At 43.2% G+C, this 57,671-nt stretch carries 49 protein-coding genes, 1 pseudogene and 1 riboswitch (1 of these 51 running past the window's edge); of the genes and pseudogenes, 37 read left to right on the forward strand and 13 right to left on the reverse strand.

All coding sequences use genetic code 11. From position 1 onward, the window contains the following. The first annotated feature begins 809 nt into the window (after nucleotides 1–809). From GKR71_RS12230 to GKR71_RS12260, 7 genes are all read left to right on the forward strand, one after another. The gene (locus GKR71_RS12230) at nucleotides 810–1,376 is read left to right on the forward strand and encodes a fimbrial protein (RefSeq protein WP_036956196.1); all 567 of its coding nucleotides are present in this window, start codon (nucleotides 810–812) and stop codon (nucleotides 1,374–1,376) included. A 155-nt stretch (nucleotides 1,377–1,531) separates the two neighbouring features. Then, nucleotides 1,532–4,003 carry a fimbria/pilus outer membrane usher protein gene (locus GKR71_RS12235; protein WP_036956412.1) on the forward strand — a complete coding sequence of 824 codons (2,472 nt, stop codon included), beginning with the start codon at nucleotides 1,532–1,534 and terminating at the stop codon, nucleotides 4,001–4,003. A 22-nt stretch (nucleotides 4,004–4,025) separates the two neighbouring features. Next, nucleotides 4,026–4,766, forward strand: a complete 741-nt coding sequence (locus GKR71_RS12240) for a fimbria/pilus periplasmic chaperone (RefSeq protein WP_108478449.1) — start codon at nucleotides 4,026–4,028, stop codon at nucleotides 4,764–4,766. A gap of 34 nt (nucleotides 4,767–4,800) precedes the next feature. After that, complete coding sequence (locus GKR71_RS12245) at nucleotides 4,801–5,283, forward strand: fimbrial protein (RefSeq protein WP_036956202.1); 483 nt, start codon at nucleotides 4,801–4,803, stop codon at nucleotides 5,281–5,283. Nucleotides 5,284–5,294: 11 nt separating this feature from the next. Next, nucleotides 5,295–5,798 (forward strand): fimbrial protein, encoded by a 504-nt coding sequence (locus GKR71_RS12250; RefSeq protein ID WP_036956204.1) that lies wholly within the window; start codon nucleotides 5,295–5,297, stop codon nucleotides 5,796–5,798. Then, nucleotides 5,795–6,307 (forward strand): fimbrial protein, encoded by a 513-nt coding sequence (locus GKR71_RS12255; RefSeq protein ID WP_154634341.1) that lies wholly within the window; start codon nucleotides 5,795–5,797, stop codon nucleotides 6,305–6,307. The genes GKR71_RS12250 and GKR71_RS12255 overlap by 4 nt, the downstream gene beginning before the upstream one ends. Nucleotides 6,308–6,326: 19 nt before the next feature. Continuing rightward, on the forward strand, nucleotides 6,327–7,181 hold the full coding sequence (locus GKR71_RS12260; protein WP_036956210.1) for an MrpH family fimbial adhesin: 855 nt from the start codon (nucleotides 6,327–6,329) through the stop codon (nucleotides 7,179–7,181). Between the two features lie 64 nt (nucleotides 7,182–7,245). Here GKR71_RS12260 and GKR71_RS12265 read toward each other — a convergent pair whose 3' ends face one another. Further along, nucleotides 7,246–11,121: an Ig-like domain-containing protein gene (locus GKR71_RS12265; RefSeq protein ID WP_195848970.1), complete on the reverse strand. Its 3,876-nt coding sequence runs from the start codon at nucleotides 11,119–11,121 to the stop codon at nucleotides 7,246–7,248. A 325-nt stretch (nucleotides 11,122–11,446) separates the two neighbouring features. On the opposite strand from GKR71_RS12265, the gene hypF reads away from it, so the two are divergent. From hypF to GKR71_RS12355, 18 genes are all read left to right on the forward strand, one after another. Further along, entirely contained in the window at nucleotides 11,447–13,729 is a 2,283-nt protein-coding gene (gene hypF, locus GKR71_RS12270; protein WP_108478452.1) for a carbamoyltransferase HypF, read from the forward strand. Between the two features lie 619 nt (nucleotides 13,730–14,348). Further along, on the forward strand, nucleotides 14,349–15,467 hold the full coding sequence (gene hybO, locus GKR71_RS12275) for a hydrogenase 2 small subunit (RefSeq protein WP_036956217.1): 1,119 nt from the start codon (nucleotides 14,349–14,351) through the stop codon (nucleotides 15,465–15,467). A gap of 2 nt (nucleotides 15,468–15,469) precedes the next feature. Further along, nucleotides 15,470–16,525 (forward strand): hydrogenase 2 operon protein HybA, encoded by a 1,056-nt coding sequence (hybA, locus tag GKR71_RS12280; protein WP_036956220.1) that lies wholly within the window; start codon nucleotides 15,470–15,472, stop codon nucleotides 16,523–16,525. Continuing rightward, nucleotides 16,512–17,699 (forward strand): Ni/Fe-hydrogenase cytochrome b subunit, encoded by a 1,188-nt coding sequence (gene hybB / locus GKR71_RS12285; RefSeq protein ID WP_036956223.1) that lies wholly within the window; start codon nucleotides 16,512–16,514, stop codon nucleotides 17,697–17,699. The genes hybA and hybB overlap by 14 nt, the downstream gene beginning before the upstream one ends. Then, nucleotides 17,696–19,399, forward strand: coding sequence for a hydrogenase 2 large subunit (hybC, locus tag GKR71_RS12290; RefSeq protein WP_108478454.1), 1,704 nt, complete (start codon nucleotides 17,696–17,698; stop codon nucleotides 19,397–19,399). The genes hybB and hybC overlap by 4 nt, the downstream gene beginning before the upstream one ends. Then, nucleotides 19,399–19,893, forward strand: a complete 495-nt coding sequence (locus GKR71_RS12295) for a HyaD/HybD family hydrogenase maturation endopeptidase (protein WP_036956228.1) — start codon at nucleotides 19,399–19,401, stop codon at nucleotides 19,891–19,893. The genes hybC and GKR71_RS12295 overlap by 1 nt, the downstream gene beginning before the upstream one ends. A 7-nt stretch (nucleotides 19,894–19,900) precedes the next feature. Then, nucleotides 19,901–20,386 carry a hydrogenase-2 assembly chaperone gene (hybE, locus tag GKR71_RS12300; protein ID WP_108478511.1) on the forward strand — a complete coding sequence of 162 codons (486 nt, stop codon included), beginning with the start codon at nucleotides 19,901–19,903 and terminating at the stop codon, nucleotides 20,384–20,386. Continuing rightward, the gene (gene hypA / locus GKR71_RS12305; protein ID WP_006659165.1) at nucleotides 20,386–20,727 is read left to right on the forward strand and encodes a hydrogenase maturation nickel metallochaperone HypA; all 342 of its coding nucleotides are present in this window, start codon (nucleotides 20,386–20,388) and stop codon (nucleotides 20,725–20,727) included. The genes hybE and hypA overlap by 1 nt, the downstream gene beginning before the upstream one ends. Before the next feature lie 126 nt (nucleotides 20,728–20,853). Next, nucleotides 20,854–21,966 carry a hydrogenase nickel incorporation protein HypB gene (gene hypB / locus GKR71_RS12310; protein ID WP_154599782.1) on the forward strand — a complete coding sequence of 371 codons (1,113 nt, stop codon included), beginning with the start codon at nucleotides 20,854–20,856 and terminating at the stop codon, nucleotides 21,964–21,966. Then, nucleotides 21,957–22,253, forward strand: coding sequence for a hydrogenase maturation factor HybG (hybG, locus tag GKR71_RS12315; RefSeq protein ID WP_036956233.1), 297 nt, complete (start codon nucleotides 21,957–21,959; stop codon nucleotides 22,251–22,253). Before hypB ends, hybG begins: the two co-directional genes overlap by 10 nt. Beyond that, nucleotides 22,237–23,349: a hydrogenase formation protein HypD gene (gene hypD / locus GKR71_RS12320; protein WP_154634343.1), complete on the forward strand. Its 1,113-nt coding sequence runs from the start codon at nucleotides 22,237–22,239 to the stop codon at nucleotides 23,347–23,349. Before hybG ends, hypD begins: the two co-directional genes overlap by 17 nt. 1 nt (nucleotide 23,350) lies before the next feature. Then, on the forward strand, nucleotides 23,351–24,376 hold the full coding sequence (hypE, locus tag GKR71_RS12325; protein ID WP_071992177.1) for a hydrogenase expression/formation protein HypE: 1,026 nt from the start codon (nucleotides 23,351–23,353) through the stop codon (nucleotides 24,374–24,376). Nucleotides 24,377–24,445: 69 nt separating this feature from the next. After that, nucleotides 24,446–26,026, forward strand: a complete 1,581-nt coding sequence (locus tag GKR71_RS12330) for an ABC transporter substrate-binding protein (RefSeq protein WP_154634344.1) — start codon at nucleotides 24,446–24,448, stop codon at nucleotides 26,024–26,026. Next, on the forward strand, nucleotides 26,026–26,994 hold the full coding sequence (locus GKR71_RS12335; protein WP_036956240.1) for an ABC transporter permease: 969 nt from the start codon (nucleotides 26,026–26,028) through the stop codon (nucleotides 26,992–26,994). Before GKR71_RS12330 ends, GKR71_RS12335 begins: the two co-directional genes overlap by 1 nt. Then, nucleotides 26,991–27,803 carry an ABC transporter permease gene (locus GKR71_RS12340; RefSeq protein ID WP_154634345.1) on the forward strand — a complete coding sequence of 271 codons (813 nt, stop codon included), beginning with the start codon at nucleotides 26,991–26,993 and terminating at the stop codon, nucleotides 27,801–27,803. Before GKR71_RS12335 ends, GKR71_RS12340 begins: the two co-directional genes overlap by 4 nt. Continuing rightward, the gene (locus GKR71_RS12345; RefSeq protein WP_036956244.1) at nucleotides 27,797–28,582 is read left to right on the forward strand and encodes an ATP-binding cassette domain-containing protein; all 786 of its coding nucleotides are present in this window, start codon (nucleotides 27,797–27,799) and stop codon (nucleotides 28,580–28,582) included. Before GKR71_RS12340 ends, GKR71_RS12345 begins: the two co-directional genes overlap by 7 nt. Nucleotides 28,583–28,586: 4 nt before the next feature. Beyond that, entirely contained in the window at nucleotides 28,587–29,183 is a 597-nt protein-coding gene (locus GKR71_RS12350) for an ATP-binding cassette domain-containing protein (protein ID WP_195848384.1), read from the forward strand. 174 nt (nucleotides 29,184–29,357) lie between these two features. Then, the gene (locus GKR71_RS12355; protein WP_154634346.1) at nucleotides 29,358–30,407 is read left to right on the forward strand and encodes an Abi family protein; all 1,050 of its coding nucleotides are present in this window, start codon (nucleotides 29,358–29,360) and stop codon (nucleotides 30,405–30,407) included. On the opposite strand, the gene GKR71_RS12360 is transcribed toward GKR71_RS12355, so the two are convergent. Beyond that, complete coding sequence (locus tag GKR71_RS12360; protein WP_154634347.1) at nucleotides 30,408–31,301, reverse strand: LysR family transcriptional regulator; 894 nt, start codon at nucleotides 31,299–31,301, stop codon at nucleotides 30,408–30,410. A gap of 98 nt (nucleotides 31,302–31,399) precedes the next feature. Between GKR71_RS12360 and GKR71_RS12365 the strand changes: the two genes are divergently transcribed. The 3 genes from GKR71_RS12365 to GKR71_RS12375 all read left to right on the forward strand — a co-directional run bounded on the left by GKR71_RS12365 (nucleotide 31,400) and on the right by GKR71_RS12375 (nucleotide 34,775). After that, a complete protein-coding gene (locus GKR71_RS12365; protein ID WP_036956249.1) occupies nucleotides 31,400–32,731 on the forward strand; it encodes an MFS transporter in 1,332 nt (443 codons plus the stop codon). Further along, nucleotides 32,732–33,124: a hypothetical protein gene (locus tag GKR71_RS12370; protein WP_036956250.1), complete on the forward strand. Its 393-nt coding sequence runs from the start codon at nucleotides 32,732–32,734 to the stop codon at nucleotides 33,122–33,124. Nucleotides 33,125–33,305: 181 nt separating this feature from the next. Further along, a complete protein-coding gene (locus GKR71_RS12375) occupies nucleotides 33,306–34,775 on the forward strand; it encodes a DHA2 family efflux MFS transporter permease subunit (protein ID WP_154609925.1) in 1,470 nt (489 codons plus the stop codon). A gap of 62 nt (nucleotides 34,776–34,837) precedes the next feature. Here the strand turns inward: GKR71_RS12375 and rpoD are convergent. The 3 genes and pseudogenes from rpoD to rpsU all read right to left on the reverse strand — a co-directional run. Beyond that, a pseudogene (gene rpoD / locus GKR71_RS12380) lies at nucleotides 34,838–36,706 on the reverse strand (RNA polymerase sigma factor RpoD); the annotation flags it as partial. Between the two features lie 164 nt (nucleotides 36,707–36,870). Further along, nucleotides 36,871–38,616 carry a DNA primase gene (gene dnaG, locus GKR71_RS12385; protein WP_036956253.1) on the reverse strand — a complete coding sequence of 582 codons (1,746 nt, stop codon included), beginning with the start codon at nucleotides 38,614–38,616 and terminating at the stop codon, nucleotides 36,871–36,873. Nucleotides 38,617–38,734: 118 nt separating this feature from the next. After that, nucleotides 38,735–38,950 carry a 30S ribosomal protein S21 gene (gene rpsU, locus GKR71_RS12390; protein ID WP_001144069.1) on the reverse strand — a complete coding sequence of 72 codons (216 nt, stop codon included), beginning with the start codon at nucleotides 38,948–38,950 and terminating at the stop codon, nucleotides 38,735–38,737. Nucleotides 38,951–39,323: 373 nt separating this feature from the next. Here rpsU and tsaD point away from each other — a divergent pair, with 373 nt between their 5' ends. After that, on the forward strand, nucleotides 39,324–40,355 hold the full coding sequence (gene tsaD / locus GKR71_RS12395; RefSeq protein WP_036956254.1) for a tRNA (adenosine(37)-N6)-threonylcarbamoyltransferase complex transferase subunit TsaD: 1,032 nt from the start codon (nucleotides 39,324–39,326) through the stop codon (nucleotides 40,353–40,355). A 92-nt stretch (nucleotides 40,356–40,447) separates the two neighbouring features. Here the strand turns inward: tsaD and GKR71_RS12400 are convergent, their stop codons facing one another. Both GKR71_RS12400 and plsY read right to left on the reverse strand, forming a co-directional pair. Further along, nucleotides 40,448–41,980 carry a methyl-accepting chemotaxis protein gene (locus GKR71_RS12400; protein WP_154634348.1) on the reverse strand — a complete coding sequence of 511 codons (1,533 nt, stop codon included), beginning with the start codon at nucleotides 41,978–41,980 and terminating at the stop codon, nucleotides 40,448–40,450. A gap of 310 nt (nucleotides 41,981–42,290) precedes the next feature. Next, a complete protein-coding gene (gene plsY / locus GKR71_RS12405; protein WP_154634349.1) occupies nucleotides 42,291–42,944 on the reverse strand; it encodes a glycerol-3-phosphate 1-O-acyltransferase PlsY in 654 nt (217 codons plus the stop codon). Nucleotides 42,945–43,059: 115 nt separating this feature from the next. Between plsY and folB the strand changes: the two genes are divergently transcribed. Then, entirely contained in the window at nucleotides 43,060–43,419 is a 360-nt protein-coding gene (folB, locus tag GKR71_RS12410) for a bifunctional dihydroneopterin aldolase/7,8-dihydroneopterin epimerase (RefSeq protein ID WP_154599822.1), read from the forward strand. A 56-nt stretch (nucleotides 43,420–43,475) separates the two neighbouring features. Here folB and GKR71_RS12415 read toward each other — a convergent pair whose 3' ends face one another. Together GKR71_RS12415 and GKR71_RS12420 are read right to left on the reverse strand one after the other, a co-directional pair. Next, complete coding sequence (locus GKR71_RS12415; protein ID WP_154634350.1) at nucleotides 43,476–44,711, reverse strand: multifunctional CCA addition/repair protein; 1,236 nt, start codon at nucleotides 44,709–44,711, stop codon at nucleotides 43,476–43,478. Between the two features lie 10 nt (nucleotides 44,712–44,721). Beyond that, on the reverse strand, nucleotides 44,722–45,333 hold the full coding sequence (locus GKR71_RS12420) for a TIGR04211 family SH3 domain-containing protein (RefSeq protein WP_036956260.1): 612 nt from the start codon (nucleotides 45,331–45,333) through the stop codon (nucleotides 44,722–44,724). Between the two features lie 280 nt (nucleotides 45,334–45,613). On the opposite strand from GKR71_RS12420, the gene GKR71_RS12425 reads away from it, so the two are divergent. From GKR71_RS12425 to GKR71_RS12445, 5 genes are all read left to right on the forward strand, one after another. Continuing rightward, nucleotides 45,614–46,576 carry a CYTH domain-containing protein gene (locus GKR71_RS12425; RefSeq protein ID WP_036956262.1) on the forward strand — a complete coding sequence of 321 codons (963 nt, stop codon included), beginning with the start codon at nucleotides 45,614–45,616 and terminating at the stop codon, nucleotides 46,574–46,576. 11 nt (nucleotides 46,577–46,587) lie between these two features. After that, nucleotides 46,588–49,431, forward strand: coding sequence for a bifunctional [glutamate--ammonia ligase]-adenylyl-L-tyrosine phosphorylase/[glutamate--ammonia-ligase] adenylyltransferase (gene glnE, locus GKR71_RS12430; protein ID WP_036956263.1), 2,844 nt, complete (start codon nucleotides 46,588–46,590; stop codon nucleotides 49,429–49,431). A 95-nt stretch (nucleotides 49,432–49,526) separates the two neighbouring features. Further along, nucleotides 49,527–50,954 (forward strand): bifunctional D-glycero-beta-D-manno-heptose-7-phosphate kinase/D-glycero-beta-D-manno-heptose 1-phosphate adenylyltransferase HldE, encoded by a 1,428-nt coding sequence (gene hldE / locus GKR71_RS12435; RefSeq protein WP_036956264.1) that lies wholly within the window; start codon nucleotides 49,527–49,529, stop codon nucleotides 50,952–50,954. 185 nt (nucleotides 50,955–51,139) lie between these two features. Beyond that, complete coding sequence (locus GKR71_RS12440; protein ID WP_154634351.1) at nucleotides 51,140–51,418, forward strand: type II toxin-antitoxin system HicA family toxin; 279 nt, start codon at nucleotides 51,140–51,142, stop codon at nucleotides 51,416–51,418. Further along, nucleotides 51,411–51,764: a type II toxin-antitoxin system HicB family antitoxin gene (locus GKR71_RS12445; RefSeq protein WP_036956266.1), complete on the forward strand. Its 354-nt coding sequence runs from the start codon at nucleotides 51,411–51,413 to the stop codon at nucleotides 51,762–51,764. The genes GKR71_RS12440 and GKR71_RS12445 overlap by 8 nt, the downstream gene beginning before the upstream one ends. Before the next feature lie 68 nt (nucleotides 51,765–51,832). Here the strand turns inward: GKR71_RS12445 and ubiK are convergent, their stop codons facing one another. After that, nucleotides 51,833–52,111, reverse strand: a complete 279-nt coding sequence (gene ubiK / locus GKR71_RS12450) for a ubiquinone biosynthesis accessory factor UbiK (RefSeq protein WP_006662951.1) — start codon at nucleotides 52,109–52,111, stop codon at nucleotides 51,833–51,835. Between the two features lie 225 nt (nucleotides 52,112–52,336). Next, a riboswitch (FMN riboswitch) is annotated at nucleotides 52,337–52,504 on the forward strand. A 154-nt stretch (nucleotides 52,505–52,658) separates the two neighbouring features. Here ubiK and ribB point away from each other — a divergent pair. Together ribB and ygiD are read left to right on the forward strand one after the other, a co-directional pair. Further along, nucleotides 52,659–53,327, forward strand: coding sequence for a 3,4-dihydroxy-2-butanone-4-phosphate synthase (gene ribB, locus GKR71_RS12455; RefSeq protein ID WP_154634352.1), 669 nt, complete (start codon nucleotides 52,659–52,661; stop codon nucleotides 53,325–53,327). A gap of 154 nt (nucleotides 53,328–53,481) precedes the next feature. Further along, nucleotides 53,482–54,285 (forward strand): 4,5-DOPA dioxygenase extradiol, encoded by an 804-nt coding sequence (gene ygiD, locus GKR71_RS12460; RefSeq protein ID WP_154634353.1) that lies wholly within the window; start codon nucleotides 53,482–53,484, stop codon nucleotides 54,283–54,285. A gap of 127 nt (nucleotides 54,286–54,412) precedes the next feature. On the opposite strand, the gene GKR71_RS12465 is transcribed toward ygiD, so the two are convergent. The 3 genes from GKR71_RS12465 to tolC all read right to left on the reverse strand — a co-directional run. Beyond that, complete coding sequence (locus GKR71_RS12465; RefSeq protein WP_036956269.1) at nucleotides 54,413–55,573, reverse strand: glutathionylspermidine synthase family protein; 1,161 nt, start codon at nucleotides 55,571–55,573, stop codon at nucleotides 54,413–54,415. A 6-nt stretch (nucleotides 55,574–55,579) separates the two neighbouring features. Continuing rightward, nucleotides 55,580–56,287: a DUF1190 family protein gene (locus GKR71_RS12470; protein ID WP_154634354.1), complete on the reverse strand. Its 708-nt coding sequence runs from the start codon at nucleotides 56,285–56,287 to the stop codon at nucleotides 55,580–55,582. Between the two features lie 408 nt (nucleotides 56,288–56,695). Next, nucleotides 56,696–57,671, reverse strand: partial view of an outer membrane channel protein TolC gene (tolC, locus tag GKR71_RS12475; protein ID WP_036956271.1) — the 3' portion only. It continues 407 nt past the right edge of the window; only the last 976 of its 1,383 coding nucleotides appear in the window; its start codon lies off the right edge, out of view; the stop codon is at nucleotides 56,696–56,698.

Here is a 57,671-nt window from a genome sequence, read left to right on the forward strand (position 1 = left end):
GGTTTCAATGCATTTCATCTGATTTGATAAAGGCTCAATGAATGCATTTGAGCCTTCGTGTTTCTTTTTACCTAAAGAGCATTTGCCATTCTAATTTCCTACCTAGCTATTCTTATATACCAGTCAATACATCCCTGAAATAATCACTATGGTCATCATATTTGAGTGTGAAATAGTACCTTAATGAAATACTGATTAGACCAGAATATATTTTATTCACATTGAATAATTCTCATTAGGTATAATAAATGAGACTGAGTTCTTATTTATTAGAAAAAATAGCGGATGGGGTTAAATTAGAATTAACCATTTTCTTTTTGATACATATAAATTTGGATTAAAACCGAAAAAAACTATTACGCTAAATTGTGGTAATTGGATAATTGAAGATAATAATACGCGTCAAAGATGTAACCAATTGCAAAAAAGTAATGTCCGATGTATGTGAAAGAAATGTTGTTAAGTATGAATCAATGACACATTATCTGTAACTGATTGATTTATATAGTATCAAAATAATCTTAATATGAGTAAATGTATCAAAAAATAACTGCCTATTGAACTTCTTGTTTTCGATAGGTGATGGCGACTTTACAGCTTTTAAGTGTAATTATAGTATTTGTGTGAACCAAAGCTCAAAAGGCAAAAAGATTTAATTAACGTATTCATAAATATATCGTGGTTTTACCTAAGTATATTTAACTATGTCTCGTATCTGAAATTTAAGCTTCTATTGTAATTAATAATTAATTACAGGAATTCTTATTATCTTTTTTCTTTAAATTACGACTTAATTGAGGATTTACCAAATGAAATTAAATAAAACTCTTATGGCTATCGCAGCAACGACATTAATTGGTTTTGGTGCAAACGCAGCACCAGTTAACCACGGTAATGGTAAAGTTACTTTCACTGGTAGCATCATCACTGCACCTTGTTCTATTGACCCATCTTCTATTGACCAAACTGTAGATTTAGGTCAAATCGCTGATGTGGTGTTAAAAAATGGTGGTACTTCAGACGGTCAATCTTCACCAGTTATGTTCGATATTAAATTAATTGACTGTACTGTAGAAACAGGTGATTCCGTGAATATTACATTTTCAGGCGCGGCCGCTACAAATGATCCTAAATCACTATTAGCTATTACAGGTACTGCTGCAGGTGCAGGTATCCAGATCGTAGATAGCAACAATGACCCAATCGTATTAAATGAAGTCACTAAATCTGAGCACAAACTGCAAGGAACAACTAATACCCTGCAATTTGCTGCATATGTGAAAGGTTTAGGTAGCCAAGGTAAACCAGAAGCTCCGGTTGATATTGTTGCAGGTGAATTCCAAGCGGTAACTGATTTCGTATTGTCGTATAACTAATTTAATGCATTAGTTATTAACGGTAAGCTGAAGTAATGAGACCAATCATTACTTCAGCTTAGAAAATTTATTAAAATTTAAGGACATCGTAATGAAAAAAGTTAATAATAAAATTATGTGTTCTGTGTTTTTAAATGTTAATAAAAAATAAAGTCATGAAAAAACTCATCACGGTATCTTTATTGCTGCTGAATCCATTAATTGCTCTCTCTGAAGAGGCTGTGGACTTCAATATTAATATATTGAACGCAGAAGATAGAGAAAATATTAATTTGGCAGTTTTTTCACAAGATCTTTATATTGTTCCTGGCATTTACCCCTTTAAACTAAGTATAAATAATGCGTATATACCTGAGCAGAAAATAACCGTTGTGAGTTATGAAGAAAAATCACAAGCGTGTTTAACGGATGAAATTGTCGAGAAATTTGACTTAAATTCGGAAGCTGAAAGTGTATTACAGTGGAATACTATTGATGGCTTAGAGTGTTTAGATATTGCTAGCTTAGAAGGAATGTCAGTAACACCTAATTTATCGACCGGAACATTAATTATTAATATTCCTAAAAGTTACCAGGAATATTCAGCCAACGACTGGGAATCAGCATCTCGTTGGGAAGATGGCATTAAAGGTATTATTTTTGACTATAATCTGACCTCACAATATAACCATAGTTTAGGTGATAACAAATCGAACAATACTTTTTTCCTTTCAGGATTAGGGGCGGTTGGCGCTAATTTTGATAGCTGGCGTTTACGGGGTTTTTGGCAAGGTTCATATAACCATGCACAAAATAGTCGAGTTGATGATACTCATGATATTAAATGGACGAATATTTATGCTTATCGAGCTATTCGCAGCTTAAAATCGAAATTAACTCTAGGTGAAGATTTTCTGCAAACAGATTTGTTTGATAGCTTCAAGTTTATTGGGATTTCATTACGTTCTGACGACAATATGTTACCGCCGAGCTTACGTTCATATGCACCAGAGGTGACGGGTTTTGCAGAAACGAACGCGGTAGTCAAAATTAGCCAAGATGGACGCGTTATTTATGAAAGCTTAGTTCCTGCGGGTCCATTTAGAATCCAAAATTTAAATAGCGGTATTTCAGGGACGTTACAAGTCAGAGTTGAAGAAAGTGATGGGCGTGTTTCAGAATTTGAAGTAGAAGCTGGAAACATTCCTTTTTTATCTCGTCCAGGTTCTGTGCGTTATAAAGTGAGCGCAGGTAGACCAACGGATATGGATCGCCATGTTATGGGGGATGCATTCGCACAAAGCGAGGTTTCATGGGGCGTTAGCAATGGTTGGTCAGTTTTTGGTGGCGCACTAAATAGTAGTCGATTTAACTCTTTTGCTGCTGGTGTTGGACGTGATTTGTTTCAATTTGGTGCAATCTCATTTTCATTTAATCATTCAATAGCAGCATTGACAGATGGACCGACCTTAAAAGGCAAAGCATTTAAAGTCGATTATTATAAAAGCTTCGAAGGAAGTAATAGTCAAATTCAATTGTCCGCATACCGTTTTATGGATCGTGAATTTATGACGATGAGTGACTTCCTTACTTATAATGACCAAAAAGATATTATGTATGCAGGACACAATAAAGGCTCTTATTCTGCATCACTAAGTAAAAACTTTACTGATTGGCGTTCATCCATAAATTTAAACTACACGCACCAAACCTATTGGAATCGCCCAAATAGTTATCGCTATAACATGACCTTTTCGAAATATTTTGATACCAGCAAGTTTCATAATATCGGTCTGTCTATCAACATGTTTAATAGCAAAATGCAGGGTTATCAAGATAACGGAGTTTATGTCAGCCTTTCAGTTCCATTAGCATCAGGAACTTATGTCAATTATTCAACGTATAATGGTAAGAACGATAATACGAATAAAGTGACAGTGAATGAGCGTCTTGAAAATAAAGATAACCTTTCACTTTCTATCGGTAATAATCGACATAGCGGAATATTTAGTAGCTATTATAGCCATAAAGGCAATATGAATGACTTTAATACCAGCTATAACTATATAAGTAATAACTCAATGTCATTATCTGCGAATGTCCAAGGCGGCATAACATTGACGGGGTACGGAATAGGAATGCATCCAGTCACATCAACAGGTGGAACACGAGTTTTTGTTGATACAAATGGCGTTAAAGATGTCCCTGTAAAATATAACGGCACACATTTACGCTCTAGTGGTTCTGGAAAAGTCGTTGTACCAGATATTAATAGCTACTATAAGACAGACGTCGTTGTTGATATTAATAAATTACCTAAGAATGTTGAGGTTGCGGATTCCGTAACACGAACCACACTCACTGAAGGGGCAATAGGTTATCGTAGTTTTGATGTTATTTCTGGGATCAAAATGATGGTGATGTTGAGATTACAAGATGGAAGTTACCCACCATTTGCTGCGGATATTAAAAATAATGCTGGCAAGACAACCGGTATTGTGGGTGACCAAGGTGAAGCTTACATCGGTGGAATAAGACCGGGTGAGGCAATGAAAGTATTATGGCAAGGTTCTGAATGTACGATTACATTCCCACAAAATATCGAAGAGCATAATATTTACGACAAACTGCTCTTACCATGTAATTAATAATAATCTTAAAAGAAGGCTAATGTTTATGATGAAAAAATTATCCGTATTATTACTTAGCTGCTTCGTGACTGCGAATGCTTATTCTGCAATTTCAATGGACAGAACGCGTATTATTTATAATGGCGATAGCAATTCAGTCTCATTAACGGTAAGTAATAAAAATAACCAACTGCCTTATTTGGCGCAAGGCTGGTTTCAAGATGAAAAAGGCGAAAAGCTAACCTCTTATTTTACGATTTTACCACCAATCCAAAGAATTAATGCGGGGCAAACAAGCCAATTGCGTATTGAAGCTTTACCAGACATAGTGAAATTGCCTCAAGATAGAGAAAGCCTGTTTTTCTTTAATTTAAGAGAAATTCCACCTACAAGTAAAAAATCTAACGTACTGCAAATTGCATTACAAACACGTGTGAAGTTGTTCTATCGTCCAGCTTCTTTAGCGGTTGATTCCACGCAAATGAAAAATGCGCCGTGGCAGAATAAATTAGTGCTAGTCAAAAAAGGCGGTGCTATTTATGCCAAAAACCCAACGGCTTACTACGTGGTATTAAACAACATTAGAAAAAGTGCCAACGCAGAGAAAGCAAAAAGTTTTGTTGCTGTAGACGTTGCGCCATTTGCTGAGCAAAAACTGTCAATTACCGCAGATCAATTAGGTTCATCGCCAGTGATTAATTACATCAATGACTACGGCGGTCAGGTTGATGTTCCGTTTGTCTGTTCTGCAACAGAGTGTCACGCTCAAGCGGCTAACTAATCCCATAAGCAAATGAGAGAAATGGATAAATCGAATGTTTAAATTTAAGAACCTGTTTTGTCTTAGTTTACTGTTTTTTTTATCTGTGACTGCATTTGCGGATGGGAAGTTTGTGACAGTCAGAGTGAATGTTTTATCTGGCGGATGTGTATTGAATGATAACGAAGATATCTATGTGGATTTTGGCGATGACATCGTTATTGGGCAAATTGAGTCAGGTAAATACACAGAGGAAATTCCTTATAGTTTAAGTTGTGATTCGCGATTTGATGAGCTGTATATTGCTTTTGAAGGCGTTAAAGGGGAAACCTCAAACAGCCTGAAAGTCGCGGATACACCGGGTTTGAATATCAAACTGTATATTGATAACAAGCCTATGGATATCGGTTCTCAATATGAGATTGATAATATCCAATCTTTACCTTCTTTAACCGCAGAACTGGCACTGGCTAATGGGATAAGACCTGTTGGAGGTGAGTTTTCTACTGCTGCAACACTAACTGTAGGATATCATTAAGGTATTATCTTATGAAAAAGCTCTTGTTATCATTCGTTTTATTTCTGGCATACACAAGTGTGGCACAGGCTGTCAAAGTGAGCTTTAGAGGAAATTTGATAGAGGGAACGCCATGTGTCATCAATAATAATCGCCCGATTGAGGTGGATTTTGGTGATGACTTGGTGGTTTCGTTAGTGCCGACCAAAGATGGTACAAAATATATAGAAGATATCGATTTTGAATGGGAATGCGACAATATCTCATCTGGAATGGATGTGATTTTCAGTTTTGAAGGCAAACGTTCTTACTTTGATAATGATTTATTAGCAATTAATGAACAAAGAGATATTGCACTGCAAATTTATTATGATTCAGACACATTGAAAGTGAACGATACGTTTGTATACACCTATGAATCTGACTATAAAAAACCTGATCTGAAGGCGGCATTAGTAAAAAGTAGCTCAAGTTCTGCTCGTGTCGAGCCGGGCGAGTTTACCGCTAGCGCGACATTAACGGTTGCTTATCCATGAAGATAATCTTCTTTACTCTATTACTTTATTTCTCCGGGAATGCGTTCGCGGATGAGGTGAATTTTTCTGGAGTATTGAGACACGCCATTCCTTGTATCGTCAATGGCGGCGAGGAGCTGGTGGTGCCATTTCATGAGATCAATGATAAAGACCTTTATCGTCAAAGAGATATCTCTGAAGTCTTTGAAATTACACTCTCTGAGTGCGAGTTTTTACCTGATTTTTCATTTTCGATGTCATTTACGGGAATCAGTAACCCGAAAATTAAAGGTTCGCTGCGAATTGATGGTGACCCCGGTGATCTGGGCTATGCCATCGTGTTGAGTAGCGATAATGGCAATGTGGATATTAATAGCCAATACCCTATTGTTGGAATGAACGGCAGTAAATTCCCTAGCGTGATCCCGCTGAAAGCTTCCATTTTGGGGGAAGAAGACGCAATCAAAAATAAAAGTATTAAACTCGGGGATTTTAGCGCCACCACCACTTTTAATATCTATTACGAATAACTCGGTTGTTAAGGATATTATGAAAAAACTTATTCTTATCTGTTTGTTAGCGATATCGTCTTTTCAATTTGCTCGGGCTGAATTTGCAGCGCAAGGTGAGCTTGTTACTGACCATGGCGCATGGATGGACACACGATATATTTTACGCGGGGACTTACAACACGATAATCGCCCGATGGCTGTGCAAACGACAGGCAGTTGTCCTTGTGATATAGAGTTAGGATCTTGGGGAACCTATGCAGATGGTGGGTATGGTGCGGGTACCTCACACATTGTTAACTTTGATACTCACTCAGTGAGATTAAGAGAGCGAAGTTCATGGGACGAAAGCCCCGTTACGTTCAGTGAAGTGGCTAGAGCATTAGAAAAAGATAACGTTTTAAATAGGCAAATTCCGGGACGTTGGCAGTTTTATCCGAGAAGGCCTGGAGTTGGATACTGCTTCAATTTAGGTATTTTGTATCGACAAAAAATGCAGCGTGAGCAAACCGCAGATAACCCAATAATTCTCTGTTCACCGTTAGACCCTGCTATTACTAACTGTGATATTGAAGGTCCAGACTACATTGACCACGGCACATTATCCAATAGCTCGATGAATGGTCATACTGTGAGAGAAAACTTTACGATCAGCTGCACAAATCCAACGGATGTTAAAATTTCTGCTGTCGCCGGGTTAGATAACGATAACTTTATTTTTATGGCGGATGGGCTAGAGTCTGAAATTAAAGTCAATGGTGCGCCATCAACCATACTTTCGGTAGATTCATTTGTGAAACAAACTTTTGATGTTTCCAGCACATTAAGAAAAACCAAAGATCTTGCTCCGGATGAATATTCAGGTATTTTCCTGTTATCAGTTGAGCTCCCTTAGTATTCAAGCATAAAAGACAATGGCAGGGTTTTGGTCAATACATCGAGACTGAAACCCTGCCATTTTATCTATCAATGGTAATAAAACGAATTGCACCCAAGAAAACACGATTGATTGATGAAGTTTGACTATTCCATCCTGTAAACCCGATAAATTGTTCTCCCGATGGGATTTGGTAGACATAAGTTTGTGGATTAGTGCAGGTATTATGTGCTTCTCCAATCACCTGGTTACTTGTGGGCTTGTAGAAGGTTAATTGACCGATGACCAGTACGCCTTGGAAGCGGCACACAATAACATCAATTTTTGTCACCGAATCTGTGTTAGTTATGGTCGTGGCCGTTCCTCCCGTTCCACCGGAATTTCCGATAGAATCCACGACCCAATCCCCTTGACCCGTTAACGTATATCCAGGAGGCTCTATCAAGTATTCAGAGGCTGAATTGGGTTTGCTGGTGGAATCACCATATATTGGTGACATGTTCAATTCACTGACGGTCAATTTTGCGGGTATGACGGTGACAGGGACACCTTTATAACCTGTACCAGTACTGCTAACGCTAATATCGACGATCCCTTTCTGTAGACCTTGAATTTCCCCCGGAGATATTGGTCTCGCCACACTGGTATTACTGGATATCCAATTGACTTGGTTAGCATTTAATTGAATTTCACTTTCTACACCATCGCTGGATTTAACGAATAATTGATAATCATATAGGGCGGTCACTCCTATTTTATGATCTAAATTGCTTAACCTGAATATATAGGTATACACGCTAATTGTTGGTGACTGGGCAGTATAAGTTGAATACAGCACTGTTGCGGTGATCTGGTAATCACCAACAGTGGAAGAGGTGACAACCGCCGTATATTGACCAGGAAGGGTTTCTGTCACATTGCTTATCTTAAGTTCGTTATTATTGGCGGTAAATTTCACATCATTTTTAACCCCTGTAATCGGTTGATTATTCTTATCGAGCATAGTGAGCGTGATTGTGGCTCTTCCATCCTCTGTTGCACCCGATGAATTGACGATACGTGTTTTATCTAGCGTGAGAGTTGATTTGCTCGGGTCAATAGCACTGGTAAATGTGACGGTGACATCTTGGGTACTATTATTAATCGACAGGGCAATGACGCTGGGTCCCGGCAGATTACTGGTCAAGGAAATAATGGTTTCACCATTAATATCGGTTTCTGGAATTGGACCAATGCCAATATGGGGATCCGCAGTCACAGTGACTCTTTGACCTTTTATAGGGTTATTATTGGCATCGATGATTTTGACTTTTATTTGATTAATTTCGATTTTATCGGCTTTAGCATCATTTTTGACGACAGTAATCGCACTTTTATCTAATTGGGCTGTACTGGTATCTGCAATAAAATCAACTGAAACAGATTGTGAGCTTCCGTTTAGCTCTGCCGTTATTTTGTATTGCTTAGCTTCAGTGCTTGTGATGGAGAATTCAGTTTCCCCCGCAGTATTCGTTGGTGAAACAGTACCTACAATCACGCCAGTATCGGTACTCACTGTAATGATTTGGTCTGCAAGTGGATTACCATTTTTATCCGTCACGATAACCTTGACGCGATCGGTATCAACACCATTGGCTTTAGCATTATTTTTGGTGATTACCATGTCATTTTTATCAATTTTCGCAGAGTTGTTATCCCCAACAAATGTCACGTTTAGGGATTGGGTACTGCCATTAATTTCAGCGGTTACTCGATATTGAGCCGCTTTGAGGCTCGTGAGCGTAAATTCTGTTTCTCCCTGACTATTGGTTGGCGAGATTGCGCTGATAATTGCACCATTTTCTGCTGTCACTGTAATTACTTGATTTGGAAGCGGGTTGTTATGGGCATCCGTAACGATAACTTTAATTTTATTCGTATCAACACCATTAGCCGTCGCGTTATCCTTCACCAAAATCATATTGGCACTATCAATTTGAGCCGTGCTCTTATCGGGCATAAACATCACGTTGACGGTATGGTGACTGCCATTAAATGTTATTGTGATTTCACTATTACCCGCATTAAAACTGGTTAAAGAGAAAATCGTATCGCCATTTGCATCGGTAGGGGTAATGTTACCCACTGTTGCGCCATTATTTGCTGATACACTAATCAATTGATTTTCTAGTGAATTTCCAAATTTATCCGTGATGTGTACAGAAATTCGGTTAGTGGCTTTGTTATTGGCGACGGCATTATCTTCAATAACGACAATATCAGATGATATGATTTGGGCGGTGGAACTGTCAGCGATAAATTGGAGAGGCTTGCTGGATTGATAACCATCTTCTAATTTAGCAATCAATAATCCTTGTTGGGCTTTTTGCCCCCAAATATTGATAATAATCTGTCCGTTACTGTCCGTTGGTAATGTGAGCGGAGAAGCACTGGAAATATTATTGCCAGATAAAGTAAATGCGGATAATGGCGAGAAACCTGATAACGTAAATTCGACATTGGTATTTGAGAGCGCTTTTCCGGCAGCATCGGTGACTGTCACGGTTGCTTCATAGTTATCTGAATCATTGGCTGTCACAGAGCCTTGAGGAACGACGGTAAAAATAGAAATCATTCCTGACATCGGTTTTACATTTAAACGGGTTGTCGCCGTATTCGATTTATTCCCATTATTATCGATTGCAATAGCCGTTACCGTATAGGTTTTAGGGTTGTTTTGAATGGGAGGTAAAACAATTTTGATACTGTTTACGGAGGTTTTAATAAAGCTTCCTCCATCAGCAATCAGTTCAGGGGCTGACCATTGAATGTCTTTGACGCCATATTTAGACTTTATAATTGTTGCGGTTAGATTGATCTGTTGCTTTGATTGCACCTCTAATTCATTAGGTAATGAAATGGTGAGCAATTCTTGTTTCTTATATTGCATGACGATGTCGTAGTTTCGGTCGACAAAGTCGTAACGTAATCCTGTAAGAGAACGCATACTTTTGACTGAGTCAGCAGATAATTGGCGATTCAGTGGAAGATCAAACCGATAATTAATCTGGAGCATCGCAGATGTATCGCTGGAGCTGCCTACGGACTGGTTTAATTTCATCGTTACAAGCGGTATTGGTGTATAAGAAACGCCAACACTATAAAGGCTTGGGTTATTTTTTAAGTCTCTTAAATATGAACCATTGTTAATATTTACATTCTTTCCATAATAATGCTCGTATTTTAAATTTGCCCCAAATTGAGGATAGTCTGGAAGAAACCCTTCGAATCGAACATCAAAACCATTAGCTGGACGCTCATCAAAATCACGCCAATTATCTAATTTAGAACCATGCCAATCACTCAAGCGAAAATAACCATTGCTTGATAGTTTAATAAAATCAGCGGATGCTTCAGCGCCTAAACCTAAGCGTCTATTTGAAGATGTTGAATCATAAAACGAGTTAACTCCCCACATCCAATCATTATTAAGCTGACGATAACCGAATCCCATATTCGTTGTTGTACGATCTTCATTAATTTGTAATCCCAATTGGGTGAAGACAATATGGCTATCTTTATCATATAAGGGATAGAGGATAGCGGCATTACCGCTTTTATCCGTGTTAAATTGAATGCGGGCATAAGCAACCTGATTAAACCAATTATTAATATCACGGTTAATCTTCTGCATTAATGTATTTTCTAACATATTTCTAGCAGTATTGGTGCTATTTTCACTACTCAGGATTGTACCTAACTTGCTTCCTTTTTCAGCAATAAATTTCTGATTGTTATCTTGTTTATTTATTGACTCTGTTGGCAGTTCAGGAAGGTCATTAATAGATTGCTCTGATGTGTTTTCTAATATAAGCCAATGTTCTTGTTTGTTTTCATTAGCATTACCAATAGGAAAAAAACTCCAAAAAATAAAAAAAGATATTTGAAGTAAAATTAATGATGTGAATTTTTTATTCATTGTATTCATTTTCATTGTCTATGCTTACATTAATGATAATCAAATATTGATATTATTTATCTGTCTGGGTTGATTTCGTTTTTTTTAAAATTTATTTTTGATTTTTAATTATAGGGTACATTTATTTTTATTGGTGGAATAATGATTAATTTATTTTCGTCTTTTAATTGATTATTTGAAAATGAATGAAACGTTATTTTTAAAATAAAGTTTCGAACTCATATGCCATAAGAAAACTTAAAAACGCTTTATTTTTTGATCTGAACTCAGGTTATTTATACGTAGAAGCGCGAGAATAGCATCTCAGTCACCAGAGGGCATTAGAGTGAAAAACGGCATACAGTTACGTATCAAAGGAAAGGTTCAAGGGGTTGGATTCCGACCTTATGTCTGGCAACTTGCCCATCAATGTGCCTTGAATGGTGACGTCTGTAATGATGGCGAAGGTGTGCTGGTACGCCTGCTAGAGACTGCGGATATCCCTTTATTTACTCAGCTTTTATATCAACACTGCCCGCCGCTTGCACATATTGAATCTATTCAATCCCAACCTTTTCAATGGGATGAGTTGCCAGAAAAATTCACGATTCGTCATAGTGGTGCAGGACGAATGGATACTCAGGTTATCCCCGATGCAGCAACCTGCAAAGCCTGCCGTGACGAGCTGTTTGACCCTGCGAATCGTCGCTATCATTACCCGTTTGCAAACTGCACCCATTGCGGTCCTCGTTTTACTATTATTCGTCAAATGCCCTATGACCGACCAAATACCTCAATGGCGGCATTTCCTTTATGCCCTGAATGTCAGCAAGAATATGAAAACCCAGCAGACAGACGTTTTCATGCTCAGCCAAATGCTTGTGCAACCTGTGGTCCTGAAATCCAGCTGTGTGACAAAAATGGCAAGGTTCTAGCGGTTCACCATCAAGCCTTAGAACAAACGGCGACGGACTTATTGAATGGCAAAATTGCAGCAATTAAAGGGCTTGGCGGTTTTCACCTTGCGTGTGATGCCACTAATTTCCATGTGGTTGAACAATTGCGTCAACGTAAACACCGTCCCAGCAAACCTCTGGCGGTAATGATCCCATCTCTCAACTGGCTAAAAGACCAAGGAGTTGATGTCACTGAAGGTTTACGTGCATTACTTGAAAGTGCGGCGGCACCGATTGTCCTTATTCACGCATGGGAGAATAGCGTATTAAGCGAAAATATCGCACCACATTTGCGGGAAGTGGGGGTAATGCTACCTTCCAACCCGCTGCAACATTTGCTGATGGCGCAGGTGAATAGACCATTAGTGATGACCTCAGGAAATGCATCGGGCAAACCTCCGGTACTGACGGAGCAAACGGCTTTCACGGATTTAGCAAATATTGCAGACATTTGGCTGATGCATAATCGTGATATTGTGCAACGGGCGGATGACTCTTTAGTGCGTTACCATGCCGGAAAAGCGGAAATGTTACGCCGAGCCCGAGGTTATGTACCGGATGCTATTGACCTTCCAGCGGGCTTTGAAAACTCACCATCTATTTTGGCGCTAGGTGCGGATTTAAAAAATACCTTTTGTTTGCTTAGAGATAAAAGTGCGGTGATGAGCCAGCATTTAGGTGATTTGGACGATATCGATATTTATCAACAATATCAGCAATCTATTGCACTATTTGAGTCGATTTATCGATTTAAACCTGAATACCTAGTAGGGGATATGCACCCCAATTATGTTAGTCATCGTTACGGTAATACCTTAAGTGACCAGTTGAATATCCCGATGATGCACGTTCAGCATCATCATGCTCATATTGCGGCGGTGATGGCGGAATATGGAATTCCGTTAGGTAATGAAAAAGTAATTGGTTTGGCGCTGGATGGTCTCGGTTTTGGTGATGATAACCGGCTGTGGGGTGGTGAGTGCTTACTTGTCGATTATGCCTCTAGCCAGCACCTTGGTGGATTACCGCCAGTTGCCATGCCTGGGGGGGATCTAGCATCTCGCCAACCATGGCGTAACTTATTGGCCCATCTAGAAAAATTTGTGCCTGATTGGCAAACAAAGCCCATTGCTTCGGCGCTCGCTCCTTTTGCTTATCCACTATTACAAAAAGCGATTGCTAGAAAGCTTAACTGCCCAACCGCTTCATCGGCAGGACGATTATTTGATGCTATCGCAGCGGCATTAGGGATTTGTCCTCAGCAAACTAGTTGGGAAGGCGAGGGGGCTTGTCAGTTAGAAGCGCTAGCATTGCAAAGCTCAGTTCAGCAGCATCCTGTCACAATGCCGGTGGTGGATAATCAATTGGATTTAACCACCTTTTGGCATGAATGGTTGGCTTATGATGCGCCGAGAGCGGAACGAGCCCATGCTTTTCATCAAGCCTTGGCGCAAGGATTTGCGGATTTAGCGCTGCAACAAGCGAAACGGTATAGCATTCAACAAGTGGTGCTGTCTGGTGGCGTTCTGCATAACCAATTATTACGTCATTTGCTAATAGAGAATCTACAGCCTCTTGAGGTATTACATGCTCGTCAATTACCGATGGGAGATGGTGGACTTGCATTGGGGCAAGTTGCGATCGCTGCCGCAATATTGAAAAAAAATAACTGAGAATAATAGTCAGGCTTTATTTGTTTTTATTAGACATATATTAATAAATAAATTTAGCTTTATTTATTTTTGATATTCATTCGTATTTAATTTAATTGATATTAATTCTTATTTGTTTTTACCACAATAGTCATTATTGAAATAAGACGTTACTCGAAATTCGGTTAATTATACTTATCTATAAGACCTAATGGATGGGTTTTTATTTTAACATCATGATATAACAAACTTTTGTTATCTTTTTTTAACATTTTATCTCCTATTTTTTTAAACAAATTGAAATCAGTATGAAAAGTTAAATAATCTTTTAACTTGTCGCTGAATCGATTTTTCTATCATAAATTTAAAAAAGACCAAATTTCTTATTGGCTCTTGATGAAGATCAAGTGATTAAAAAGCGGTAGGACTAGGATCTCATTTATATTTACACATCAGGTAATTCTAATAAGGCCTCAGCTTATTAGGTGTAATTGGTGAAGCGATTTTGAATACAAATAATACCTAAATTCCTATGCATATTTCTAATATGTGGCGGATTTTATTTATTTTTTGAATGCAAAATCGTAAAGAAAAATAGCCTAATAAATAGGCTCTAAGCCACTCATAATAGGAAATAGAAATGGCAGGAGATAACTCTATTCTTTCTCCCCATGGCATTAATCGCCGTGACTTTATGAAGTTGTGTACAGCGCTTGCTGCGACAATGGGGTTAAGTGGAAAAGCCGCCGCTCAAATGGCTGATGCGGTGAGTGATCCAGAACGTCCACCCGTCATTTGGATTGGTGCTCAAGAGTGTACAGGATGCACAGAATCGTTGCTGTGTGCGACTCACCCAACCCTCGAAAATTTAATTCTCGATACCATTTCTCTCGAATATCACGAAGTTCTCTCTGCGGCTTTTGGTGAGCAGGTTGAAGAGAACAAGCACAATGCTATTGAAAAATATAAAGGTAAGTATGTTTTAGTGGTCGATGGTTCGATTCCACTGAAAGATGATGGCATTTACTGCATGGTGGCAGGAAAACCTATCGTTGAGCATATCCGCATGGCAGCTGAAGGCGCGGCTGCGATTATTGCTATCGGTTCTTGCGCTTCTTGGGGCGGGGTTGCGGCAGCTGGGGATAACCCAACAGGCGCGGTTGGCTTAAATGAAGTTATCAAAGATAAAACCGTTATCAACATTCCGGGTTGCCCGCCAAACCCACATAACTTCTTAGCAACAGTTGCCCACCTGATCACCTATAACCGTCCACCAGCGTTGGATAGCAAAAATCGTCCAATGTTCGCGTACGGTCGATTAATTCATGAACACTGTGAACGCCGTCCACACTTTGATGCGGGGCGCTTCGCAAAAGAGTTCGGCGATGCTGGTCACCGTGAAGGTTGGTGTTTATACCATTTAGGCTGTAAAGGGCCAGAAACTTACGGCAACTGTTCAACCCTACAATTTTGCGACGTTGGCGGCGTGTGGCCAGTGGCAATCGGGCATCCATGCTACGGCTGTAACGAAGAAAATGTGGGCTTCCACAAAGGTATCCACCAATTAGCGAATGTGGAAAACCAAACACCACGTTCCGAAAAACCGGATTTGAATAACAAAGAAGGTGGACAAGTTTCTGCAACTGCCGTGGGCTTAATCGGTGGTGTAGTCGGTCTGGTGGCAGGTGTCAGTGTGATGGCTGTACGTGAGTTAGGGCGTCAAAAACGTCAAAATGATACCAACTCACGGGGAGAATAACCGTGGATAGACGAAATTTCCTTAAGCTCTCAGCTGGGGGAGCGCTGCTTGCAAGCACCACTTCGCCGAGCTTGGCGGGAGCGGAAAATAGGCCGCCAATTCCAAATGCGTTGGGCATGTTGTATGACTCGACACTCTGTGTTGGGTGCCAGGCGTGCGTCACCAAGTGTCAGGATATTAACCATCCTGAGCGCAACCCTGTTGGTCCTCAAACATGGTCAAACAATGACAAACTGACGCCATACACCAACAACGTGATTCAAGTGTGGAGCGATGGCTCAGGCTTGCATAAAGATCAGGAAAAAGATGGCTACGCCTACATTAAAAAACAGTGTATGCACTGCGTTGATCCTAACTGCGTCTCTGTTTGCCCTGTTTCTGCGCTCACCAAAGATCCGAAAACAGGCATCGTGCATTACGACCCTGATATCTGTACGGGTTGCCGTTATTGCATGGTGGGTTGTCCATTCAACATCCCTAAATATGCTTATGACGACAAATTTGGTGCCATCCATAAATGTGAACTGTGTAACCAAAAAGGCGTAGAACGCTTAGATAAAGGCGGTTTACCTGGTTGTGTTGAAGTGTGCCCAACAGGTGCGGTGATTTTTGGTACCCGTGAAGAGCTTCTCGCCGAAGCGAAAAAACGTTTATCGCTGAAAGCGGGTGAAGAGTATGGCTTCCCTCGCCAAACTGTCCATCACAATGACCCGAACGTGATGCCAGCACCGAAATACCAACAGCATATTTACGGTGAATTGGAAGGCGGTGGTACTCAGGTCATGGTGCTTTCTGGTGTGCCATATCAAAATCTGGGACTGCCAGAGCTAGATGAACTGGCAACCGGTGCACGCTCTGAAAATGTTCAGCACACCTTGTATAAAGGCATGGTTCTGCCTCTCGCGGCATTAGCGGGACTGAGTTTCTTAGTGTATCGCAATACCAAGAATCATGATTCTCATGACGACAAGTCTCATGGCAATAAAACGCATGACGACCAAAATCATGACGACCAAAATCCTAAGGACAAGGGGGACGACTCTAATGGCAACGCATGATAAAGAACAGCCGCTAGGTGGGCGTTTAGTCAGTTGGCCAGTGATTGTCTTCGGACCGTTTGTCATCCTGTGCCTGATTTTGATTGTAAAACGTTTGGTGTTTGGTCTGGGTTCAGTCTCTGACCTGAACGGCGGATACCCATGGGGGATCTGGATTGCCTTCGACTTACTGATTGGTACCGGTTTTGCCTGTGGTGGATGGGCGTTAGCGTGGGCAGTGTATGTCTTTAACCGCGGTGAATATCACCCGTTAGTACGTCCTGCACTGTTGGCGAGTCTATTTGGTTACTCTCTCGGTGGTTTATCTATCACCATCGACGTGGGTCGCTACTGGAACCTGCCTTATTTCTATATTCCAGGGTACTTTAATACCAACTCTGTGCTGTTTGAAACCGCAGTGTGTATGACTATCTACATCGGTGTCATGGCGCTGGAGTTTGCCCCTGCAATTTGTGAACGCTTTAATTGGAAAGTGTCATTAAAACGCCTGAATAAAGTGATGTTTTTCATCATCGCATTGGGCGCGTTACTGCCAATGATGCACCAATCTTCTATGGGTTCACTGATGATTGCCGCAGGGCACAAGGTTCATCCGATTTGGCAAAGCTATGAAATGTTGCCGTTATTATCGCTACTGACCGCCTTTATTATGGGTTTCTCCATTGTGATTTTTGAAGGCTCTTTATTGCAGTCAGCGTTAAAAGGGCAAGGGGCTGATGAACGACCTCTGTTTGTTAAGTTAACCAATATCCTTCAAGTGTTCTTAGTGCTGTTTTTGGTTTGTCGTTTCGGTGAACTGATTTACCGCGGCAAGATGCACTATGTGATGGCGATGGATTTCTACGCCATGATGTTCTGGATTGAGACTGCATTAATGGTGATCCCGCTGATTATCTTCCGTATGCCATCCCTGCGTACTGACTCAAGATGGTTATATATCAGTGGATTAAGCATGTTACTGGGTTCTGCGCTATGGCGTATGAGCTACTCACTGATCGCCTTCAATCCTGGCGGTGGATATGACTATTTCCCAACCGCAGAAGAGATATTAATTTCCATCGGTTTTGTGGCCATCGAGGTGTGCGCATACATCTTGTTAGTTCGCCTATTACCGATTATTCCAGCAATAAAAAAATCTAATTCAAGTCCTTCTCAGGCCCGAGGTAAAGCATGAGCCAACGTATAACTATCGACCCGGTAACTCGTATCGAAGGTCACTTACGCATTGATTGCGAAATCGAAGATGGAAAAGTCACTAAAGCGTGGGCATCCGGCACCATGTGGCGTGGTATGGAAGAGATTGTAAAAGGGAAAGATGCCCGCGATGCATGGATGATCATGCAGCGTATTTGTGGGGTTTGTACCACAGTTCACGGAATTATTTCTGTGCGTACGATTGAAAGCGCACTGAATCTTGAAGTGCCTGTTAACGCGCAATATATCCGTAATATGATTTTGGCGGCGCATACTATCCAAGACCATATTGTGCATTTTTATCAGTTATCTGCGCTGGACTGGGTAGACATTACTTCTGCATTAAAAGCTGACCCAACCAAAGCGGCGAATATGCTTAAAGGGGTCTCTACATGGTCGTTAAACAGCCCTGAAGAGTTCACCCGTGTTCAAAACAAAATCAAAGATTTAGTCGCCAGCGGTCAGTTAGGTATTTTCGCTAACGGCTATTGGGGTCACCCTGCGATGAAATTGTCGCCAGAAGTGAACTTAATTGCGGTGGCTCACTACCTGCAAGCGCTGGAATGTCAGCGTGATGCCAACCGTATCGTGGCACTGCTGGGCGGTAAAACACCGCATATTCAAAACTTAGCGGTGGGCGGTGTTGCTAACCCAATCAACCTTGATGGTCTTGGTGTACTTAACCTTGAGCGCTTAATGTACGTGAAATCCTTTATTGACCGTTTAGGGGATTTTATCGAGCAAGTGTACAAAATCGACGCGGCAGTGATCGCATCGGGTTATCCAGAATGGTTAGAAATGGGTAAAGGTGCCAAACATTATATGTGTGTACCTGAAATGCCAATGGACAACAAAAATGGCAGCTTCTTGTTACCGGGTGGTTATCTGGAAAATGGGGATTTCAGTACTTATCGCCCAATCACTAGCCACACTGATGAATACCTGATTAACGGTATTAAAGAGAGCAGCAAGCACGCATGGTACAAAGATAACGAGCCGCAAGCCCCTTGGGAAGGCACCACTATTCCTGATTACACTGGCTGGGAAGATGACGGTAAATACTCTTGGGTTAAAGCACCAACCTTCTACGACAAAACCGTGGAAGTGGGTCCATTGGCTGACTTGCTGTGCAAACTGGCAGCGAAACATGAGCCAACTGAAAAACACTTTAACGATGTCGTCGGTTTATACCAAACCTTAACAGGCAACACGATCACTAAAGACCAGCTCGAATCAACATTAGGTCGCATTATTGGTCGTACAGTTCGTTGCTGCGTATTAAACGAAACCTTATCTATTCAATGGCAAGCTCTGGTGGATAATATCGGTAAAGGCGATCACACCACCTTTATCAAACCAAACTTCCCACAAGATACGGTGATCAAAGGGGTTGGTTTTGGTGAAGTGCCTCGTGGTCTGTTATCCCACTGGGTGGTGGTAAAAGACGGTAAAATTGAAAACTATCAAGCGGTTGTTCCATCTACATGGAACTCGGGTCCACGTAATTTCAATGATGAACCAGGTCCTTATGAGCAGGCGCTAGTCGGAACTACGGTGGCTGACCCATCTAAACCATTGGAAGTCGTCAGAACGATCCACTCCTTCGACCCATGCATGTCTTGTGCGGTGCATATCGTCGATACAGAAGGCTCCGAAGTGACCAAGGTGAAGGTGCTGTAATGCGTATATTAGTCTTAGGTGTTGGCAATATTTTGCTGAGTGATGAAGGCATCGGTGTGCGCATTGTTGAAGCACTCGAAGAGCGTTATCACTTACCAGAATGTGTTGAGGTATTGGATGGTGGAACGGCAGGCATGGAGCTGATTGGCGCTATGGCGGATCGTGACCATTTGATTATTGCGGATGTGGTGCTGTCGAGTCAGCAGCCCGGTAGCATTTTGGTACTGCGCGATGCTGAAGTACCCGCGCTGTTTACCCGTAAAATCTCACCCCATCAGTTAGGGCTTTCCGATGTGTTATCGGCGCTGCACCTAACCGATGAATTTCCGAAGCGTCTGACACTGGTGGGGATTGTGCCTGAGTCGTTAGAACCAGCAATTGGTTTAACAGAAACGGGGCAAGCCGCATTAGAGCCTGCATTGCAAAAAGTGATTGAAGTGCTACGCAGTGAAGGGTTAGAGATTATCGCAAAAGAAGAGAGTCTCCATGCCTAGTGAATCCATGCCAAAAGAAATCCAAGGTTACTCTCAAAACCCGCAGCCTCTGGTTCAGGCTGCTTTTGAACGAGTCGCTCAGCAATCGATGCATGATTTGTCCTTCTTGCATCCGACAATGGGCATCTATGCCAGTGCATTTTCGTTATTTGAAAATCAATGGGTAGGGGCGGTTATCACCCCTTGGATGTTGAGTGCGATCATCCTGCCGGGTCCTGACCAATATTGGGAGCATCGTGTTGTTGGGGAGAAACTTGGTTTGATTCTCCCTTACGGCGAAATGACATACACCGTTGGGGAACTGGAAGGGCTAACTCAATATTTGGCGTGTTCATTAATGTCGCCATTAGACAGAAAGCTAACTGCAACGCAGGGTGAACATCTGGCTGATGACTGCGCGCGGATGTTGCTCTCTTTACCTGTGACGGATCCTAATGTCCCTAAATCGCCGGAACGTCGCGCTGTGTTCGCTCGTTATCTGGGAGACCAATAATGCATGAAGTCTCTTTATGCCAAAGTGCTGTTGAGATCATTGAACAGCAAGCTAGACAGCATCAGGTGAAAAAGGTGACCGGCGTTTGGTTGGAAATTGGCGCGCTCTCTTGTATTGAAGAGAGTGCCCTTCGTTTTTGTTTTGATATCGCGTGCCGCGGAACCGTGGCACACGGTAGTCAATTGCACATCCTGTATCGTCCTGCTCAAGCATGGTGTTGGGATTGTAGTGAAAGTGTTGATGTCCACACTCACGACGCCGCTTGCCCTAAATGTCACGGTTTTAACCTCAAAGTTGAGAACGGTGACAGCCTGCGAATCAAAGAATTAGAAATCGAATAGATTTTTGATCTAAGAACCTTTTGTGTGATTTAGAGCGAAAATTGTGAATTGACCTTGCGGTGAATCAACCTATTTTTCTGATGTTGCACTAAGCTAACTTCATCACTCACTTATGGAGTAATCATTATGTGTAGTACTTGTGGCTGTGCTTCGGGAGAGCGCAGAATTGAAGGTGATGAGCACCAACATCACCATGATCATGACCACCACCATGGACATGATCACCATCACCCTCATGACCATGATCATCACCATGATCACCATTCTCATGGACATGACCATGATCATCATGACCACGACCATCATCACCATGACCACTCTCATGCAGCAGAACATAGTGGTAAAACGGTGATTATTCATCATCATTATTATCATCAAGGTGATGTGAACCACTACTATCAATCTGAGCCCGAAACCTGTGGCGTGAAGATTGAAAAACATAAGCATAAACATAAGCACGAGCATCCGCATTCCCATGATCATGATCATCGTCATGAAGCGGAATCCACTTTTGCCCCCGCAGGTGATCACCATGACCTCGATTATGGACAAGGTGAAGCGGGAACTCATGCGCCGGGCATTAGCCAAAAACGCATGCTACAAATTGAGATGGATGTTCTGGATAAAAATAACCATCTAGCCGAGCACAATCGTGAAGATTTTGTGGCAAAAAATATTTTGGCATTGAACCTCGTTTCAAGCCCTGGCTCCGGTAAAACCACCTTACTGACTGAAACCCTGTTGCGTCTGCGTGATAAATTGAACTGCGCGGTGATTGAAGGGGATCAGCAGACTACCAATGATGCTCAGCGTATTCGTGAAACGGGCGTGCCGGCGATTCAAGTGAACACAGGCAAAGGTTGCCATTTAGATGCACAAATGGTGCATGATGCGGTTGACCGTTTAGGTTTGGATGAGAACAGCCTGCTATTTATTGAAAACGTTGGGAACTTAGTCTGTCCAGCGAGTTTTGATTTGGGTGAACGTCATAAAGTTGCGGTGCTGTCTGTCACTGAAGGTGAAGACAAGCCTTTGAAATACCCGCATATGTTTGCGGCGTCAGACATTATGATCCTTAATAAAATCGACTTACTGCCGTACCTGCATTTTGATGTAGACGCTTGTATTGCCAATGCAAAACGGGTGAATCCGAATATCCAAGTGATCAAAGTCTCTGCCACTAGCGGTGAAGGGATGGATGCTTGGTTAGCATGGTTGGAGACTCAACTATGTGCTTAGGAATTCCGGGCAAAATCGTCGCGGTGGGCGAAGATGTCCACCAATTAGCGCAAGTTGACGTCTGTGGAGTAAAACGCGATGTGAACATTGGGCTGATTTGTGAAGGGGACACCGCGGACCTGCTAGGTCAATGGGTCTTGGTACACGTTGGCTTTGCGATGAGTGTGATTAACGAAGAAGAGGCTCAAGCCACCCTTGATGCGCTAACGGCAATGAGCCAGTTAGACCATGAAGTGGGAGACTTTACAGGGCTAAATTCGGGAGCAACAGATGCAGTACGTCGATGAGTTTCGCGACCCTGCCTTGGCAAAAGCCTTATTGGCGCATATCCGCAAGCGTATTGCGGATATCCCAAGAGCCAAGCAGCGCCCATTACAGTTAATGGAAGTGTGTGGTGGTCACACCCACGCCATCTTCAAATTTGGTATTGACCAGCTTCTTCCTCCTGAAATTGAATTTGTGCACGGACCGGGTTGCCCAGTCTGTGTACTGCCGATGGGACGAATTGATGGCTGCATTGAAATTGCTGAACGTCCTGAAGTGATTTTCTGCACCTATGGCGATGCGATGCGTGTGCCGGGTAAAAATGGCTCTTTGCTGGATGCGAAACGCCGTGGTGCGGATGTGCGGATCGTTTATTCACCCTTAGATGCGTTAAATCTTGCCCAGCAAAATCCTGAACGTGAAGTGGTATTTTTCGGTTTGGGATTTGAAACCACCATGCCGAGTACCGCGCTGACACTACAACAAGCGCGTCTGCGCCAAGTGAAAAACTTTTCGGTATTTTGCCAACATATCACCATTATCCCAACCCTTCGTAGCCTGCTTGAACAGCCTGATGTGCGAATTGATGGCTTCCTTGCGCCGGGGCACGTCAGTATGGTGATTGGCGCTCATCCTTATCAATTTATTACCCAAGAATTCCATAAACCGCTGGTGGTCACTGGGTTTGAGCCTCTCGATATTTTGCAATCTCTTGCTATGTTGGTGGATCAAATTGCGGATGGTCGCTGTGAGGTGGAAAACCAATATAAGCGCATTGTGGCGGATGAAGGCAATCTGTTAGCGCTAAAAGCCTTGAACGATGTGTTTGAATTGAAAGCCACCAGTGAGTGGCGTGGATTGGGGGAAATTGCAGGTTCAGGTGTGCAGCTAACCCTTGATTACCAAAGATTTGATGCGGAGCTACGTTTTAATATCCAGCCTCATCAAGTATCGGATGACCCTCAAGCACGTTGTGGTGATGTGCTCACGGGGCGCTGTAAACCAAATGAATGCCCGCTGTTTGGGCAACGCTGTACACCACAAACGGCATTTGGCGCGTTGATGGTCTCTTCTGAAGGAGCCTGCGCCGCGTATTACCAATATCGTCGGGAGGCGTAAAATGAGCTCGGATTCTAAAAACGTGGTCACTATGGCTCATGGTAGTGGGGGCTTAGCCATGCAGCAGCTGATTGAACAGCTGTTTTTACAGGCTTTTGCTAACCAAGCTCTCGATGAACGCGAAGACCAAGCACGCCTTTCTCTCGCGGAAATGACCGCATTAGGTAACCGTTTAGCATTCAGTACCGATAGCTATGTGATTGACCCTATTTTTTTCCCCGGCGGCAATATAGGGAAACTGGCAGTTTGCGGTACGGTGAATGATGTAGCGGTTAGCGGCGCTGTTCCCAAATACCTCTCTTGTGGTTTTATCCTTGAAGAAGGTCTGCCACTGTCAGATTTGCAAACCATTGTGGAATCCATGGCGGCAACCGCTAAAGCGGCGGGAGTGCAGATCGTGACGGGAGATACCAAGGTTGTACAGCGTGGCGCGGCGGATAAAGTGTTTATCAATACTGCGGGCATTGGCGTGATCCCAACCGAAATTCATTGGGGCGCTCAGCAAATTCAAGCGGGGGATAAAGTGATTGTCAGTGGAACACTGGGCGATCATGGTGCGACCATTTTAAACTTGCGTGAACAGTTAGGCCTGGAAGGTCAGCTTAGTAGTGATTGCGCGGTTTTAACCCCGATTATTGAGCCTTTGCGTGACATTGATGGTGTGCGTGCACTCCGTGATGCCACTCGTGGTGGTGTGAATGCCATTTTGCATGAGTTTGCTCAGGCCAGTGGCTGCGGTATTTCCATCAATGAAGGGGATTTACCCGTTTCTTCCGCCGTTCGTGGAGTGTGCGAGTTATTAGGTTTAGAACCCCTTAATTTTGCTAACGAAGGCAAATTAGTGATTGTGGTGAAACCCGATGCTGAACAGCAAGTTTTAGCCGCATTACATCAACATCCATTAGGCGTTAATGCCAAAACCATTGGTTATGTGACAGAGAATAAACAGGTGAAGCTGGTGGGCATTTTTGGCGCTTCCCGACTGTTAGATCTGCCGCATAGCGAGCCATTACCTCGAATTTGTTAGTTATTTGTACCCTAAAAACGGTACCTGAAAAGGGTACCGAAATGAAAAAATCACCGGTTAGAGGGATATATGATTAAAAAATTAGCGGTTGCCATGTGTTTAATGGGATTTACCCTGCAAGCACAAGCGGCTGAGCCAGCATCATCTACACACACTTTACGACTTGCCATTGGCGCAGAACCCACTGAAGGTTTTGACCCAATGTTGGGTTGGAGCCACGGTAGTTACTTGCTCCTGCATAGTCCACTCTTAAAGCAAAAAGCGGATCTTTCTTGGTACAGTTATATGCTCGAAAGCTACACGCATAATGCGGATGGTAAAGAGTGGATACTGACCTTGAAAAAGGATCTGAAATTCTCGGATGGTTCACCGCTAACGGCAAAAGATGTGGTCTTCAGCTACAACAATGCGGCGGCGAGCGGCGGTAAAGTGGATATGGGCAACTTCGCGAAAGCCGAAGAAGTTAATCCGCTGACCGTGAAAATCACGTTATCCTCCCCACAAAGTACCTTTATCAATGTGTTGGGATCGTTAGGGATCGTCTCTGCGGATAAGTACGATGCAAAAACTTACGCGCATAAGCCGATTGGGGCAGGCCCATACCGTTTAGTGGCTTTCCAACCGGGTCAACAACTGATTGTTGAGCAAAACCCATACTATGCCGGTCCTAAAAATGATTACGGCAAAATGGTGTTTGTGTTCCTTGATGAAGATGCCGCATTTGCTGCTGCCCAGAGCGCTCAGCTTGAAGTTGTGCGCATTCCACCTGCCGTGGCAAGCAATGCTAATAATGTCCCTAACATGAAGCTAATTGAGCGTTACAGCGTCGAAAACCGAGGGATCTCATTCCCAATCCCGCCTGCTGGCGAAAAAGATGCGCAGGGCAACCCAATCGGTAATGATATCACCTCCGATGTGGCTATTCGTAAAGCCATTAACTATGCATTAGACCGCAAGTTGCTCGCGGAATCTGTTCTTGAAGGCTTTGCTGTTCCGGCTTATACCGGTGTTGCTGGGTTACCTTGGAATAACCCTAAATCGTCATTCAAAGATGGGGATTTAGACAAAGCGAAGGTCATTTTGGAAGAGGCTGGCTGGAAGCTAAATAAAGACGGTTTAAGAGAGAAAAATGGCAAAGTAGCGAAATTAACCCTGTGGTATGCCAGTGGTGACACGACTCGCCGCGATTTAGCCCAAGCCATTCGCTCAAGCTTAAAACCGCTCGGTATTGAAATGGATTTAAAATCAGGTAGCTGGGAAACGGTTGAATTGCATATGCATGCTAACCCGACACTGTTTGGCTGGGGCAGCCTCGACCCAATGGAGTTAGTCCATAACTACAGCAGCAAAGCTGCGGGTGTCGGTTTCTATAACGCCGGTTACTATAAAAATCCCGCAGTGGATGAAATTATCGAAGAAGCATTGCGTCAGCCAGACCAGGATGCCGCCATCCCGTTATGGCAGCAAGTGGACTGGAATGGCAAAGTGGGCGTTGGCATTCAAGGGGATGCAGCATGGGCATGGTTGATGAATGTTCAGCATATTTACTTATCAAATCAATGTGTTGATTTAGGTAAAAGTGCTCCTGAAATTCACGGCTCTTGGTCTGTGTTGAATAACGTCGATGAATGGAAGTGGACTTGTAAGTAATGCGAACAACCTTTGGGCTTTTATTGCGATTTATCTGCTTATTAACGGTAACCGCGCTGGGGATTTTTATCCTACTAAGTTACTCGCCGATTGATCCGATCAAAGCCTATATTGGTAACGACTTGATGCATGTGCCCCCGGAGCAATACCCGCTGATTGCAGCACGCTGGGGGCTTGACCAACCGCTCTGGATGCAGTTCTGGCGCTGGTTTTCACAAATGCTTCAAGGGGATTTGGGGTATTCGATGTTGTACAATACCCCTGTTTTACAAGTGATTTCTGACCGTATTGTTCCGTCACTGGCTTTGCTCGGCAGTGCGTGGGTATTTTCCGGCGTGGTCGGGTTCGGGCTTGGGTTAGTTGCAGGGCGCTACTTAAACCGCTGGCCTGACAAAATCATTTCGGCATTTTGTTATTTACTCGCCTCAATCCCGGTCTTTTGGATAGGCTTATTGCTGCTGTCTCTGTTCGCGGTTTCTTTAAAATGGGCGCCAATTTGCTGCGCATGGCCAATAGGCTTAGATGAACAGACCGCCACATTCTCACAAAAAGTTCAGCATTTAATTTTACCCGTCATTGCCCTTGGCATGTTGGGCGTGGGTACCATTGCCTTACACACCCGCGCCAAAGTGGCTGAAGTGATGAATAGCGAATTTATTCATTACGCACAAGCGCAAGGGGATAAAGGCTGGTCAATGATGGGCTTCCATGTGCTTAAACACGCTATCACCCCTGCGATTTGCTTGCAGTTTGCCTCTGTCGGCGAGCTTTTTAGTGGCGCATTGTTGGCGGAGAAAGTGTTTGCGTACCCAGGGTTAGGACAAGCCACCATTGATGCTGGATTACGCGGAGATGTGCCATTGTTAATGGGGATTGTGATGCTGTGCGCCGTGCTGATTTTCTTCAGTAATACGATGGCGGATTTGCTATTGAAACGGGTGAATAAGGGAGTGATAAGAGAATCATGACCTATAATCCTAATTGCGCACTGATTAAATTAATCCTTTCATTAAGTTGCCTGATTTTATTAGGTGGCTACGCTTTTTGGTTGCTTTCGTCTGATATTGAAATGAGCTTGCTCGATAGGCGACAGGCGCCGTCATTACTGCACTTATTTGGGACAGATAATTTAGGGCGCGATTTATTTGAGCGTACATTTCAAGGGCTTGCTACCAGTTTACAAATTGGTTTAACCGCGTCGATAACCAGCGGCATGATCGCCTTGGTGATGGCGGGGTTATCTTCACTCAATAAAAGCATGGATTATGTAGTACGCGGTATTATTGATGCGCTCCTTGCTCTACCACATTTACTGCTATTGGTGCTGATCTGCTTTACGCTGGGTGGCGGAAATATGGGGGTGATTTGGGTGGTGGCATTAACCCACTGGCCTAAATTGACATTAATCTTGCGTTCAGAACTGCTACGGGTTCAGCAAACTGATTACATCATGCTATCCCATCGTATAGGTAACAGCGCGTTTGAGCGTTTACGCTACCATTATTTACCGATGTTACTTCCTCAATGGATGGTTGGGACATTATTAATGTTTCCGCATTCTGTGTTACACAGCGCCGCACTAAGTTTCCTCGGGTTCGGGCTCGCACCCCATGAGCCATCACTGGGTATCCTGCTTTCTGAAGCGTTACGTTATTTGAGTACTGGTGCATGGTGGATGGTCGTTTTCCCCGGTGCGGCATTGATGGGGTTAGTTCTACTATTTGACCAATTTGCGAAATCGGCTCAACAATTGTGGTTAAGGGGAGCAACATGCTGAAATTTGAAAATCTGACCATTGATGTGGCGCAATATCGTTGGTTGGGCAAAAAGCAATGGTCTCCATTACTGCAAGATATTTCATTGGATATTCAACCTGGTGAAATGGTGGCGCTGATTGGCGGCAGTGGTGAAGGCAAAAGTTTATTACTACAAAGCGCATTAGGATTATTGCCAGAGAATATGCGCTGCAAAGGGAATATCGAACTGAATGGTCAAGCCCTGACGGAGAAAACCAAATCTCAGTATCGCGGGAATTCGTTGTGCTACGTGCCCCAAGGGGTGAGTGCGTTAAATCCATTAATTCAGATTGGTCCTCAGCTCGAACGCGCCGCGGTACTCAGTGGGCAGCATATAAAAATGCACGATGTGGCACGACACCTACAAGAATACAGTTTGCAATCGAGCTTAGTGAATCACTACCCAAGCCAGCTCTCAGGAGGAATGGCAAAAAGGGTATTGGCGAGCAGCGCCACGCTTTCTCGCGCGGAATATATTCTCGCCGATGAGATCTCTTCATGGCTGGATGATGAGCATGCTGCGCAGTTGCTCGATAATATCAAATCCTTATGCCGCGATGGCCGCGGTGTGTTATGGGTAACTCATGACCTTTCTATGGCGGTGCGTTTCGCCGATCGCGTGGCACTACTGCGTAATGGTGCGCTTGAAGAAGTACTGAGTAGCCAAAAACTCAAACAAGGTGGTGGCGGACAATGGATCCAATCTTTATGGAATGCCCTGCCTGAACATCAATTTATGATGTTGGATGAGTGGAGGTAGCCAGATGCTAGAGATTCAAAATCTGCGTATTGAGCAAGCGGGTAGGACATTGTGGGATAACCTGAATTTGTCATTAGCAGACAATGAACGGCTGGGTATTTCCGCTCCCAGTGGATTTGGGAAAACGACGCTAGGACGTGTGCTGGGTCAGTGGCAACAACCAACACATGGACAAATTTTATTGAATGGTGCGCCAGTTCCCCATCGCGGTTATTGCCCAATCCAGCTAGTCCCCCAGCACCCAGAAAAAAGCTTTAATCCCTATCGTACCGTGGGTTCCAGTGTTCGTGATGCGTGGGAACCGGATGCCCAATGGTTAGATTATTTTTCCATCAAACCGCAATGGTTAGAGCGACGCCCCAGCGAGTTATCGGGCGGAGAACTGGCGCGGGTAGCTTTACTTCGCGCCCTCGATCCTCGTACCAAAGTGTTGATCGCCGATGAAATCACAGCCCAATTAGATGCCCATCTTCAAAAGGAAGTGTGGCAGCATTTGATCCGTATTTCACAGCAACGCCCTCTTGCGATGATTGTTTTTAGCCACAATAAAGCGCTGCTAGAGAAAGTGTGTACCAAGGTGTGGACAGTGGCTCCACAATAGCGGTATTAGAGGTTTCGATATTGATTGGTTTATTTTAAAAAGGTTATGATGCCCTAGAAATGCGAAACCCCGAGAGGGACAATATGCCTATCTCGGGGCTCTAAATAGATTGTTGAGGGTGCATGTTTTACAGAGGGACCACATCAACTGCTCTGATAGGGATTCTAGAGGGATATGGCAGAAAGTCAAGTCACTTATATTTATGATAGTAATATAAATACAATAAAAGAAAATATTTCGGATAATCGATTTTCGGCTTATTTAAAGAAAGCGGGCTTTAATGAAATATATGCATTTAATTTATATTTATATAATGCCCGAATTTCCAAAGCCTTTTTATTTCCATTACATATGTTAGAGGTGTCATTAAGAAATCGAATCAATAGAATATTTAAAATATTATATGGCGATGATTGGGCTAATCAACAGGCATTTCGTTCTAATCTAACATCGGAAAGTTTAAATAGTCTTGATACCGCATTTAGACGGTGTGATATGAAGTATACTGAAAATGTCATTGCTGAGTTATCTTTCGATTTTTGGTCTAATTTATTTAGAGCAGAATATGACAGAGTGTTTTGGCAGAAAAATATGAAAGTATTGACGCCCCATCACATAACCACAAGAAAAGAATTTCAAAAGATAATTAAAAATATTAATAAACTTAGAAATAGAATTGCTCACTACGAGCCTATTCATGATTTAGATATTTCAACATTGCACTCTCAAGTAATTGACGTTATTAATTGGATTTCTTTAGAAACAAGTAGATGGGTTAAGCACTATTCCACTGTGAATGAAATGCTGCGTACATCACCTAGTCCGACTGGTGAGCCTAGACCACATTTTAGTGAACGATGTGATAATGACTTTATTGAAATAAATGAGAATATCTTTTTATCAGAAATACCTAAAGCAAGATTTATTTTAGTGAAGAATAAAGATGGCAAAGTTTTATCAGTTCTAGAACATAAAGATATTTTTAATTTTATAATAAATTTAATCGATGTTGATGGAAAAAGTATCGCTATAGATTTAACTGACTATAAATTTAAAAATATCTGTAAAGAATTAAGTTTAAATAATAATTATCATGAATGTGGGCATGAAGAGAGTTTCAGTAAAACAGCTATGATTTTTAAAAAATCAAAATCTCAGTTCATTTTAGTGAAAAGAACAGATGAAATTATAGGTGTCATTTCTAAATCTCATCGTAGATATTAATTATTCTTTTAACTTTCCCACCAAAAACTCAATAAATGCCCGTGTCTTGGCGGGTAGAGTTTGGGTATTGGAATAAAGCAATTGAATGTTTTGTTTCGGTAGCTCGAATTCAGGCAACAACCGCACTAATCGCTGTGCTTTTAAATCTTCTTCAATCAGCCACGCGGGGCAAATAGCCGCACCTAATGAGGCTAATGCCAACTGGCGGATGGTTTCTGCTGAATTGGATTCATATTGGCTGTTTAATAAGGGCAACCCAAACTTTTCGCCGTGACAATTCTGCAGAATATATTGGCTATCTTGCAAATTCAGTAACGAATGTGTGACCCACGGAATATGCGCTAAGTCCTCGATATTTTTAATGGAGCATTGATTGGCAAACTGGGGTGTGGCGACCAAATAAATTGCATATTCTCCGAGCTTACGGGATTTTAATGAGGAGTTTTTTAAATTTCCTAATCGAATCGCAATATCGAGCTTTTCAGCTAATAGGTCATCAAAAGAAGAGTTAAAACTGTATTGTAGGCGTAGTTGAGGGTATTGCCGGCAAAATGCTGGGAGTAAAGGCAAAATATAGCGTTGCCCAAATTCATTGGTTGAAGAGAAACGTAATGTGCCAGTTATGTTGGTTGCTAAATTTTGGCTTCTCTCAAAGGCTTCCTCTATCTGTAATTGAATCCGTTTAAAATCATCATAAAAATATTTCCCCACTTCAGTGAGTGCAATATTGCGGGTATTTCGCACCAATAAGCTGACATTTAAGCTCTTTTCAAGCTGTTTAACATCAATACTGACCATCGAACGGCTTAGCTCTAAGATCTCTGCGGCTTTGGTAAATGAACCCGAGTCTACAACTTGAAGAAAGCTGGTAATTTGCTTGAGATTTTTTTGCATAATCCATTCGATTGTTTGATTGTGTTAAACAATGATTTTACTTCCTTTGCATCGACAGGAGAAGGGAGGCACTCTACTCTTGGCGACTGGAGGTAGCTATGTCATACCGTTATCAAATCGCTACAGTATTTCTTCTCGGCTTTTTCATTGATTGTATTAATATTTTTATGTCTGCCATTGCATTGCCAGATATCGCTTCGGCATTTTCGGCGAGCCAGTCGATGGTCTCTTGGGTGGCGAATGCCTATATTTTAGGGCTCGTGCTGATTATGCCTGTTAGCCTGTGGTTAGCGGGTCGTTTGGGGGTGCGTAAGCTACTTGCTTACTCAATGCTGTTATTTTCCCTTTCCGTTGGGCTATGTGGATTTAGTGATTCTATTTATAGTTTGATTTTCTGGCGCTTTATTCAGGGAATTGCTGGGGGGTTATTAATTCCAGTTGGGCAGGCTTTAGTGTTTGCTCTATTTCCTAATCAAGAACGCCAAAAGATATCCACGATGATCATGACGGTTGCTTTAATTGCCCCAGCATTTTCTCCGGCAATTGGTGGCATGATTATCGATTCTCTTTCTTGGCGGTGGGTATTCTTTGCTAATCTTCCGTTCTCATTGCTGGCGGCATTGTTGGCTTGGTGCTGGGTAAAATCCAGTGAAAAGCAGGTGCGAGAAAAGCCCGATATTATTGGCTTGCTGTTAGTCAGTTTCAGTTTACTGAGCTTATTGATGTCATTTTCCTTTTATAATGATTACCAAAGTTTAGCCCTTGCATTATTGAGTTTTGCGCTTTCTGCCGCTTTGCTGATTGTATATTTACAGTACGCAAAGAAATGCCGAGCACCGATTTTAAACCTGCAATTACTCAAGAATTATAATTTACGTAATGGTTTTATTGTTTATTACGCGGTGCCGGGAATTTTTACGGGCGTTAATTTACTGAATATTTTTAATCTACAAAATAATATCGGATTTAATGCACAACAAACGGGCATGTTTATGCTGGTATATGCGGCGGGTGCTTTGATTTCCATGGTAACTGGCGGTTATTTTTATCATCGTCTAGGTAAGCGAAGCCTATTTATTGCGGGTATCGTTGTGCATAGCATTGGGATCTTGACTCTGTTTTGGGTCGATAACCAAAGCCAATTAATGTTGCTCATTATGGCTTATTTATTAATGGGAACAGGCGGTGGGATCAGTGCGAATACGGCGCAAATTAGTGCATTAATAGACTTTAAAGATAAGGATTTATTGCAAGGTAGTGTGTTGTGGAATATTAACCGTCAGGTGGCTTTTAGTGTGGGAACGGTGGTATTAATTTCCCTCTTTAACCTTGTTTCATTTTCTTCAGAGTTAGTTCGTTACCAATATACGTTTTTCATTGCAGCTATTCTGGGGCTGCTATCGTTAATTTCAGTCATTAAGGGAAAATAGATGGACGCTAAAATGTCGCTGGCAGTACAAAGTGTGATTGATTTACATGTGGTCATTGAGGATGTATTTACAGGGCGCAATCAGGGGGAGAGTTTAACGCTTTTACTGAATAGCTTTGCTCCTGATTTTAAAATGGTCACGATCCAAGGGCAGGGGATCGCCCACAAAGATGTCATTGCGTTGTTTAGTCAACTTGCTGGCAAAAAGCCTCATTTGACCATCGCAATTCAGAATATAGTGCCAATACAGCAGGTAGAGAGTGATTGCTGGATACAGTACCAAGAATTACAGACCAATGAAGGCGTTTCATCGTTACGAATCTCAACTGCGTGTATTCATGTTGAAAATGAAAAGTGCACTTGGAAATACCTGCATGAAACACCAGTAAAATAACCTAAGTTTTGAAAGAATAGTTACTTAGTGGAATATGAAACGGTCAATAGACCGTTTTTTTATACTTAGCTAACAAAGAATTTCTCATTTTAATTACAAATGATTTTTATTCTCAATATTGATTGACCGTCGGTCAGTTGCGATCTAACATGCGGAAAAGATCGAAAGTGGGAATAAGAGAATGAAACGAATTTTTTTGATTATCGCGGTGTGCTTGGGAACGTTTATGGCGACGCTCGATATTAGTATTGTGAATGTCGCGCTCCCTGCAATAGGGCAAGAACTGTCCACTAATCTTTCAATGTTACAATGGGTTATAGATGCTTATGCATTGTGTTTATCGGCATTGATCCTCTCCGTCGGGCCTCTAAGTGATCGTTATGGACGTAAGAGAGTGTGGTTGATGGGGATCGCAATATTCACATTGGGATCGTTAATTTGTGCTTTGGCGTCAAATATCCAATGGCTGCTATTTGGACGTGCTGTCCAAGGCATTGCCGCCGCGGCGCTGATCCCAGGGGCGCTATCTATTATTACGCAGGCATTTAGTAATGATATTGAGCGAATTAAAGTCATTGGTATCTGGTCGGCAGTTAGCGCGTTATCACTGATCATTGGCCCTATCTTAGGGGGTTTTCTGGTAGATACCTTTGATTGGACAACCATCTTTATCATCAATATTCCGATTGGTTTGCTGACTTTGGTGTTGGGGGTATTAGGGATTACGGAAAGTGCTGATCCTGATAAAGCGGCGTTGGATCCGGTTGGTCAGTTGCTGAGTATTGTTGCTCTTGGGGGGATCACCTATGGGTTAATTGAAGCAGGGGACCTCGGTTGGAATAACCCATCGACTTTGGGAAGCTTAGCGCTTGGCACAGTGGCATTATTAGGTTTTGTTGCTGTGGAAATGAAAGTGCCACGCCCTTTATTGCCGTTGTATCTATTCAAGAAAAATTCTGATTTTTTTCAATATAATATGGCGTCATTTGCTCTCGGGTTTGCCACCTACAGTAATGTATTTTTTATCGCGCTGTTCTTACAGAAAGGGCAAGGTTGGGGAGCATTTGAAGCGGGTTTACGGATGGCGCCAGAATTTATCGCGATGGCACTGTTTTCATTCCGTTTTGGTCGGCTTTCCGGGCGATACAGTGTCCGTAACATTATGATTATTGGCTTCTTGCTGATAGCTCTGTCATCCATATTATTGACGCGAGTGAATGCGGATACCGACTATTTCCTTATTGCCGTTACGTTATTTATTTTGGGGGCGGGCATGGGAATGGCGACGCCGGCAATAGGTGCATTGGTGATGTCGAGTGTTGAAAAGGCTTATTCAGGGATAGCATCTGCGGTGATGAATGCCTTGAGACAAACGGGCATGACTCTGGGCATCGCCTTATTGGGAACACTAATGACTCATCGAGCGATTGATTTACTGTTGAGTAATCAGCAGGTCAATACTCAGCTTTCCACTGAGCAGATTATCGAGCTCGTTAACCAACATGGAAATATTTCATCGACGATGATTGAGCAAGCAACGCGCTCAGCCTTTGTTTCGGGATTTAATTTAGCGATGTTTGGTGGAGCGTTGGCCATTTTGCTTTCATTAGCGTTAATGTTTAAACGTCAGCAAAAAATTAAGTGTGAGTGACAGATAAAAAAACACCTGCCGAAGCAGGTGTTTGATTTTGTAGACTTAAAGACGTTTACGGCTTATTCGTCTAAGAAGCTGCGCAGAACTTCTGAGCGGCTAGGGTGACGTAATTTACGCAGCGCTTTCGCTTCAATCTGACGGATACGCTCACGGGTTACATCGAACTGTTTGCCCACTTCCTCTAAGGTGTGGTCAGTGTTCATGTCGATACCAAAACGCATACGCAGGACTTTCGCTTCACGCGCGGTTAAGCCAGCCAGAACCTCATGAGTTGCCGAACGTAAGCTTTCTGACGTTGCAGAATCTAACGGTAACTCTAATGTGGTATCTTCAATGAAATCGCCTAAATGTGAATCTTCATCATCACCGATTGGCGTTTCCATGGAGATTGGCTCTTTCGCAATCTTCAGTACTTTACGGATTTTATCTTCCGGCATTAGCATGCGTTCTGCCAGTTCTTCTGGCGATGGCTCACGGCCCATCTCTTGCAGCATTTGACGAGAGATACGGTTCAGTTTGTTGATGGTCTCAATCATGTGAACCGGAATACGGATTGTACGTGCTTGGTCAGCGATAGAACGGGTAATAGCCTGACGGATCCACCATGTTGCATAAGTTGAGAACTTATAACCACGGCGGTATTCAAACTTATCAACCGCTTTCATCAGACCGATGTTACCTTCTTGAATCAAATCAAGGAACTGCAGACCACGGTTGGTGTATTTCTTCGCGATAGAAATAACCAGACGTAAGTTTGCTTCAACCATCTCTTTCTTCGCACGACGAGCCTTAGCTTCACCGATAGACATGCGACGGTTGATGTCTTTAACCTGTTCGATAGTCAGGCCAGTTTCTTCTTCGATTTGACGCAGTCTTTGCAGACAACGCAGAACTTCTTCTTCCACTTCCAGCAGTTTTTCAGACCACGGCTTGTTCATCGCTTTTGCTGCGGTTAACCAAGTTTCGCTGGTTTCATTGCCACTGAATAAGGTGATGAAGTTCTTCTTAGGCATTTTGCACTGTTCAACACACAGTTTCATGATGGTACGTTCTTGCATACGAACGCGGTCCATCATTTCACGCATGTTGTTGACCAGATAGTCAAACTGCTTAGGTACTAAACGGAACTCTTTGAAAACTTCGGACAATTGCTCGATAGCAGCCGCAGTTTTCGCATCGCTACGACCATATTGTTTAATATGGGTGCGAGTTTTTTCATATTGTTCGCGAAGATCAGAGAATTTCTGACGCGCTAACTCAGGATCGATGCTGTTATCGTCATCGCTATCGCTGTCATCGCCGTCTTCATCTTCTTCGTCTTCGTCGTCTTTATCTAACTCTTCTTGTGGAAGTTCAGAACCTACGTGGGTTGCTGTAGGGGCTAAATCTTCTTCCGCATTTGGGTCAACGAACCCAGTGATGAGGTCAGATAAGCGGCTTTCGCCAGCTTCGACGCGGTCATACTGTTCAAGTAAGTAGGTGATAGCCTCAGGATATTCAGCAACAGAGCACTGAACCTGATTGATACCATCTTCGATACGTTTTGCGATGTCGATCTCACCTTCACGGGTAAGAAGTTCGACAGTTCCCATTTCACGCATATACATGCGCACTGGGTCAGTGGTACGGCCGATTTCACTTTCAACACTGGACAATACTTGAGCTGCAGCTTCAGCCGCATCTTCATCCGTGTCGGAAGTATTTTCAGCCAAAATTAAATCATCGGCATCAGGTGCTTCTTCCATGACTTGGATGCCCATGTCATTAATCATCTGGATGATATCTTCAATCTGATCCGAATCGACGATATCTTCCGGCAGATGGTCGTTTACCTCAGCATAGGTTAAATAACCTTGCTCTTTACCCTTGGTGACGAGTAGCTTAAGCTGTGACTGCGGGTTTTGCTCCATAAGACGGTATCCACACTTCTGAGTATTTAAATTGGTGTCGGTCGGCGAAACTAACGGCCAACAAGAACATTTAAAGGGACATTTGACTACGCGCTACGCCCTTTATATTTCGTAGCATTTACAGGCATTTGCCTTGTTATTTGCGGCACTTAAGCCGTTTTGTATACTATTTTTTGGATGCTTTAAGTTTTCACTCGTGAAAGAGTGATTAGACGGACTTCTTCGCGCTCTTCAGGTGTCAGCCTTTGTGTTCGTTCTTTCGCTATCAGATAGTCGAAACGCTCATCGAGGGCGCTATTAAATAGATGATTTAGAGCATCTATAAAGGTATTTTCCGCTATTTCCTCTATTTCTATATCGTTCCATGTTGCGAGTTTTTCAAGTTGTTTCGCGAAATTATTATCACGATAACGTTCTAGCAACTGCCCAGTGGTCATTCCGGGGGTGGAACGGCAAACTTCAACCAATTCCTGAAATAGAGAAAGCCCCGGCATTTGGATATGGGCAATTCCCTCTAGCGAGGGAACAAGCTCCGAAAAGTTCGGATTTTGCACCAACAACGCGATAAGTATGCGCATTGTTGTTGGTTTCAGTTTGGGTGCCTGATAGTTAACTGGCTCAGTACTCTCTCTATCAATCATAGCAAGAACTTGGGAAATATCCGGTATACCAATGAAATTTCCTAGCTCTTGTGCCATATAAAGACGTAGAGTTTCACCCGGAATCTGTTTTATCAATGGGATAGCAAGTTTACTAATTTTTGCTCGACCCTCTTGGGTTTTTAAATCCACTTGGGGAACTAAAGAGTCAAACAAAAAGGTGGAAAGACTTTGCGCATTTTCCATACGTTGCTCAAAGGCGTCTTTTCCTTCTTTGCGTACCAATGAGTCTGGGTCTTCGCCATCAGGCAAAAACATAAAACGGAGTTGTCGACCATCGGTCAGATAGGGAAGGGCGTTTTCAAGCGCGCGCCAAGCGGCTTCTCTTCCTGCTCTATCTCCGTCATAACAGCAAATTACCGTATCTGTTGAGCGATAGAGCAATTGAATATGCTCAGAGGTTGTAGAGGTGCCAAGTGATGCAACCGCATAGCGGATGTCATACTGTGCGAGTGCTACAACGTCCATATAGCCTTCAACAACAAGTAATTTTGCAAGCTCACTACTATTTTGTGTGGCTTCATAAAGACCGAAAAGTTGGCGACCTTTATGGAATATATCGGTTTCTGGAGAGTTTAAATATTTCGGCAACGCATCGCCTAACACCCGTCCACCAAATGCAATTACGCGACCGCGACGATCCCGAATCGGGAACATGACTCGCTCTCTAAAGCGATCATAAACGCGACCATTATCATTAGTGACCAGCATGCCCGCTTCATCAAGTTGCTGACGGCTTTCTGGGTTCACGGCAAATTTCTTGAGAAGGTTGTCCCAGCCTGCGGGCGCAAAACCAATCGAAAAATGCGAGATAATATCTGCACTTAAACCACGTTGGCTTAAATAATCTTTGGCTTTATTGGCCGATGGATGATTTAAGGCAGCGCAGTAAAACTGATTTATTTTTTCCATCAATTGGTACAAATTTTGACGCTGATGGAGTTCAATTTGGCTGGTTCCGGTTCCTTTTTCGTAAGGAACATCCAGACCATGTAATGCGGATAACTCTTCTATCGCTTCGACAAAATCTAATTTGTCGTAATTCATCAGAAAATCGATGGCGTTACCATGGGCACCACAACCAAAACAATAGTAAAACTGTCTCTCACCATTGACAGTAAATGATGGTGTTTTTTCGTTATGAAAAGGACAGCAAGCGTGATGGTTCTTACCCTGTTTTTTTAACGGGACTTTTGCATCGACTAAATCAATGATATCGGTACGAGCGAGTAAGTCATTGATAAATGAACGCGGAATTCGTCCAGCCATAAGCCTCTTTTTCGCCTGTTGATGAACGATAATAAGCCGCGCTTCCGTTAGGAAAGCACGGCCTTTAACTGCTAACTACTTACTTGTCTGTATTGGCTGCGATTAAAATCGCAATCAATTAGTACAGACGAGTACGGCGTGCGTTTTCGCGAGCCAGTTTTTTAGCGTGACGCTTTACAGCTGATGCTTTAGCGCGTTTACGTTCAGTCGTTGGTTTTTCATAGAATTCACGACGACGAACTTCTGCTAAAACTCCTGCTTTTTCACAAGAACGTTTGAAACGACGCAGTGCTACGTCGAATGGCTCGTTTTCACGTACTTTAATTACCGGCATGTGCCTCTCACCTCAATAGAAATCGGTTTGTTGCTGGTTTTTGTTCACCAGCCGTCATTTAAAATGGTGCGGAATTTTACTTCAATGAGTACGGGTTTGTAAAGTGCCGTATAAAATTGAATCACGCAAGATCACCTGTTTCACCTCAACTTTATTCAATAAAGTGAGAAAAACCAGATAATAATGAGAATTTGCCACACGAAATTTTTATTACAGGGGTCTGATTATAGACTATACAACTTGGAAAGTCAGCCTTTTGCTGGGATTAATTGTGGGGTTTCATGACATTTTATTGTGCAATGACGCAAATTTAGGCGCGATGACGCAAATTTAGTGGTAGACTTGCCCCCATGCAACAAACAAGGGTAGTGCAATGCGTGTTTTAGGTATCGAAACATCTTGCGATGAAACCGGAATCGCAATCTATGATGATAAACTGGGTTTACTCGCGAACCAGTTATATAGCCAAATTAAAGTTCATGCTGATTACGGCGGTGTTGTACCCGAATTAGCCTCTCGTGATCATATCCGCAAAACAGTACCGCTAATTCAAGCGGCGCTCAAAGAAGCCAATTTAACCCGTGAAGACATCGATGCTGTTGCGTACACCGCAGGCCCCGGTTTAGTGGGTGCATTGATGGTGGGAGCGACAGTGGGTCGTGCACTGGCATTTGCGTGGGATGTACCTGCGGTTGCTGTGCATCATATGGAAGGGCATCTGCTCGCCCCAATGCTGGAAGAAAAAAGCCCTGAATTCCCATTTGTGGCGCTGTTAGTGTCTGGTGGTCATACCCAGCTAATTAGCGTGACGGGCATTGGTGAATACGAACTTCTTGGCGAATCCATCGATGATGCGGCAGGCGAAGCATTTGATAAAACGGCGAAGTTACTTGGTTTAGATTATCCGGGTGGCCCCGTGTTGTCTCGTATGGCGCAGCAAGGTGTAGCAGGGCGTTTTGTTTTCCCTCGCCCGATGACTGACCGTCCGGGGTTAGATTTTAGTTTTTCTGGCTTGAAAACTTTTGCGGCAAATACGATTCGTGATAACCCAGATGATCCTCAAACTCGCGCTGATATCGCCCGTGCTTTCGAAGATGCAGTTGTGGATACACTCGCCATTAAATGTAAGCGCGCGCTTGAGCAAACAGGCTTTAAACGTTTAGTGATGGCCGGTGGCGTGAGTGCTAACCGTACTTTACGCGCCAAAATGGAAGAAGTTTTGAAGCAGCGTGGCGGCGAAGCATTTTATGCGCGCCCTGAGTTTTGCACAGACAATGGCGCAATGATTGCTCTCGCGGGCTTAATTCGCTTAAAAGGCGGAGCAAATGCAGATTTAGGCGTGACCGTTCGTCCTCGCTGGCCGCTTGCAGAGCTGCCACCGTTAGATGAAGGTGCTGTTAAATAAATTATTATGTTTTAAACATAATGAAAACAGGGGGCTAGCGTATTACGTTAGCCCCCTGTTTTATGGTAAAACGTGCTTAGTGCAAGACGTTTTTAGTGCAAGATAGTCACTGCATCCTCTAAGCGAATGGAACGATCTTTAACGTGATTCGCGGTCTCGGTGCTCTGCTCAACGAGTAAGCTACTTTGTTGAGTGATGGACTCCAATTCACTGACGGCTTGTGTGATATCCGAAATCCCAGAAGCTTGCTCCGTTGTAGCATGGCTAATATGGGTAATCAGTTGCGTTACGTTTTGCACTTGATCCACGATTTCTTTCATCGTGTTCCCCGCCGCGTAGACTTGGTCTTTACCGGAACTCACTTTCTTCTCACAGTTATTGATAAGCTCGCGAATATCGTTCACTGCACTGGCGCTGCGGCTTGCTAAGCTACGAACTTCATTGGCGACGACGGCAAAACCTTTGCCTTGTTCACCCGCTCTAGCGGCTTCTACGGCGGCATTTAGCGCCAAAATATTGGTTTGGAATGCAATATCTTTAATCACATCGGTGATCGAATTGATTTTACTGGTGCTGTGTACGATTTCGTCCATAGTGATGACCACCGCATCCATCATTGCACCGCCATTCACCGCTGTTTCACTGGTTTCATTCGATAGCACATCGGCTTTATGGGTATTGTCTGCATTCATCTTAACGGAGACTGCCATTTGGTTCATGGTGGCGGCGGTTTGCTGCATATAGCCTACGGTACGCTGTGTATGGCTATCGAGTTCACCACAATCGCTCACTAACGATTGGCTGCCTTTACGAACGTTATCCACTTGCTCAGAGACATCGTTAATTAGCCAACGACACACTAAGCCCAGCTGACCAATGGAGCGCAGGATCTGCCCAATTTCATCAACGCGGCTCATGTGGTCAATGCTATTACGGTTACCTCGCGCGACGCTTAATGCCTGAGACATAATATTTTCGAGCGGCTTCGCAAAACTGCGCTCTAGCATTACATTGCCGAGTAGCATGGTTATTAAAGTGAATAAGCTGGCTAGTAGTAGTGCATTACCGGAGAGACCCGATAAACCTGCCATCGCCATCCACAAAACAAATAAGCTGCTGGAAATTAAACGGCAACGCCAGCGAACAGACAGGGTTGAAAGTGAGAATCGACGGCGTTTTGGCAGCACGATCCCCTTATAAATTCGGCGATTGCTGCGATTTTCGACTAGGGCTTTATACAGCGGCTCAACTGCGGCGATTTCTTCTCGGGTAGCGCGTAGGCGAATGGACATATAACCGGTGATGACACCTTTTCGCTGCATAGGGATGATATTGGCACGAACCCAGTAATGGTCACCATTTTTACGACGGTTCTTGACGATCCCAGTCCACGGCTCTCCCATTTTTAAGGTACGCCACATATCCGCAAAGGCGGCTTTTGGCATATCAGGATGACGAATAATACTGTGAGGCTGTCCCATTAATTCATCGAGATCATACCCACTGACCTGCACAAAGAAATCATTAGCGTGAATAATATTCCCTTGAAGGTCGCTTGTGGTCATCAAGGTGATATCTTCATCTAAGATATGTTCATTTTGAGTTACATATGGAGTTCTGCTCATTTTATATTCACTTTTATAGTTAAGTTTTCCTTTATATAGTCGACAGCTTTTAATTATTCATTAGTAATAAATTTGCAATATTTTAACTATTTTTTAAAAGTGTGCGCTGCGTTGCGAATAAGTGTAAGTACGTACCAAAATGAGTGAGGTGAGTGTGAGTCAATGCAGTAAAAAATAGGGAAAGTTTTTGATGGTATAGAAGGATGCGATTGAAGAGAAAGGGAAGATAATGGAAACAAAAAAGGCTGAAATTCAGCCCTTATTGTTTATCAAAGTAATGACTTATTAGAAGAGTGATTCGTGAAGGAAGCTAATCGTCGTTATCCTCACGTTGCTCTTGAGCTATCTCTTTGGTGGTTTTTTGCTTTTTATTTTTCAATTTCTGCCAAATTCGACTTTCTTGTCCGCGCCATAGACGCTGAATATTGCCATGATGGCGAACAAGCACTAAGCACGACAGCATAGCAACCGGGAAGGTGAATTCAGGCTTAAACCACCACACATAAAATGGTGCCATTAGTGCGCTGACAATCGCTCCAAGGGATGAGTAGCCACTGAGCAATACGGTGAGCAGCCAAGTGCCTGCTACCAGTCCCGAAAGATCCCAGTCGATTGCTGCGATGGATCCAAATGCGGTAGCAACGCCTTTTCCACCTTTAAAGTGGAAGAAAACTGGATAAATATGCCCAAGGCAGGCTGCAATCGCGACCAAGCCAAGATAGAATGGTTGCACATTTAAATAATAAGCAAGCCATACAGGGATCATCCCTTTCAGTACGTCACAAATCAGTACTGAGGCAGCGGCGACTTTGCCGCCGACGCGTAAGACGTTAGTTGCACCGGGGTTACCAGAGCCGTGTTGACGAGGGTCGGGTAATCTTGCCAGACGGCAGATCAAAATAGCACTCGATATTGATCCGCAAAGATAGGCGAAGATTATCATGCCAAGCGCGATAGCACTCATAACTAACTCCAAAAACGGTTTAGGCTATTTATATGTAATTCACTTCAGTCTTGGATAATACGCACATTTTTCCTGAAGTGGTATCAATTCAGCACATAAACGAGAAAATGACGTGATGGATATCGTATTTATTGAACAATTATCAGTCATCACCACTATTGGTGTATATGACTGGGAACAAGATATTGAACAAAAACTTTTGCTCGATATCGAAATGGGATGGGACAATAAACAGGCCGCGATGAGCGATAATGTTGAATTATGTTTGAATTATGCCGATGTCAGCGAACGCGTTGTTAGCTATTTAGAACAGAACAAGTTTGGATTAGTAGAACGGGTTGCGGAAGAGGTTGCTCAACTTCTACTGAATGAATTTTTAACGCCTTGGGTACGTATCCGAGTGTCTAAGCCAGGGGCTGTAGCTCGTGCTGCTAATATGGGCGTGTTGATTGAACGTGGTACGAAAACCAGCTAATGGGGATTGCCTCGTGAATGTTGGCGGTCTACTCGCCGCCAATATTTTCAACTATTTTAAATCATCACTTTTTGTATTTTTAGCCACTCTTCAACAGCTTGAACACGCTGTTTAGTTAGTTCCTCTCGGATTTGTGCGCCTTGGAAGCCCTGCTCGATAATCGATTTTACGGCAACTGCTTTGGCTATCTCGTAGGATTGGCGTAAAAATATTCCTTGAGGATAGGCTTGGTTTTCTAACCCGCCGCGACCTCTGGCATCAGCTTCACTCACTAAACTAAGCTGAAAAATACGCTCAGGTTTACGCCAGCTATCTAATCCATCAAAGATCCCCACAATATCGGCAGCGTTGAGTTTGTTAATCACATGGATCATATCGTGATATTTTGCAGCAAGGCAGGCGAGATCTTTGGTGTTGGTTGGGATCCTGTATCGCTCGCATAAATCGATGATCAGGGGGATCCCTGCTTCCCCATGCTGTGGATGACTCGGCCAGACCGCTTTTGGCGTAAGACCTTTACCTAAGTCATGACATAACGCAGCAAAACGCACATCAATATCTTTCGATAATGTTGCCACCACGCGCATTACCATCAAAATATGGATCCCAGTGTCCACTTCTGGATGCCATTTCTCCGGGGCTGGTACGCCGAAGAGGTTATCAATTTCAGGAAATAGGACGGCAAGTGCGTCGCATTCACGTAAAACTTCAAAGTAAACTTGCGGTGAATTGGACATCAATGCTTTGTGCGTTTCTGTCCAGACACGCTCAGGGGTGAGATGGGATAGCTCTCCCGATTCCGACATGGATTGCATCAACGCCATAGTTTCTGGGGCAATTCGAAAGCCTTGTTCATAATAGCGAGCGGCAAAACGTGCCACACGCAATACGCGCAACGGATCTTCCAAAAAAGCATCAGAGACATGGCGCAGAACGCGATTTTTGAGATCTCGCACACCATGATGAGGGTCGACCAGCTCCCCCGTATCACTTTGTGCGATGGCGTTGATGGTCAAATCTCGGCGCAGTAAGTCATCCTCGATGGTGACGTCTGGCGCGCTATAACAGCTAAATCCTGTATAGCCAGAACCGATTTTTCGTTCAGTTCTGGCAAGGGCATACTCTTCGTGAGTCTTTGGATGTAAAAAGACAGGGAAATCTTTGCCTACCTGTTGAAAGCCTTGGGCTAGCATCGCCTCTGGCGTGGTACCCACCACCACATAATCTCTATCCGAGATGGGTAATCCAAGTAATTTGTCACGTACCGCTCCACCGACGAGATAGACTTTCATTTAGGCTCTCTTACATCCAACCATCATTACGTTTTTTACGGCGTGGAATAATGTGAGGCAGAAGTAACCCTAAAATTAATCCAGCACCCGCCACACCACCACCATACATAAACCACTGTAAAATTAACTCACGACGGCGATCATCCAGATTCACTTCAGCAATGTCTAACTTTTTACCCGCTTTGATAAGCTCGTTTTTCAGTTTTTCATTTTCTGCTTTAAGTTGACGCACTTCGCTATCATTATCAGCCACTTTTTGCTGCATGTCCGCGGTGCGGGTATTCCAAGTATTATCAATGTTATCTAACTGTTGACGAAGCTTTTGATTTTCAGCTTCTAACTGTGGAATTCGACTTTTCATACTTGGGATGTCGCTGAGCTGATCCGTTGGTAACCAAACGGTGCGACCTTTGCCATCTTTAATCTGAGCAAATTTATTATCCACTGAAATCAGTTCAACGGATTCACCTGCGTTTAGAGAGCCAACAATGCGGTAGTTGGTACCCGGACCACTACGGACATAAGTCGATAAATCTTCAGAAACGTAGCGTGTTTCAGCGTTTGCTGTGATTGAAAGGCCTAACCCCATGATTGAAACAAGTAAAAGTGGAATTTTTCGCATAGTGTTTTTATCTTTTCACGGTGAATGAGTGTCTTATTAATTAAATACTAATAAGTAAAGCCTATTGGTGCAAACGTTAAAGCATAGAGTTGTGTAAATGTTGAATGAGAATGAGAACCTTCCTAAGTCACTGGATAATACAATTTTTAAGCATTTTATTGAAACAACCCTCTAAGGGAATTTATGTTTGTAGAATTTTTGGTTTCCGTGCGGTTTCTTTTCTCTGCTCTCAGGGATTGGGGTAATATGGATGGAGTAAAATTATTAAATAAGGAAATGTATGAACCACATAGAAGTTGAACTCAAGTTAGCGGCTCAGAGTTCTGCTATTGATGCTGTTCGCCAGTGTATTTCGACGCTTTCACCGCAACATTCGGCCCCTCGCAAGCTGACTAATATCTATTTTGATACGGCACAAAGACAGCTACGCCAATGGGATATGGGATTGCGCATTCGGGGCTGTGATGGTCGTTATGAGATGACGATGAAAACGGCTGGGCAAGTGATTAGCGGATTACACCAGCGTCCAGAGTTCAACGTGGAAATTGATTCCCCTGAAATCAATCTCGCGGCATTTCCAGCAGAAATCTGGCCAGAAGGAACGGATATTGCTCAACTCGAGGATGAGTTGGAAGTTTTGTTTAGCACCAATTTCACTCGTGAAACATGGTTGGTGAAATTCGAAGATAGTGAAATTGAAATTGTCTTCGACCAAGGGGAAGTCTCTGCAGGTGCGAAAGATTTACCGATTCAAGAATTTGAACTGGAACTAAAACAAGGCTTTGTGGCGGATGTACTGAATTTAGCGAAGAAATTCGCAGATATCGATGGCCTGAATCTATCCTCCCTGAGTAAAGCGGCGCGAGGCTACTCATTATTGGCGAATGAGCCAGTACCTTTAGTCCGTCCTGAGTCTGTGTTTGATTATGAAGAACAACCTATTGAAAAATCACTATTGCACATGCAGCAACTTTGCCAGCAGCATGAACAGTATTGGCTAGCGGATGGTGAACACGCGCGTCATGGGCTCAGTGAATTCTTACGCTTTGTTCAGGCTTTCTTAGTGCATTATCAAAACTCTGCACCGCATTTTGTTCATGATCTCCCTCTGGAACAATTACGTTTGGATGTGACTGACGAGACGGTCAGCGCAGAAGGTTTTTGTTACAGTAGTCAATGGCTAAAATGCAAACTAGCCTTTATTCAGTGGTTAACCGCCTTAACATATACCGATGTCGAATAGGTGCTGAATCTATGCCGCTTTCTTCCAAGCTTTTGCAGAACCAACACCAACGTATTATTCAGCAGTTTACGGAGCAATCTTCTGAGTTGCTTCCGTTAAATGAATCTGAACTGAATTTCCTGTCATTCAGTGATTTTGCGTTGAAACAGGTTCTCACCCATTCCCGATTTTTACAGCATATTCGAACACTGCCGCCAGTAGGTGATGAATGGGCTCGCTATGGGGAATGGCTGGAAGAAGCGCTAGCATCGGTGACGGATGAAGACTATTTGATGCAAGTTTTACGCACTTTTCGTCATCATATGTTAGTGCGTATCGCTTGGATGCAAACCTTAGAATTATGTACTCAGCGCGATACCATTGTGCAACTGAGCGAATTGGCTGAGGTATTGATTGTTGCGGCGCGAGACTGGCTATACAAAACCTATTGCCTCTTGTGGGGAACGCCGTGTGATCGTGCGGGAAATCCGCAGCCACTATTAGTACTTGGAATGGGGAAACTGGGTGGTAGAGAATTAAATTTTTCTTCTGATATCGACCTGATTTTTGCTTATCCCGAAAATGGGGTTACTCAAGGCGGACGTAAAGAGCTGGATAACGCGCAGTTTTTTACGCGCTTAGGTCAGAAGCTTATCCGCGTTCTTGACCAAGTCACCATTCACGGTTTCGTGTATCGCGTTGATATGCGTTTACGCCCATTTGGCGATAGCGGTCCATTGGTCTTCAGTTTTTCTGCTTTGGAAGATTACTACCAAGAACAAGGGCGTGACTGGGAACGCTATGCTATGGTCAAAGCCCGTATCATGGGGCCTGACAGCGTCCACTATGCGGATACGTTGCGTAAATTATTGCGCCCGTTTGTCTACCGTCGCTATATTGATTTCAGCGTCATCCAATCCCTACGTAATATGAAAAACATGATTGAGCGGGAAGTCCGCCGCCGTGGATTGGTCAACAACATCAAATTAGGCGCAGGAGGCATTCGTGAAATTGAGTTTATCTCCCAAGTTTTTCAGTTGATCCGAGGTGGGCGAGAACCTGCATTACAGTCACAATCTTTATTTACGGCATTGCAAGGCATTGAAGAACTTGCATTATTACCTGCGCAGCAAGTCACTCAACTGCAAGACAGCTATATCTTCCTGCGTCGGTTAGAGAATTTACTGCAAAGTATCGATGACCAACAAACCCAAACATTACCCGATGATGCTTTAAACCAGGCGCGTTTAGCGTGGGGGATGGGGTTTGCAAACTGGGCTGATTTTTATCAGCAACTGAGTACGAAAATGGCCACGGTACACCAAATCTTCGCAGAACAAATTGGTAGCGATGATGAGGAAGACCAAGTAGAAGAGTGCCATGAAGCATATATTACGCTCTGGCAAAGCGAGCTTTCCAAAGAGGAGCTGGCAAGTTATTTACCGTCAAAAGATGAACTCGTCGCAGAAAAAATGATCCACGGAATTAACCTATTCCGCCATGATCTTAATAAGCGCACTATCGGTCCTCGTGGACGTGATGTTCTTGATGAATTAATGCCCAAATTGTTGGCTAAAGTGGGTGAGCGCGAAGATGCAGGGAGAGTGATTGAGCGCATCACGCCATTACTGCTGAGCATTGTTAGCCGAACAACTTATTTAGAGCTTATGCTCGAATTTGACGAAGTGCTGACCCACGTTATTCGTTTGTGTGCGGCTTCACCAATGATTGCCGAGCAGTTAGCCCGCCATCCACTTTTGTTGGATGAATTACTCGACCCGCAATCCTTGTATCAGCCATTACCGCTCACCGCTTACCGTGATGAATTACGCCAATATTTAATGCGTGTACCTGAAGATGACGAAGAGCAGCTATTAGAAGCACTCCGCCAATTTAAACAGGCACAATTATTACGCATTGCCGCGGAGGATATCTCTGGGGTACTCCCTGTGATGAAAGTGAGTGACCACTTAACGTATTTGGCTGAAGCGATTATTGATGCGGTGGTACGCCAAGCATGGCAAATGATGGTCAAGCGTTATGGTGAGCCAGATCACTTAGCGCAGTTTGATGAAAAACAGTACGGATTTGCGGTACTGGGTTATGGAAAATTAGGCGGCTGGGAGTTGGGTTATAGCTCAGATTTGGATTTGGTTTTTCTGTTTGACTGCCCGATGAATGCGGTGACAACAGGGGATCGTTCCATCGAGGCTCGCCAATTTTATCTGCGTGTTGCGCAGCGTATTATTCATCTTTTTAGCACCCGCACGGCTTCGGGGGTATTGTACGAAGTGGATGCGCGCCTAAGACCTTCTGGTGAATCGGGCATGTTGGTCAGCACAATTCAATCTTTCGATGACTACCAAAAAAATGATGCGTGGACATGGGAACACCAAGCGCTGATCCGTGCTCGTATGGTATTTGGTGATAATTCTCTACAACAAAAATTCACGCAAATTCGTCATGAAACCTTATGTTTGCCGAGAGAGCCAGATGTGCTGCGTGAGCAGGTGCGGGATATGCGCCTGAAAATGCATCGGCATTTGGGAAGCCATCAGGAAAACGAGTTTGATTTAAAAGCGGATCCGGGCGGGATCACTGACATTGAATTTATTGCTCAATACTTAGTGCTGCGTTTTGCTATTGATAACCCAGCGCTGACTCGCTGGTCTGATAATGTGCGTATTTTTGAGTTAATGGCACAGTATGATTTTATGCCAGAAGAAGAGGCGTATGGCTTAACGCAGGCGTATGTCACGATGCGTAACGAGCTACACCATTTAGCGCTACAATCTTTACCGAGTCGGGTAGATAGCCAGCAATTTGCGAATCAACGAGCTTTGGTGCTTGCCTGCTGGAAAAAATGGCTTGAGTAATTGATTAGCTAGCAAATTATTTAGGCGATATCGCGCAGTATGCTAGTATTAGCGGCAATTAATTTCAGATTTTCTTTTCATAACTGGAGTGCGGGATGAAAGTAACCCTTCCTGATTATAAGCAAGCAGGTGTATTGGTTGTTGGTGATGTCATGTTAGATCGCTACTGGCATGGACCTACGAATCGCATTTCACCTGAAGCGCCGGTTCCGGTTGTTAAAGTGACGATGGTGGAAGAGCGCCCAGGTGGCGCTGCAAACGTGGCAATGAACATTGCATCACTCGGTGCAAATTCTCGCTTAGTGGGTTTAACAGGGATTGATGATGCGGCAAAAGCGCTGACCGAGAACCTGAATGGCGTGAATGTGCGCTGTGATTTTGTAGCAATTCCAACGCATCCAACCATTACTAAGTTACGTGTTTTATCCCGTAACCAGCAGCTGATCCGCCTCGACTTTGAAGAAGGGTTCGAAAATGTGGATGCACAGCCAATGTTAGAGCGCATCGAACAAGCTCTGCCACATATTGGCGCGTTGGTGCTGTCTGACTATGCGAAAGGTGCATTAACCGAAGTTGAGAAGATGATTGCGCTGGCGAATAAAGCAGGCGTGCCTGTTCTTATCGACCCGAAAGGCAACAACTTCGAACGTTATCGCGGAGCAACCCTGTTAACGCCAAATATGTCTGAATTTGAAGCGATAGTGGGTCGCTGCAAGGATAATAAAGATGTTGAAGAAAAAGGGATGCAGCTTCTTGAGTCTTTAGAGTTATCAGCACTGTTGATTACTCGCTCAGAGCAAGGGATGAGCTTGATCCGCCGCAATGAGGCACCTCTACATTTACCGACTGAAGCACAGGAAGTCTTTGATGTGACAGGGGCTGGCGATACGGTCATTGGCGTATTGGCGGCATCAATTGCATCAGGTCGTCCATTGCATGAAGCTTGTGCATTAGCGAATGCAGCGGCGGGTGTTGTGGTTGGTAAATTAGGGACTTCAACGGTTTCCCCTATTGAATTAGAAAATGCGATCCGTGGTCGCGCAGAGAATGGTTTCGGCGTAATGACCGAAAGCCAGCTTAAGCAAGCCGTAGCCGATGCGCGTGCTCGCGGTGAGCGCGTAGTGATGACCAATGGCTGTTTCGATATTCTGCATGCAGGACATGTTTCCTATTTGGCAAATGCACGTAAATTGGGTGATCGCCTGATTGTTGCGGTAAACAGCGATGCATCGACTCGTCGCTTGAAAGGCGAAACTCGCCCAGTTAATCCATTAGACCAGCGTATGATTGTGTTGGGCGCATTAGGTGCCGTGGATTGGGTTGTGCCATTCGAGGAAGATACACCTCAGCGTTTGATCTCCGAAATTCTGCCTGACATTTTAGTAAAAGGTGGTGATTATCAGCCAGATGAGATTGCCGGTAGCAAGGAAGTGTGGGCTGCTGGTGGGCAAGTGATGGTTCTGAATTTCGAAGATGGTATTTCAACCACTAATATCATCAAAAATATTATGAAAACCAAATAATTAAACATTATTTGGTGTCAGTGAATTAGCCTAGCTTTTTGTTTGCATTTAAATGCGTACAGAAGTTAGGCTTTTTTGTTTGTGATAGTTTTTCTTAAATGTTAGCTTATTGTGACGTCAATAATTGACGTCACTCTATCATCATTTATTCTATAACCACTAGATTGGATGTCATAGGATAGATGATGATAAAAATGATGGAACTGTCTTCTAAGCACCGTAAGACAATGGTGGATATACTCACTATACCGCCAAAATCTGGAATTAAATGGGATGATGTCTTAAGCCTAATTTGTAATTTAGGTGGAAAAGTTAAAAATGGTAATGGTTCACGGCGAAAATTTATTTTGTTCGGCTCTTTGTTTCAGACGCATGAACCCCATCCAGGTAATGTAATGGATAAAGGTGCTATTAGTGGCTTAAGTGAATGGTTTGAGAATGTAATTGGAGTGAAATATGATTAAAGGAAGCAATGTCATGATAATCGACGGGCATCCGGCGTCTGTCGCTTATGAATCTGAAATTAAAGCATTTAGAGGTAAGTTTTTAGATGTAACAGGCTATTGTGATTTTGTCTCAGATAGTATCGAGGGATTAATACAAGAAGCGAAAATTTCACTGGGGGAATATGTACTGACTTGTCAGGAAGAGGGAATTAAACCCTTTAAAGACCAAGAGACGATTAGGTCTTTTACTTTGCGATATCCCAGCCATTTGGAGCCACGTCTAGATGCAATAGCAACCGCTAATAATTTATCTAAAAATCAATATATTGTTCAATTATTAGAGCGTGAGCTTATTTCGAAGTAAAAAGGTATTTGCAAGGTAAACGTGCCCTGAAATTTAATTAAAACATTCAGGGCACTGTAATTTTTGAATCAATCTTCTTGTTTTTCTTCAATCACTTTTTCATCTGAAAAACGGGCTTCAAGTGCGCTAACGCGCTGCTCCATTTTCATCAGTTTTTCGCGAGTGCGCAGTAAAACTTGTGTTTGAATATCAAACTCTTCTCGGCTGACTAAATCTAATTTACCAAGCTGAGATTGCAGCAGTGAACGAAGCTTTTTATCAAAGTCTTCACCTAAGTCACGCACGCCTTTTGGTAATGCACCTTGAATTTGGCGGGCAACTTGTTCAATTTTTTTCGGATCGAGCATTCGCGGGTCCTTCAGTTTCAATATAACATCAGCTTTAAGATAGCGTCAGTTTCACAATAAATAATGTGGGGTAGTGTAATACCTGCGGCGTTATGAATAAACCACCTTCTTCTATTATTATGGAAACACACTGCTTCATCTTGTTTTTATTGGCGAAAAGTGTGAGTAAGTTTCCAGTTTATCGTTTGTTCGTTGCACCATTGAATTATTGGAGTTATATTGATTGCGTAATCTCAGGGCGGGGTGAAAGTCCCCACCGGCGGTAACATGCATCGCGCATGAAGCCCGCGAGCGCTTTGTTATCTTTGGCATTATTGTCATGGATAGGAAAGGTCAGCAGATCCAGTGTGAATCTGGAGCCGACGGTTATAGTCCGGATGGGAGAGAATCACTGTATCTGCATGTTTGTACCTATTGGGTGCAACATTGTTCTACATATTGAATGGCGAAACGGCTGTGAAGTCGTTATGTTTATTCATTTCTCGTACTCCTAAGACTGCCCTGGTTCTGGTAACTCAAATATTGTTAATTTAAGAAGGTTTTTACCATGAATCAGACGCTACTTTCCGAATTCGGTAATCCAACCGAGCGTGTTGAAAATGCAATTGAAGCCCTGCGCCAAGGCAAAGGTATCTTAGTTCTCGATGATGAAGATCGTGAGAATGAAGGTGACTTAGTGTTTGCAGCAGAAACCATGACCACCGAGCAAATGGCAATGACCATTCGCTATAGCAGCGGCATTGTGTGCCTGTGTATTACGGAAGAACGCCGTAAGCAGCTTGATATTCCGATGATGGTGGAGAAAAACACCAGCCAAAACCAAACCGGTTTTACGGTCACTATCGAAGCGGCAAAAGGCGTAACAACAGGCGTTTCTGCGGCTGACCGTATCACAACGATTAAAACCGCAATTGCGGATAACGCGGTACCTGCGGACATTAACCGTCCAGGTCACGTATTCCCTCTGCGCGCTCGTGAGGGTGGGGTATTAACTCGCCGTGGTCATACTGAAGCGACAATCGACTTAGCTGTACTGGCAGGTTTCAAACCCGCTGGAGTACTGTGTGAGTTAACCAACGATGATGGCAGCATGGCGCGTGCGCCAGATGTGGTGAAGTTTGCTCGTGAGCACAACATGACCGTTGTGACTATCGAAGACTTAGTGAACTACCGCCTTCAGTTGGAAAAAAAGCCAGCTAATTTGCTAGGTTTTTAAAACGTTTTGCTTATAGAGTCATCGGCCACAAAGTTGCACACCTTTGTGGCCTCTTCAAATTTTTTGATGATCATTCTCATAATTCTCCCACTGTGTTTTTTCTAAAAAAGGGTATGCTGATACTCATTATCCTTTTTGTGGAATTGAGGTCATCATGTCGACAAATAACCAACACTTAACCCATCGAATGCCTGCGGTATTTATCGGTCATGGTAGTCCGATGAACGCGATTAACCATAATTCATACACTGAAGCATGGGAAAAACTGGGCAAAACCTTGCCTAGACCGCGTGCGATTTTGGTGATCTCAGCACACTGGTATACCCGTGGAACGGCGATCACCGCGATGGTTAAACCGAAAACTATCCATGATTTTGGTGGTTTCCCTGAAGCTTTATACCAAATAGAGTATCCAGCACCAGGCTCTCCAGAACTGGCTAAACAGGTGGCTGAATTACTGTCTCCAGAACCAATTTATCAAAATAAAGAGGAGTGGGGGCTTGATCACGGTACATGGGAAATTTTAGTCCGTATGTATCCTCAAGCGGATATCCCCGTTATTCAGCTCAGTATTGATGGGTTGAAACCGGCGGCTTGGCATTATGAGCTGGGGAAAAAGCTGGCGACATTACGAAATGAAGGGGTATTGATTATGGGCAGCGGTAACGTGGTTCATAATTTAAGAGCGATGGATTGGCAAAATGCTAATGCAGCACCTTATCCTTGGGCAACCTCTTTTGAGCAGTTCGTGTATGACAATTTACGCAGTCACGAGCAGCCGCATCCGCTTACAAAAGGGTTAGATCGTGAAGATGGTAAATTATCGAATCCATCTCCGGAACACTTTTTACCTATTTTACCTATTTTAGGAACTTGGGATGGTGAAGAAGGGATAACTACGCCTGTGGAAGGCATTGTTTCTGCATCGCTGAGTATGTTGTCAGTGCAAATTGGCTAATATTTTCGAATCGATTAATGCTTTAAAGTTGATTAATACTGAGTATAAAAAATAAGAAAGCGGCACGAAATAGCTCGTTGCCGCTTTCTTTTTATCAGATACCCTATTTTTATCAAACTACTAAATATTAGTCGATAATGATATGTGGGTAGAAACGTGATAAATCCTGAGTAATCAGTTCTTTATCTTCGCGAATACAGATGCCCGCAGGTTGGTCGTTAACTAACCAGCTGCCCACTAATGTATAGCTGCCTTCAAATTTTGGCAGTGAGTGGAATTGCTGGATAATCATCCCTTCTTCACCATAAGGACCATCTGCAGAAGCGATTTCTTTACCATTTTCGATGACGCGAATATTCGCACCTTCACGAGAAAATAGCGGTTTAATCACATAGCTTTCAAGCTCTGGTTTGTTACCATCCGCAAAGTAGGCTGGTAACAAGTTTGGATGATCAGGGAACATTTCCCATAACATTGGCAGCAACGCTTTGTTGGAAATAATACTTTTCCATGCTGGCTCTAACCAACGTACACCCGCATCTTGCAGCTTGGTTGAGAAGATTTCTCTGAGCATAAATTCCCATGGATACAGTTTGAACAGGTTACTAATGACCTGATCTTGTGTATCGGTGAATTCACCTTTTTCACCCAGCCCGATTTCATCTATATACAGGAATTCGGTCGCTACGCCAGCTTCATTCGCACAGTCTTGCAGATATTGGACTGTGCCACGATCTTCTTCGGTATCTTGGCAGCAAGCCATATGTAGCAAGCGGAAACCATATTGATCTTTCAGCTCACCAAAACGCTCAATCAGCTGCTCTTGGATGCTGTTAAACTGGTCAGCATTTTCTGGCAGTTTTCCAGCTTCGATTTGGTCTTCTAACCAAATCCATTGGAAGAACGCTGACTCATACAGTGATGTTGGTGTATCCGCATTATTTTCCAGTAGCTTAGGTGGATTTACGCCATCGTAAGCTAAGTCTAGGCGGGAATATAATGAAGGCTGCTCACTTTTCCACGAACTACGGACAAATTCCCAACAGTGTTTAGGAATTTGGAAGCGAGCGAGTAATTCGTCGCTTTCAACAACGCGCTCAACCACTTTTAAACACATTTGGTGAATTTCAGCGGTAGCTTCTTCAATTTCTTCAACTTGCGCTAGCGTGAATTGGTAATAGGCATCTTCAGACCAGTACGGTTCGCCATACATAGTGTGGAAGTGAAAACCAAACTCATCCGCTTTTTCGCGCCAGTTAGGACGCTCTACAATAGGAACACGTTTCATTACTTATCAACCACCCATTGAACGGGAAGAGGATGAGCTGGATTTCGCGGACGAAGATGAGCGTTGCGCTGTCGCTTGTTTGTTGACTGTGTCACCGAAGCCGCCACGAGTAATAGTAGAGGTGGTGGCAGGTTTTGGTGCCATCGCAGTTTTTGGTACGCTCATTGAACGACCCCCGGCAACGGCTGGACCATAACTTTTACCCGTTGCATCAACAAATTTACCATTTGCTGGGCTTGCTGGGTTTTTAGAGCTAAACAGCGGTTGAGATGGTGCGCTACCGCCCATCATACGACCCATCATGTAGCCCATCATTAATGGCATCCACATGCTGCCACTGCTTTGTGATTGAGCCGCTGGCTCGCCGGCTGCTGGTGTGCTTATACCTGCGATACCTGCTTGAGCTGGAGCCTGAGTACACATTGCTTCACCAAATTCCGCTACGCAATCTTCTTGAGTTGCGTATTTTGGCGCTGTTTTAGCAGCTTCATTCAATGCGTTGTTATACGCAAGGGTGCATTGATCTGCTTGAGATGGATTTGCTTGGCTACAGTCTTGAGCGTTAGTGTACAGAGACACAGTTTCATCGCTCTCTTCACACGCAGAGAGCATAAATACAGCACTGACCGCTACAGCGACAGGGGCTAAACGGTATGAGCGCCAAGACTTACGGAAGGCGTTCTGATTAATATTTTTGGTACGCTTCATGGTCATGGTAATTACCTTGAATAAATAATAAGTAAGAGGTTCGAGATGTTGCCCTTAGAATAGGGGATATAGGATAAAAATTAAAGTACAAATGCTGCACAAATAATGGGAAATGATGGAATTAGCGAAATTGATTCCATTTTTGCATGTTGTTGGTGAAATCTAATGCCGAGTAATTCCTATTTTTCTTTGATATCAATAAATTAATTATGACGATTTTTTGACTATAGTCTCAATTAACCTCAGTCAGAATTGACTGAATTTTAAGAATTAGATGAATAAATAATACGGTAAGTTATTCATTATTTAGAGAACAGACAAATTCGCGTTATTTTAAAATAAGTGTCTGGATGATCGAGCTAAAAAAATAGCCCGCCATTTGGGCGAGCTATCTTCATCGACTAAATTAAATGATTATTTAATTTGGGGTGCAGTCGAGTTGCGAATAATGCTGTCAGGTGAAGTTTGGATCTCTTTACCTAAGCTAGCATTTAAACGAGCAATATCATCTTCGTTTAACGTACCACGCGCAAATTCGATGTTCAGTTGGTTGATCATATAATCGTAACGGGCGTTAGACAGGTTTTGCTTCGCTTGATACAGCGCAGTTGTTGCTGTTAACACGTCAACGATAGTACGAGTACCCACTTGGTAGCCAGCTTCCATTGCATCTAATGAGCTCTGGGCTGAAACAACAACTTGTTTATAAGCGTTGATGCTACTGATTGATGATGTCACGTTGTTATACGATGAACGAACCAATTGGATGACGTTACGGTAAACGCTTTCCAGTTGTTCACTCGCACTTTGGAAACCATATTGTGCCTGTTCAACTTGTGAACTAACCATTCCACCTGAATATAATGGCAGGCTTAAGGTTAAACCAATGCTGTTTTGGCCATTGTAGCTGTTATTTGCGCCACCGGTACGATCGTAACCGCTACCGTGGTTATAAGTGTTTGCTACGCTAGTTGATGCATCTAAGCCTACAGTTGGCATATGACCAGTTTCTGCTAAACGGATGTTTTCACGAGAAACGTCTTGCGCTAAGCGGGCGCTCAGTAAGCTCAGGTTACGTTGTTCGGCTTCTTTTAAGATAGATTCAACATCGTCTGGATTAGCAGTTTTGAAGCGGTCGATATTTAAAGACGCTAACTGGCTGTAGTAAACACCACTGACTTGGCGAAGTTTTTCAACCGCGTTAACTAAATCATTGCGACCTGCGACTTCTTGTGCAATCACGCTATCGTAATTTGCACGGGCGTTTTGCACGTCAGTGATTGCGACTAAACCGACGTTAAAACGTTGCGTTGTTTGGTCTAACTGGCGGTAAACCGCTTCTTTGTTGGCTTGGATGTAAGATAACGCATCAATGGCTTTCAATACGTTA

The sequence above is a fragment of the Providencia sp. wls1922 genome (assembly GCF_009706505.1).
In the GTDB taxonomy this organism is placed as follows: domain Bacteria; phylum Pseudomonadota; class Gammaproteobacteria; order Enterobacterales; family Enterobacteriaceae; genus Providencia; species Providencia lanzhouensis.

Coding starts and splice junctions, on each gene's coding strand:
- GKR71_RS12230 (WP_036956196.1), top strand. CDS start 810: ATGAAATTAAATAAAACTCTTATGGCTATCGCAGCAACGACATTAATT.
- GKR71_RS12235 (WP_036956412.1), top strand. CDS start 1,532: ATGAAAAAACTCATCACGGTATCTTTATTGCTGCTGAATCCATTAATT.
- GKR71_RS12240 (WP_108478449.1), top strand. CDS start 4,026: ATGTTTATGATGAAAAAATTATCCGTATTATTACTTAGCTGCTTCGTG.
- GKR71_RS12245 (WP_036956202.1), top strand. CDS start 4,801: ATGTTTAAATTTAAGAACCTGTTTTGTCTTAGTTTACTGTTTTTTTTA.
- GKR71_RS12250 (WP_036956204.1), top strand. CDS start 5,295: ATGAAAAAGCTCTTGTTATCATTCGTTTTATTTCTGGCATACACAAGT.
- GKR71_RS12255 (WP_154634341.1), top strand. CDS start 5,795: ATGAAGATAATCTTCTTTACTCTATTACTTTATTTCTCCGGGAATGCG.
- GKR71_RS12260 (WP_036956210.1), top strand. CDS start 6,327: ATGAAAAAACTTATTCTTATCTGTTTGTTAGCGATATCGTCTTTTCAA.
- GKR71_RS12265 (WP_195848970.1), bottom strand. CDS start 11,121: ATGAATAAAAAATTCACATCATTAATTTTACTTCAAATATCTTTTTTT.
- hybO (WP_036956217.1), top strand. CDS start 14,349: ATGGCAGGAGATAACTCTATTCTTTCTCCCCATGGCATTAATCGCCGT.
- hybB (WP_036956223.1), top strand. CDS start 16,512: ATGGCAACGCATGATAAAGAACAGCCGCTAGGTGGGCGTTTAGTCAGT.
- hybC (WP_108478454.1), top strand. CDS start 17,696: ATGAGCCAACGTATAACTATCGACCCGGTAACTCGTATCGAAGGTCAC.
- GKR71_RS12295 (WP_036956228.1), top strand. CDS start 19,399: ATGCGTATATTAGTCTTAGGTGTTGGCAATATTTTGCTGAGTGATGAA.
- hybE (WP_108478511.1), top strand. CDS start 19,901: ATGCCAAAAGAAATCCAAGGTTACTCTCAAAACCCGCAGCCTCTGGTT.
- hypA (WP_006659165.1), top strand. CDS start 20,386: ATGCATGAAGTCTCTTTATGCCAAAGTGCTGTTGAGATCATTGAACAG.
- hypB (WP_154599782.1), top strand. CDS start 20,854: ATGTGTAGTACTTGTGGCTGTGCTTCGGGAGAGCGCAGAATTGAAGGT.
- hybG (WP_036956233.1), top strand. CDS start 21,957: ATGTGCTTAGGAATTCCGGGCAAAATCGTCGCGGTGGGCGAAGATGTC.
- hypD (WP_154634343.1), top strand. CDS start 22,237: ATGCAGTACGTCGATGAGTTTCGCGACCCTGCCTTGGCAAAAGCCTTA.
- hypE (WP_071992177.1), top strand. CDS start 23,351: ATGAGCTCGGATTCTAAAAACGTGGTCACTATGGCTCATGGTAGTGGG.
- GKR71_RS12330 (WP_154634344.1), top strand. CDS start 24,446: ATGATTAAAAAATTAGCGGTTGCCATGTGTTTAATGGGATTTACCCTG.
- GKR71_RS12335 (WP_036956240.1), top strand. CDS start 26,026: ATGCGAACAACCTTTGGGCTTTTATTGCGATTTATCTGCTTATTAACG.
- GKR71_RS12340 (WP_154634345.1), top strand. CDS start 26,991: ATGACCTATAATCCTAATTGCGCACTGATTAAATTAATCCTTTCATTA.
- GKR71_RS12345 (WP_036956244.1), top strand. CDS start 27,797: ATGCTGAAATTTGAAAATCTGACCATTGATGTGGCGCAATATCGTTGG.
- GKR71_RS12350 (WP_195848384.1), top strand. CDS start 28,587: ATGCTAGAGATTCAAAATCTGCGTATTGAGCAAGCGGGTAGGACATTG.
- GKR71_RS12355 (WP_154634346.1), top strand. CDS start 29,358: ATGGCAGAAAGTCAAGTCACTTATATTTATGATAGTAATATAAATACA.
- GKR71_RS12360 (WP_154634347.1), bottom strand. CDS start 31,301: ATGCAAAAAAATCTCAAGCAAATTACCAGCTTTCTTCAAGTTGTAGAC.
- GKR71_RS12365 (WP_036956249.1), top strand. CDS start 31,400: ATGTCATACCGTTATCAAATCGCTACAGTATTTCTTCTCGGCTTTTTC.
- GKR71_RS12370 (WP_036956250.1), top strand. CDS start 32,732: ATGGACGCTAAAATGTCGCTGGCAGTACAAAGTGTGATTGATTTACAT.
- GKR71_RS12375 (WP_154609925.1), top strand. CDS start 33,306: ATGAAACGAATTTTTTTGATTATCGCGGTGTGCTTGGGAACGTTTATG.
- dnaG (WP_036956253.1), bottom strand. CDS start 38,616: ATGGCTGGACGAATTCCGCGTTCATTTATCAATGACTTACTCGCTCGT.
- rpsU (WP_001144069.1), bottom strand. CDS start 38,950: ATGCCGGTAATTAAAGTACGTGAAAACGAGCCATTCGACGTAGCACTG.
- tsaD (WP_036956254.1), top strand. CDS start 39,324: ATGCGTGTTTTAGGTATCGAAACATCTTGCGATGAAACCGGAATCGCA.
- GKR71_RS12400 (WP_154634348.1), bottom strand. CDS start 41,980: ATGAGCAGAACTCCATATGTAACTCAAAATGAACATATCTTAGATGAA.
- plsY (WP_154634349.1), bottom strand. CDS start 42,944: ATGAGTGCTATCGCGCTTGGCATGATAATCTTCGCCTATCTTTGCGGA.
- folB (WP_154599822.1), top strand. CDS start 43,060: ATGGATATCGTATTTATTGAACAATTATCAGTCATCACCACTATTGGT.
- GKR71_RS12415 (WP_154634350.1), bottom strand. CDS start 44,711: ATGAAAGTCTATCTCGTCGGTGGAGCGGTACGTGACAAATTACTTGGA.
- GKR71_RS12420 (WP_036956260.1), bottom strand. CDS start 45,333: ATGCGAAAAATTCCACTTTTACTTGTTTCAATCATGGGGTTAGGCCTT.
- GKR71_RS12425 (WP_036956262.1), top strand. CDS start 45,614: ATGAACCACATAGAAGTTGAACTCAAGTTAGCGGCTCAGAGTTCTGCT.
- glnE (WP_036956263.1), top strand. CDS start 46,588: ATGCCGCTTTCTTCCAAGCTTTTGCAGAACCAACACCAACGTATTATT.
- hldE (WP_036956264.1), top strand. CDS start 49,527: ATGAAAGTAACCCTTCCTGATTATAAGCAAGCAGGTGTATTGGTTGTT.
- GKR71_RS12440 (WP_154634351.1), top strand. CDS start 51,140: ATGATAAAAATGATGGAACTGTCTTCTAAGCACCGTAAGACAATGGTG.
- GKR71_RS12445 (WP_036956266.1), top strand. CDS start 51,411: ATGATTAAAGGAAGCAATGTCATGATAATCGACGGGCATCCGGCGTCT.
- ubiK (WP_006662951.1), bottom strand. CDS start 52,111: ATGCTCGATCCGAAAAAAATTGAACAAGTTGCCCGCCAAATTCAAGGT.
- ribB (WP_154634352.1), top strand. CDS start 52,659: ATGAATCAGACGCTACTTTCCGAATTCGGTAATCCAACCGAGCGTGTT.
- ygiD (WP_154634353.1), top strand. CDS start 53,482: ATGTCGACAAATAACCAACACTTAACCCATCGAATGCCTGCGGTATTT.
- GKR71_RS12465 (WP_036956269.1), bottom strand. CDS start 55,573: ATGAAACGTGTTCCTATTGTAGAGCGTCCTAACTGGCGCGAAAAAGCG.
- GKR71_RS12470 (WP_154634354.1), bottom strand. CDS start 56,287: ATGACCATGAAGCGTACCAAAAATATTAATCAGAACGCCTTCCGTAAG.